The sequence below is a fragment of the Enterobacter cloacae complex sp. GF14B genome (genome assembly GCF_004136805.1).
GTDB lineage: Bacteria > Pseudomonadota > Gammaproteobacteria > Enterobacterales > Enterobacteriaceae > Enterobacter > Enterobacter hormaechei_C.
Genome location: NZ_QFRV01000039.1, coordinates 1 through 44598, shown reverse-complemented (window position 1 = coordinate 44598; position 44598 = coordinate 1). Strand labels below are relative to the sequence as shown.

Annotated in this window: 41 protein-coding genes and 1 riboswitch; of the genes, 25 read left to right on the top strand and 16 right to left on the bottom strand. The window is 55.1% G+C overall.

The genetic code is table 11. The features are described 5' to 3' along the window. From DD606_RS14165 to mglC, 7 genes are all read left to right on the top strand, one after another. Positions 1-749 (top strand): YbfB/YjiJ family MFS transporter (locus tag DD606_RS14165; protein WP_129258781.1); only part of this gene is annotated, 749 nt, incomplete at its 5' end. 102 nt (positions 750-851) lie between these two features. Beyond that, positions 852-1520: a GTP cyclohydrolase I FolE gene (gene folE / locus DD606_RS14160; protein ID WP_003859328.1), complete on the top strand. Its 669-nt coding sequence runs from the start codon at positions 852-854 to the stop codon at positions 1518-1520. Positions 1521-1538: 18 nt separating this feature from the next. Beyond that, the gene (gene yeiB / locus DD606_RS14155; RefSeq protein WP_032659578.1) at positions 1539-2696 is read left to right on the top strand and encodes a DUF418 domain-containing protein YeiB; all 1158 of its coding nucleotides are present in this window, start codon (positions 1539-1541) and stop codon (positions 2694-2696) included. Between the two features lie 155 nt (positions 2697-2851). Further along, positions 2852-3874 carry an HTH-type transcriptional regulator GalS gene (galS, locus tag DD606_RS14150; protein ID WP_003859324.1) on the top strand — a complete coding sequence of 341 codons (1023 nt, stop codon included), beginning with the start codon at positions 2852-2854 and terminating at the stop codon, positions 3872-3874. Between the two features lie 295 nt (positions 3875-4169). Further along, on the top strand, positions 4170-5168 hold the full coding sequence (mglB, locus tag DD606_RS14145; RefSeq protein WP_003859322.1) for a galactose/glucose ABC transporter substrate-binding protein MglB: 999 nt from the start codon (positions 4170-4172) through the stop codon (positions 5166-5168). Positions 5169-5247: 79 nt separating this feature from the next. Then, positions 5248-6768, top strand: coding sequence for a galactose/methyl galactoside ABC transporter ATP-binding protein MglA (gene mglA / locus DD606_RS14140; protein WP_129258779.1), 1521 nt, complete (start codon positions 5248-5250; stop codon positions 6766-6768). Between the two features lie 15 nt (positions 6769-6783). After that, positions 6784-7794, top strand: a complete 1011-nt coding sequence (gene mglC, locus DD606_RS14135; RefSeq protein ID WP_003859318.1) for a galactose/methyl galactoside ABC transporter permease MglC — start codon at positions 6784-6786, stop codon at positions 7792-7794. Positions 7795-7921: 127 nt separating this feature from the next. Here mglC and sanA read toward each other — a convergent pair whose 3' ends face one another. The 4 genes from sanA to DD606_RS14115 form a co-directional block, all read right to left on the bottom strand. Then, the gene (sanA, locus tag DD606_RS14130) at positions 7922-8632 is read right to left on the bottom strand and encodes an outer membrane permeability protein SanA (RefSeq protein WP_039274159.1); all 711 of its coding nucleotides are present in this window, start codon (positions 8630-8632) and stop codon (positions 7922-7924) included. 127 nt (positions 8633-8759) lie between these two features. Next, the gene (gene cdd / locus DD606_RS14125; RefSeq protein ID WP_003859312.1) at positions 8760-9644 is read right to left on the bottom strand and encodes a cytidine deaminase; all 885 of its coding nucleotides are present in this window, start codon (positions 9642-9644) and stop codon (positions 8760-8762) included. Between the two features lie 128 nt (positions 9645-9772). Next, positions 9773-10468 (bottom strand): CidB/LrgB family autolysis modulator, encoded by a 696-nt coding sequence (locus DD606_RS14120; protein WP_003859310.1) that lies wholly within the window; start codon positions 10466-10468, stop codon positions 9773-9775. Continuing rightward, complete coding sequence (locus tag DD606_RS14115; RefSeq protein WP_003859308.1) at positions 10465-10860, bottom strand: CidA/LrgA family protein; 396 nt, start codon at positions 10858-10860, stop codon at positions 10465-10467. Before DD606_RS14115 ends, DD606_RS14120 begins: the two co-directional genes overlap by 4 nt. Positions 10861-11028: 168 nt before the next feature. Between DD606_RS14115 and dusC the strand changes: the two genes are divergently transcribed. The 3 genes from dusC (at position 11029) to DD606_RS14095 (ending at position 14530) form a co-directional block, all read left to right on the top strand. Further along, positions 11029-11964 (top strand): tRNA dihydrouridine(16) synthase DusC, encoded by a 936-nt coding sequence (dusC, locus tag DD606_RS14110; RefSeq protein ID WP_003859306.1) that lies wholly within the window; start codon positions 11029-11031, stop codon positions 11962-11964. Positions 11965-12296: 332 nt separating this feature from the next. Then, on the top strand, positions 12297-13715 hold the full coding sequence (mdtQ, locus tag DD606_RS14100; RefSeq protein ID WP_032659567.1) for a multidrug resistance outer membrane protein MdtQ: 1419 nt from the start codon (positions 12297-12299) through the stop codon (positions 13713-13715). A gap of 50 nt (positions 13716-13765) precedes the next feature. Further along, positions 13766-14530 carry an SDR family oxidoreductase gene (locus tag DD606_RS14095; RefSeq protein ID WP_023324964.1) on the top strand — a complete coding sequence of 255 codons (765 nt, stop codon included), beginning with the start codon at positions 13766-13768 and terminating at the stop codon, positions 14528-14530. A gap of 56 nt (positions 14531-14586) precedes the next feature. On the opposite strand, the gene DD606_RS14090 is transcribed toward DD606_RS14095, so the two are convergent. Further along, positions 14587-15159, bottom strand: a complete 573-nt coding sequence (locus DD606_RS14090) for a DedA family protein (RefSeq protein WP_045340718.1) — start codon at positions 15157-15159, stop codon at positions 14587-14589. A 157-nt stretch (positions 15160-15316) separates the two neighbouring features. Here DD606_RS14090 and DD606_RS14085 point away from each other — a divergent pair, with 157 nt between their 5' ends. Beyond that, positions 15317-15904: a Yip1 family protein gene (locus DD606_RS14085; protein WP_003859296.1), complete on the top strand. Its 588-nt coding sequence runs from the start codon at positions 15317-15319 to the stop codon at positions 15902-15904. A gap of 167 nt (positions 15905-16071) precedes the next feature. Then, entirely contained in the window at positions 16072-16995 is a 924-nt protein-coding gene (gene pbpG, locus DD606_RS14080) for a D-alanyl-D-alanine endopeptidase (protein ID WP_003859292.1), read from the top strand. Between the two features lie 96 nt (positions 16996-17091). Here the strand turns inward: pbpG and DD606_RS14075 are convergent, their stop codons facing one another. Together DD606_RS14075 and dld are read right to left on the bottom strand one after the other, a co-directional pair. Continuing rightward, positions 17092-17646 carry a GNAT family N-acetyltransferase gene (locus tag DD606_RS14075; protein ID WP_003859289.1) on the bottom strand — a complete coding sequence of 185 codons (555 nt, stop codon included), beginning with the start codon at positions 17644-17646 and terminating at the stop codon, positions 17092-17094. A gap of 102 nt (positions 17647-17748) precedes the next feature. After that, positions 17749-19506, bottom strand: coding sequence for a D-lactate dehydrogenase (dld, locus tag DD606_RS14070; RefSeq protein WP_003859288.1), 1758 nt, complete (start codon positions 19504-19506; stop codon positions 17749-17751). 189 nt (positions 19507-19695) lie between these two features. On the opposite strand from dld, the gene bglX reads away from it, so the two are divergent. The 5 genes from bglX (at position 19696) to DD606_RS14045 (ending at position 25881) form a co-directional block, all read left to right on the top strand. Beyond that, on the top strand, positions 19696-21993 hold the full coding sequence (bglX, locus tag DD606_RS14065) for a beta-glucosidase BglX (RefSeq protein WP_022651510.1): 2298 nt from the start codon (positions 19696-19698) through the stop codon (positions 21991-21993). A gap of 136 nt (positions 21994-22129) precedes the next feature. Then, positions 22130-23047, top strand: a complete 918-nt coding sequence (locus DD606_RS14060; protein ID WP_003859284.1) for an ABC transporter substrate-binding protein — start codon at positions 22130-22132, stop codon at positions 23045-23047. Positions 23048-23059: 12 nt separating this feature from the next. After that, positions 23060-24217 (top strand): ABC transporter permease, encoded by a 1158-nt coding sequence (locus DD606_RS14055; protein ID WP_032659553.1) that lies wholly within the window; start codon positions 23060-23062, stop codon positions 24215-24217. Continuing rightward, positions 24210-25160 carry an ABC transporter ATP-binding protein gene (locus DD606_RS14050; RefSeq protein WP_129258777.1) on the top strand — a complete coding sequence of 317 codons (951 nt, stop codon included), beginning with the start codon at positions 24210-24212 and terminating at the stop codon, positions 25158-25160. Before DD606_RS14055 ends, DD606_RS14050 begins: the two co-directional genes overlap by 8 nt. After that, the gene (locus DD606_RS14045; protein WP_017383373.1) at positions 25144-25881 is read left to right on the top strand and encodes an ABC transporter permease; all 738 of its coding nucleotides are present in this window, start codon (positions 25144-25146) and stop codon (positions 25879-25881) included. The genes DD606_RS14050 and DD606_RS14045 overlap by 17 nt, the downstream gene beginning before the upstream one ends. Here DD606_RS14045 and DD606_RS14040 read toward each other — a convergent pair. Next, entirely contained in the window at positions 25856-25969 is a 114-nt protein-coding gene (locus tag DD606_RS14040) for a protein YohO (protein ID WP_022648678.1), read from the bottom strand. The genes DD606_RS14045 and DD606_RS14040 overlap by 26 nt on opposite strands. 69 nt (positions 25970-26038) lie before the next feature. Then, on the bottom strand, positions 26039-26779 hold the full coding sequence (mlrA, locus tag DD606_RS14035; protein WP_003859273.1) for an HTH-type transcriptional regulator MlrA: 741 nt from the start codon (positions 26777-26779) through the stop codon (positions 26039-26041). Positions 26780-26997: 218 nt separating this feature from the next. Between mlrA and DD606_RS14030 the strand changes: the two genes are divergently transcribed. From DD606_RS14030 to DD606_RS14020, 3 genes are read left to right on the top strand one after another with little or no spacing between them, the layout of a single operon-like run. Further along, entirely contained in the window at positions 26998-28683 is a 1686-nt protein-coding gene (locus DD606_RS14030) for a sensor histidine kinase (protein ID WP_023314534.1), read from the top strand. After that, positions 28677-29396, top strand: coding sequence for a two-component system response regulator BtsR (btsR, locus tag DD606_RS14025; RefSeq protein WP_022648676.1), 720 nt, complete (start codon positions 28677-28679; stop codon positions 29394-29396). Before DD606_RS14030 ends, btsR begins: the two co-directional genes overlap by 7 nt. Before the next feature lie 46 nt (positions 29397-29442). Continuing rightward, on the top strand, positions 29443-29913 hold the full coding sequence (locus tag DD606_RS14020; protein ID WP_003859267.1) for a DUF1456 family protein: 471 nt from the start codon (positions 29443-29445) through the stop codon (positions 29911-29913). 109 nt (positions 29914-30022) lie between these two features. Here the strand turns inward: DD606_RS14020 and metG are convergent, their stop codons facing one another. Beyond that, entirely contained in the window at positions 30023-32056 is a 2034-nt protein-coding gene (gene metG, locus DD606_RS14015; protein WP_023324959.1) for a methionine--tRNA ligase, read from the bottom strand. A gap of 137 nt (positions 32057-32193) precedes the next feature. Between metG and apbC the strand changes: the two genes are divergently transcribed. Next, positions 32194-33303, top strand: coding sequence for an iron-sulfur cluster carrier protein ApbC (gene apbC, locus DD606_RS14010; RefSeq protein WP_003859263.1), 1110 nt, complete (start codon positions 32194-32196; stop codon positions 33301-33303). An 89-nt stretch (positions 33304-33392) separates the two neighbouring features. On the opposite strand, the gene DD606_RS14005 is transcribed toward apbC, so the two are convergent. Beyond that, complete coding sequence (locus DD606_RS14005; RefSeq protein WP_032609688.1) at positions 33393-33872, bottom strand: GNAT family N-acetyltransferase; 480 nt, start codon at positions 33870-33872, stop codon at positions 33393-33395. Then, positions 33823-34155 (bottom strand): RcnB family protein, encoded by a 333-nt coding sequence (locus DD606_RS14000; RefSeq protein ID WP_003859260.1) that lies wholly within the window; start codon positions 34153-34155, stop codon positions 33823-33825. The genes DD606_RS14005 and DD606_RS14000 overlap by 50 nt, the downstream gene beginning before the upstream one ends. Before the next feature lie 480 nt (positions 34156-34635). Between DD606_RS14000 and DD606_RS13995 the strand changes: the two genes are divergently transcribed. Genes DD606_RS13995 through DD606_RS13985 form a run of 3 tightly spaced genes read left to right on the top strand, consistent with a single transcriptional unit; the run spans position 34636 to position 38422 of the window. Beyond that, on the top strand, positions 34636-35775 hold the full coding sequence (locus tag DD606_RS13995; protein ID WP_039268970.1) for a polysaccharide export protein: 1140 nt from the start codon (positions 34636-34638) through the stop codon (positions 35773-35775). Next, a complete protein-coding gene (locus tag DD606_RS13990) occupies positions 35775-36224 on the top strand; it encodes a phosphotyrosine protein phosphatase (RefSeq protein ID WP_023314531.1) in 450 nt (149 codons plus the stop codon). Before DD606_RS13995 ends, DD606_RS13990 begins: the two co-directional genes overlap by 1 nt. After that, positions 36224-38422 carry a polysaccharide biosynthesis tyrosine autokinase gene (locus DD606_RS13985; protein ID WP_058648596.1) on the top strand — a complete coding sequence of 733 codons (2199 nt, stop codon included), beginning with the start codon at positions 36224-36226 and terminating at the stop codon, positions 38420-38422. Before DD606_RS13990 ends, DD606_RS13985 begins: the two co-directional genes overlap by 1 nt. Before the next feature lie 44 nt (positions 38423-38466). Here the strand turns inward: DD606_RS13985 and DD606_RS13980 are convergent, their stop codons facing one another. The 4 genes from DD606_RS13980 to DD606_RS26460 form a co-directional block, all read right to left on the bottom strand. After that, complete coding sequence (locus tag DD606_RS13980; protein ID WP_003859252.1) at positions 38467-39933, bottom strand: aspartate aminotransferase family protein; 1467 nt, start codon at positions 39931-39933, stop codon at positions 38467-38469. Positions 39934-39951: 18 nt separating this feature from the next. Continuing rightward, entirely contained in the window at positions 39952-41328 is a 1377-nt protein-coding gene (locus tag DD606_RS13975; RefSeq protein WP_015572345.1) for a diaminobutyrate--2-oxoglutarate transaminase, read from the bottom strand. 311 nt (positions 41329-41639) lie between these two features. Continuing rightward, positions 41640-42083: a hypothetical protein gene (locus DD606_RS13970; RefSeq protein ID WP_058656758.1), complete on the bottom strand. Its 444-nt coding sequence runs from the start codon at positions 42081-42083 to the stop codon at positions 41640-41642. 184 nt (positions 42084-42267) lie between these two features. Further along, complete coding sequence (locus DD606_RS26460) at positions 42268-43332, bottom strand: YadA C-terminal domain-containing protein (RefSeq protein ID WP_176602803.1); 1065 nt, start codon at positions 43330-43332, stop codon at positions 42268-42270. A 606-nt stretch (positions 43333-43938) separates the two neighbouring features. After that, positions 43939-44035, top strand: a riboswitch (TPP riboswitch). A gap of 35 nt (positions 44036-44070) precedes the next feature. On the opposite strand from DD606_RS26460, the gene thiM reads away from it, so the two are divergent. Further along, on the top strand, positions 44071-44598 hold a 528-nt coding region (gene thiM, locus DD606_RS13960; RefSeq protein ID WP_129258775.1), incomplete at its 3' end, for a hydroxyethylthiazole kinase.

The window sequence follows — 44598 nt, the reverse complement described above, 5'->3', positions numbered from 1 at the left end:
CCGGACCCGGGGCCGGCATCGCCCTGAGCGGCCTGCTGGCGGTCTATATTCAGGCGAAATCCTTGTCCGCCGGGGCGGCATGGCAAATCTACGGCGTACTGGCGCTGGTGCTGATCGTACTGGTGGCGCGCTACCTGCCGCGCGCAGGTCAGCTTCATCGCCCTGGTACCGCGCCTGAGCCGTTGCTGCTGACTGCGGATCTCAGGCGTCTGGTCTGGAGCTACAGCCTGGCAGGGTTCGGCTATATCCTCCCGGCGACCTTTTTATCGCAAATGGCGGCGGTGCGTTTTCCCGGCAGCCTGTTTGCCCAGTTTGTCTGGCCAATATTTGGCGCCGCCTCGGTGGTGGGGATTGCGCTGAGCATTGCCCTGCGGCATATATCAAGCGCTAACCGCAGGCTGGCGATTGTTCTTTGGTTACAGGGGATTGGCGTGCTGGCGGCCTGGTTGCTGCCGGGCATAGGCGGCTTGCTGACGGGTGGGCTGCTGGTGGGCGGCGGGTTCCTCTGCGCCGTGCAGCTCTCTCTTCTGTACGGTCGCGAGCTGGCGCCAGACCACACGCGTTACATGGCGGGACTGCTCACCACCGGGTATGCCATTGGTCAGCTGGTGGGTCCGGTCACGTCGGCTCTGTCGACCTGGCTCACGCACCGTCTGGAACCTGCGCTGGGGCTGGCGGGGATCGCGCTGTTCGTTGGCGGAGCGTTAGTCTGGAACCGTCAGGCTGAAAGGCAACAGCAATTGCAATAATTATCGTCGTGAATACTGGATTATGTGCGTCGCCTCACGCACAATGAGCGCACACTTTTGCCACAACGAGGGCAAAAGACGCCACACCTGCAGGAGAAAAGAATGTCATCACTCAGTAAAGAAGCAGCCCTTGTCCATGAAGCGCTGGTTGCGCGCGGTCTTGAAACGCCACTGCGCCCGCCCGTGCAGGAGCTGGACAATGTTACCCGCAAGCGTCTGATCGCCGGCCATATGACGGAGATCATGCAACTGCTGAATCTCGATCTGAGCGACGACAGCCTGATGGAGACGCCGCACCGCATCGCGAAGATGTACGTCGACGAAATTTTCTCCGGCCTGGATTACGCGAACTTCCCGAAAATCACCGTCATTGAAAATAAGATGAAGGTCGATGAGATGGTGACGGTACGCGATATCACGCTGACCAGCACCTGCGAGCATCACTTTGTGACCATCGATGGTAAAGCAACGGTGGCCTATATTCCAAAAGATACGGTCATTGGCCTGTCCAAGATCAACCGCATCGTGCAGTTCTTTGCCCAGCGTCCGCAGGTGCAGGAACGTCTGACGCAGCAGATCCTGACCGCACTGCAAACCCTGTTGGGGACTAACAATGTGGCGGTGTCTATCGACGCGGTGCACTACTGCGTGAAAGCGCGCGGCGTGCGTGATGCTACCAGCGCAACCACCACCACTTCGCTGGGCGGCCTGTTCAAATCGAGCCAGAACACCCGCCAGGAGTTCCTGCGCGCCGTGCGTCACCACAACTAATCAGACAGGGCAGGGACCATGGAGCGAAACGTCACGCTCGATTTTGTTCGCGGCGTCGCCATTCTCGGTATCCTGCTGCTGAATATCAGCGCCTTCGGTCTGCCGAAGGCCGCCTATCTGAATCCTGCGTGGTATGGCGACATCACGCGTAGCGACGCCTGGACGTGGGCAATCCTCGATCTCTTTGCACAGGTGAAATTCCTGACCCTCTTTGCGCTTCTGTTTGGCGCGGGACTTCAGCTTCTGCTCAAACGCGGTACGCGCTGGATCCAGTCGCGTTTAACGCTGCTGGTTATCCTCGGTTTTATTCACGGGCTGCTTTTCTGGGACGGCGATATTCTGCTCGCGTATGGTCTGGTGGGCCTGATTTGCTGGCGGCTGATCCGCGACGCACCCGGTGTGAAAAGCCTGTTTAACACCGGCGTGATGCTCTATGTCATGGGACTGGCCGTGTTATTGCTGCTTGGCATGATTGCCGATGATTCCACCAGTCGTTCATGGATCCCGGATGCGGCCAACCTGCAATATGAGCAGTTCTGGAAGCTGAAAGGCGGCATGGAAGCGATCGGCAACCGGGCCGATATGCTCGGCGATAACCTGCTGGCGCTGGGCGCGCAATACGGCTGGCAGCTGGCGGGGATGATGCTGATGGGTGCAGCCCTGATGCGCACCGGCTGGCTGAAAGGGGAATTTAGCCTGCGACACTATCGTCGTACGGGTGCAGGGCTGGTGCTGCTCGGCGTGATCATCAACCTCCCGGCGGTGATGATGCAGTGGCATCTACAATGGGATTACCGTTGGTGTGCGTTCCTGTTGCAGGTGCCGCGCGAACTGAGCGCGCCGTTCCAGACCATTGGCTATGCGGCGCTGATCTATGGCTTCTGGCCCCAGCTTTCTCGCCTGTGGATCGTCAGTGCGGTGGCCTGCGTCGGGCGGATGGCGTTAAGCAATTACATCCTGCAAACGCTGATATGCACCACGCTTTTCTACCGATTCGGCCTGTTTATGAAATTCGATCGCCTGACGCTGCTGGCGTTTGTTATTCCGGTCTGGATTGTTAACGTGGTGTTTTCAGTTGTCTGGCTGCGTTTTTTCCGTCAGGGCCCGCTGGAATGGGCATGGCGACAGTTAACCGCTCGTGCTTCGGGCGTGTCATTGCGTAATACATCCAGATAACGATCTGGATCACAATCATTAACAAAACGAATGTAAGCGTTTTCATCTGTGTGAGCTTCTTCACGTAGTCTCCTCTCTCTCGCTGCCAGAATAGCCACCTTGCTAAACACAGGGGGTGTCTGTGAGTTGCTGCAATCCTTTAAAGGGTGGTGAATATGATCACCATTCGTGACGTCGCCCGCCAGGCGGGTGTTTCTGTTGCTACTGTCTCCCGTGTGCTGAACAACAGTGCGCTGGTCAGCCCTGAAACGCGTGAAACCGTAATGAAAGCCGTGACCCAGCTGGGGTACCGGCCAAACGCCAATGCCCAGGCGCTGGCGACGCAGGTCAGCGATACCATTGGCGTAGTGGTGATGGACGTGTCGGACGCCTTCTTCGGCGCGCTGGTCAAAGCGGTGGATGTGGTTGCCCAGCAGCACCAGAAATATGTGCTGATTGGCAACAGCTATCACGAGGCTGAAAAAGAGCGTTATGCCATTGAGGTACTGATCCGCCAGCGCTGTAACGCCCTGATTGTGCACTCAAAAGCCCTGAGCGATGAAGAGCTGGCCGGGTTTATGGAGCAGATCCCCGGCATGGTGCTGATCAACCGTATCGTCCCCGGCTACGCGCATCGCTGCGTCGGTCTGGATAACATCAGCGGCGCGATGATGGCGACGCGGATGCTCATCAGCAACGGCCATCAGCGCATAGGTTATCTGGCTTCCAGCCACGGTATTGAAGACGACATGATGCGCCGCGAGGGCTGGCAAAACGCCCTGAAAGAGCAGGGCATTGCGCCGCTGGAGAGCTGGGTAGGTACCGGTTCGCCGGACATGCAGGGCGGTGAAGCGGCAATGGTTGAACTGCTGGGGCGTAATCTTCAGCTGACGGCCGTGTTTGCCTATAACGACAGCATGGCGGCAGGTGCGCTTACCGCGCTGAAAGATAATGGCATTGCGGTACCGCAGCATTTATCGCTGATCGGTTTTGATGATATCCCCATTGCCCGTTACACCGATCCGCAGCTGACAACGGTACGTTATCCCATTGCGTCGATGGCGAAACTGGCGACAGAGCTGGCGTTACAGGGGGCGGCTGGGCTGTTAGATCCTGACGCAACGCATTGTTTTATGCCGACTTTAGTACGCCGCCATTCGGTCGCTATCCGGCAAACTGTGGCTCCGATCACTAACTGATAACATCACGTGATGTAACCGTTTTCAATCTGTGAGTAAATTCACAGTATCTTAACAAGCCGCTGTCTATGATGTCAGCGTTTTAGGGGCTGAAACACAATGTAACGGTGATTATTCACTTTTACCGTTATCACAATGCCTCAAACAACGAATAAAACGCATTTCTGGAGCGTTACCGAACACGGAAGCTGGACATTTTATAAGTGAACTTCGGCGATCAGTAACGTTTTATTAACATCTGCCCGCCGACCGTTTTTCACAAGAACTACCCTGCATAAAAAAAACCGGAGATACCATGAATAAGAAGGTGTTGACTCTGTCTGCTGTCATGGCAAGCATGCTTTTTGGCGCAGCAGCACACGCAGCGGATACCCGTATTGGCGTGACTATCTATAAATACGACGATAACTTCATGTCCGTTGTGCGTAAAGCAATTGAAAAAGATGCTAAATCAGCGCCAGACGTGCAACTGCTGATGAATGACTCCCAGAATGACCAGTCCAAACAGAACGATCAGATTGACGTTCTTCTGGCAAAAGGCGTGAAAGCGCTGGCTATTAACCTGGTTGACCCGGCTGCGGCAGGCACGGTGATCGAGAAAGCGCGCGGCCAGAACGTGCCAATTGTCTTCTTCAACAAAGAACCTTCCCGTAAAGCGCTGGACAGCTACGACAAAGCGTATTACGTGGGTACCGACTCCAAAGAGTCCGGGATTATCCAGGGCGATCTGATTGCGAAACACTGGGCGGCGAACCCAAACTGGGATCTGAACAAAGATGGTCAGATTCAGTTCGTTCTGCTGAAAGGCGAACCGGGCCATCCAGATGCTGAAGCACGTACCACCTACGTTATTAAAGAGCTGAACGACAAGGGCCTTAAAACCCAGCAGCTGGCGTTAGACACCGCAATGTGGGATACCGCTCAGGCGAAAGATAAGATGGACGCGTGGCTGTCCGGCCCTAACGCCAACAAAATTGAAGTGGTCATTGCCAACAACGATGCGATGGCAATGGGTGCGGTAGAAGCGCTGAAAGCACACAACAAATCCGCGATTCCTGTATTCGGTGTGGATGCCCTGCCAGAAGCGCTGGCGCTGGTGAAATCTGGCGCTATGGCCGGTACCGTACTGAACGATGCCAACAACCAGGCGAAAGCCACCTTCGATCTGGCGAAAAACCTGGCCGATGGTAAAGGTGCCGCTGACGGGACTAACTGGAAAGTTGACAACAAAATCGTTCGCGTTCCTTACGTGGGCGTAGACCAGTCCAACCTGGCTGAGTTTATCGGTAAATAAGTTATCTGCATTGTCTTCACTGGGCGCAATTCGTTGCGCCCTTTTATAACGCGATATGCGAGGCCAACAAGGTATAATTATGGTCAGCACAACTACTCAGTCGTCCGGTGAATACTTGTTGGAAATGACCGGTGTCAATAAGTTATTCCCCGGTGTTAAGGCGCTCGATAATGTTAATTTAAAAGTTCGTCCTCACTCTATTCATGCATTAATGGGTGAAAACGGTGCGGGTAAATCAACATTATTAAAATGCCTTTTTGGGATCTATCAAAAAGATTCTGGCAGCATTCTTTTTCAGGGAAAAGAGATCGACTTCCATTCAGCGAAAGAAGCGCTGGAGAACGGTATCTCGATGGTACACCAGGAATTAAACCTGGTCCTGCAACGTTCAGTTATGGATAATATGTGGTTGGGTCGTTATCCAACCAAAGGTGTCTTTGTCGATCAGGATAAAATGTATCGCGACACCAAAGCCATTTTTGATGAGCTGGATATTGATATCGACCCGCGCGCCCGCGTCGGGACATTATCCGTTTCCCAGATGCAGATGATCGAAATTGCCAAAGCGTTCTCCTATGATGCGAAAATTGTGATCATGGATGAACCGACATCGTCATTAACGGAAAAAGAGGTTAACCACCTTTTTACCATTATTCGTAAGCTGAAAGATCGCGGCTGTGGCATTGTCTATATCTCACATAAAATGGAAGAGATCTTCCAGCTGTGCGATGAAATCACCATCCTGCGCGACGGTCAGTGGATTGCCACCCAGCCGCTGGAAGGGCTGGACATGGACAAGATCATCGCCATGATGGTTGGCCGTTCTCTGAACCAGCGCTTCCCGGATAAAGAAAACAAGCCAGGCGAAGTGATTCTGGAGGTGCGTAACCTGACCTCGCTGCGTCAGCCGTCTATCCGCGATGTCTCTTTCGATCTGCACAAGGGGGAGATCCTTGGCATCGCAGGGCTGGTGGGCGCTAAGCGCACCGATATCGTGGAAACCCTGTTTGGTATCCGTGAGAAAGCCGAAGGCACCATTACGCTGCACGGTAAGAAGATCAACAACCACAACGCCAACGAAGCCATTAATAATGGCTTTGCGCTGGTGACGGAAGAGCGTCGTTCCACCGGTATTTACGCTTATCTGGATATTAACTTTAACTCGTTAATTTCTAATATTCGCAATTACAAAAACAAGGTCGGGCTGCTGGATAATTCCCGCATGAAGAGCGATACCCAGTGGGTGATTGACTCCATGCGCGTGAAAACGCCGGGCCACCGCACGCAAATTGGCTCACTTTCGGGAGGAAACCAGCAGAAAGTCATTATTGGTCGCTGGCTATTAACCCAGCCTGAAATTCTGATGCTGGATGAACCTACGCGCGGTATCGACGTGGGTGCAAAATTCGAGATTTACCAGCTTATCGCAGAGCTGGCGAAAAAAGATAAAGGGATCATTATTATTTCTTCCGAAATGCCGGAATTGTTAGGGATCACAGACCGTATTCTGGTTATGAGCAATGGTCTCGTTGCCGGTATTGTTGAAACCAAAACGACAACGCAAAACGAAATTTTGCGTCTTGCGTCTTTGCACCTTTAAGATCAGGGGCTCCTCATGAGTGCGTTAAATAAAAAAAGTTTTCTCACTTATCTGAAAGAAGGCGGTATTTACGTTGTTCTTTTAGTCTTGCTGGCGATTATTATTTTCCAGGACCCTACGTTCTTAAGTCTGCTGAACTTGAGTAACATTCTGACCCAGTCTTCCGTACGTATTATTATCGCGCTTGGCGTGGCGGGACTTATCGTTACCCAGGGGACTGACCTTTCGGCAGGGCGCCAGGTGGGTCTGGCGGCGGTCATTGCGGCGACCCTGTTGCAGTCGATGGAAAACGCCAACAAGGTATTCCCGGAGATGGCGACCATGCCGATTTTTGTGGTGATCCTGATCGTGTGTGCCATCGGCGCGGTAATTGGCCTGATTAACGGCATCATCATTGCTTACCTGAACGTGACGCCATTCATCACTACGCTTGGCACGATGATCATCGTTTATGGTATCAACTCCCTGTACTACGATTTCGTCGGCGCGTCTCCAATCTCTGGCTTCGACAGCGGCTTCTCGACCTTCACGCAGGGGTTTGTTGCGCTCGGCAGCTTCCGTCTCTCCTATATCACCTTCTATGCGCTGATTGCGGTGGCATTTGTCTGGATCCTGTGGAACAAAACCCGCTTCGGTAAAAACATCTTTGCTATCGGCGGTAACCCGGAAGCGGCGAAGGTCTCCGGGGTCAACGTGGCTCTGAACCTGCTGATGATTTATGCCCTGTCCGGGGTCTTCTACGCCTTCGGCGGGATGCTGGAAGCAGGCCGTATCGGCTCTGCAACCAACAACCTCGGCTTTATGTACGAACTGGATGCGATTGCGGCCTGCGTGGTTGGCGGCGTCTCCTTCAGCGGCGGCGTGGGTACCGTGCTGGGCGTGGTGACCGGTGTGATCATCTTCACCGTTATCAACTACGGCCTGACCTACATCGGTGTGAACCCGTACTGGCAGTACATTATCAAGGGTGCGATCATCATCTTCGCGGTTGCCCTGGATTCACTGAAGTACGCGCGTAAGAAGTAAGTTCTTCAGAATGAAAAGGCCCGCTCACGTAGCGGGCCTTTTTTTGCCCGGTGGCGCGACGCTTACCGGGCCTACAAAATCGCGATCGTAAGTCGGTTAAGGCGAAGCCGCCACCCGACATCAGTTATTACTTCTTCTGCATTTCCAGCAGCTGCTCCGGCGTTACCGCCGGATAACCCTGCGCATCCTCCGGCACTTCGTGCATCGTTGGGATCGGCACCAGCGGGCCTAAAAAGCGCGGTTCACGTTTGAACAGGTACAGGTCAGCCAGCGCGCCGAAACGGGCGCCAAACTCACGCACGCGCACGCTCAGCATATCTTTTGGCGATGGCACCGCATAACACTGCGCCTGAATGCCCATATGCAGGGCGATAAACAGCGCCCGCTCGCAGTGGAAACGCTGGGTAATGATGATGAAATCATTGGTGTCGAACACCTTGCGGGTACGCACGATGGAATCAAGCGTGCGGAATCCGGCGTAGTCGAGCACGATATCGGCCGGGTCGACGCCTGCGGCAATCAGATCTTTGCGCATCGTCACCGGCTCGTTATAGCTTTGCAGCGCGTTATCGCCGCTCAACAGCAGATAGTTCACCTTGCCGCTGTTATAGGCGTTCAGCGCGCCCTGAATACGATACCGGTAATACTGATTTATGACGCCGGTGCGGTAATACTTGGCGGTGCCAAGCACCACGCCAACCTGACGGTAGGGGAGGTCCTGTAGGTCATCAAAAATGTAGGGGGCTGTTTTCCAGCTCATCCAGCGGTCGAGACCCAGCACGATCAACAGCAGTATGCCGACCAGGACAGACAGGCTGTAAAACACGCGCTTTAACATGCAGATGGCTCGTACCGATGATGAAATTTCCCTCAGGCTACTGTACCCGCCTGGTTAGCGCAAGAAACAGCGATTCAACTGAGGGGTTTTTCGTCAGACTGGCGGGCAACTCTGCCCGCCGAACAGATTATGCCAGCAGCACGCGGTCAATGGTTGAACAGCCCAGCGCTTTCAGCGTGGCTGCGGTCGCGTCCCACTGGATCAGCGGCGCATCGGCCTTTTCAGCCAGGATTGCGCGCTGAATATCCGGGTAGTCATACCCGTTCAGGCTAAGCAGGTTCAGGGCGCCCTGAAGCGGAGGCAGCGTCGGGTTAAACGCGGCGTTCTCTGCGTAACTGCCGGTGAAGATGCGGCCGTCGCGGCACTGAAGGGCGACGCCGCTTGGAGATTTGCTGTATGGCGTGTGGCTTTTATTGGCGGCGGCAATGGCCGCTTCGCTCAGCTCATCCCCTGAGAGCGCATAACCGTGGTCCTGCTCGTCCATCAGCAGGGTTTTGATCTCAAGATCTTTCGGGCCGAAAGCATCCGGCAGGTAATCACGCAGCGTATGCGGTGCGCGTCCCGGCAGGTTGATACGCAGTTCAAGACCGCTGTTCAGCTCATTCATAAACTGGCGGCAGTGGCCGCAAGGGGTATAGTTGACGGTGATGGCGCGCAGGGCTTTTTCGCCGCGTAGCCAGGCGTGACTGATGGCGCTCTGCTCCGCATGGACGGTTTGCTGCATGGTCGCACCGAGAAACTCCATGTTTCCGCCGAAGTACCAGGTCCCGCTCACACCGCGCGCAATTGCGCCTACGTTAAAATGGGAAAGGTCAGCGCGGGCGCAGGCAGCCGCCAGGGGCAGCAGGGCGAAAGCCAGCGCGTCTTCGTCCAGCCCCGTTGCCTGTTTAAGCGTCGTGACCTGATCTGCCGTCAGCAGGGCGGGGAAATGCGCATCCGCCAGAACCGGAGCCAGGGCTGATTGCAAATTCTCTGCAAGCTGAGAGAAAGCAGCTTGAAAACGTGGATGCATGACGTTGCCTCATCAAGGTTAATGGATCGGTAGTGTACGGAGCCGTACGGCCTTTATATGTGATCCAAATCTCATTATGTGTGCAACTTATGAAATGAAAATGAAATTTGCGCGACGCATCGCAAATTTTAGCCCATTACTGCCAGAATAATCGGGAAGATAAACGGCGCGACCAGGGAAGTGATAATCCCGCAGATCACCAGCGCCAGCGAGCTGAATGCCCCTTCCTGATAATCGAGTTCCGCGCAGCGTGCGGTGCCCAGCGCGTGCGAGGCGGTACCCATCGCCAGACCGCGTGCCGCTTTGGTACGAATTTTCATGATATTCAGCAGCGTATGACCAAACACCGCGCCCAGGATACCGACGAAAATCACGCACACGGCGCTGATGGCCGGAATGCCCCCGATGCTGCCGCCCACGGCCATGGCAATCGGCGTGGTGACGGATTTAGGCAGGATAGAGGCGGCGATCTGCGGCGATGCGCCCATCATTAAGGCCACCGAGGTGCCGGTGATCATCGCAACAAGGCTCCCCACGAAGCAGATGGTTATGATGGATTTCCAGCGCGCGCGGATCTGATGCAGTTGCTCATATAAAGGAAACGCCAGCGCCACCACGGCAGGCTGCAACAAATCGTTAAGGATCTTGCTCCCGGCGAAGTAACGCTCATAAGAAATGCCGGTGAGCAGCAGAAAAGGAATAATCACCACCATGGCGACCAGCAGCGGGTTGAGCAACGGCATTTTGAAACGCACCGCAAGCTTACGCGCAGCAAAGAACACCACCAGGGTTAACGGCAGGGACCACCAGATATTCGCCATCATTTTTTTGTTTTCTCCCCGACGACCTTACGTTCGCCATGCACAATGTGTGAACTCCAGCTGACGACCAGGAAAACCACCAGCGTACTGATGGCGCAGGAGACCACAATCGGGCCGAACTGCGCTTTAAGCACATCGTAATACTGCATAACCCCAACGCCGATAGGCACAAAAAGCAGGGCCATGTAGCGAATGAGAACGAAGCACCCTGGGTTGACCCATTTTGCGGGCAGCACCTGTAATGCCAGCAGTACAAACAGGATCAGCATGCCGATAATGCTGCCGGGTATCGTAATCGGCAGCAGCGAAGCGATAAAAATGCCGGCGTACAGGCAGGCATAAATGAGGACGAAGGCGCGAAGGTATTGCCAGATAGTATTCAGTGATTTGCTCATGGTGAAAGTCCTTGCTGAGACGTATTCATCATACAATTAAACCTGAAAATGTGCCACGGATCACATCATGAATTTTGGGCATATCAGACATTCCGGAATGGAACGCCGGGCTTTCAACATACATAGAGAGCAGCTACTATAGCGCGTCTTTTTTCACAGGTACTCAGAATGCGTGTTTTACTGGCCCCGATGGAAGGCGTGCTCGACTCTCTCGTGCGCGAGCTGCTTACCGAGGTGAACGATTACGATCTCTGCGTGACGGAGTTTCTGCGCGTGGTCGATATGTTGCTGCCAGAAAAATCATTTTATCGTCTCTGTCCGGAACTGCATCGTCAGAGCCGCACGCCGTCCGGTACGCTGGTGCGCGTCCAGCTGCTCGGCCAGTATCCTGAGTGGCTGGCTGAAAACGCCGCCCGCGCGGTAGCGCTTGGTTCGTACGGCGTCGATCTTAACTGCGGCTGTCCGTCAAAGCTGGTCAACGGCAGCGGCGGGGGGGCGACGCTACTTAAAGATCCGGAGCTGATTTATCGCGGCGCAAAGGCCATGCGTGAGGCAGTGCCATCGCATCTGCCGGTGACGGTCAAAGTCCGTCTGGGATGGGACAGCGGCGATAAGCAGTTTGAAATTGCTGACGCGGTGCAGCAGGCGGGCGCCACCGAGCTGGTGGTGCACGGGCGAACCAAAGAGGATGGTTATAAAGCCGAGCGCATTAACTGGCAGGCGATTGGCGAGATCCGCAAACGGCTTACGATTCCGGTGATTGCCAACGGCGAAATCTGGGATTACGAGAGCGCGCAGGCCTGCCTCAAAGAGACCGGCTGTAATGCCGTGATGATTGGCCGCGGTGCGCTGAACGTGCCGAACCTCAGCCGGGTGGTGAAATATAATGAACCGCGGATGCCGTGGGCGGATGTGGTGAAACTACTGCAAAAATACACGCGGCTGGAAAAACAGGGCGATACCGGCTTGTATCACGTCGCGCGCATTAAACAGTGGCTGAGTTATTTGCGTAAGGAGTACGACGACGCGCTGGGATTATTTCAGGAGATCCGTACCCTACAGACGTCTGCGGATATTGCCCGGGTGATCCAGTCGAAGTCCTGAGCGAAGTGTGAAGAGTTTGCCCGGCGCGGAGCCGGGCAACGGAATCAGAAAATCATCTTGAATACGCCGGTTACCACCAGCAGCCCTATCAGAAATATAATCAAAATAACCCACAATAATATTTTCATTCGCCTCTCCTGCGTATGTCTGTCGAAGTAAGTGTAGCAGTCAATTCATAATTAGCATGAATACATGAAATTAACTCATTGTCTTGGGGAATAAATTTCCGGATATGAAAATGTATAACAATATGCGGATTGCCACGCGTTACTAAAAAACGGAACGTCAGTAAGCGTAAGTTGCGCCTTTATTTTTTTTGAGTTCATGGCGTAATGAAACGTTCTCTTACTTTATCTCTGAGTGCTCCTCTTGTTTTTATGCTGGCCGCCTGCGCGCCGGAACATGCCACGGTGTCTCCAGTAAAAACGCAAGCCGCCGCCGCAACTGTAAATACCCAACTGCGTCATGCCGACTGGCCAAAAAGCGAATGGTGGAAAGACTTTAACGACTCCCAGCTCAACGCGCTGATCGACAAAGCGCTGGCGGATGCGCCGGATATGCAAATTGCCCGTCAGCGTATCACCCTGGCGGAAGCACAGGCGAAAGCCGCTGTCGCTGCTGAGGGTCCACAACTGGATTTTTCCGCAGATGTGGAACGGCAAAAGATGTCGGCAGAGGGGTTGATGGGGCCATTTGCACTGACCGACCCGGCAGCGGGGACCACCGGCCCCTGGTATACCAACGGCACCTTTGGTCTGACGGCGGGTTGGGATCTGGATTTATGGGGTAAAAACCGCGCCCAAATTGAGGCCCGCATCGGTAAGGTGAATGCGCAAAAAGCGGAGCTGGAGCAGACCCGCCAGCTGCTCGCCAGCAGCGTCGCGCGGCTGTACTGGGACTGGCAGACCGAGGCCGCGGTGGGTGACGTGCTCGCGCAGATCAAACGGGAGCAGGAAAATATCATCGGTGCCGATAGGGAGCTTTATCAGCACGGCATTACCTCCTCGGTGGAAGGGGTTGAAACGGATATCAGTGCCAGCAAAACCGATGAACAGCTCGCTGACGTGCACGGCAAAATGAAGGCCATTGAGGCGCGTCTGAATGCGTTGACCAATACCCCTTCAGTCACGCTCGCACGGCATGCCTTACCTGACGCAGAGGCATCGCTGCCATCAACGCTCGGTTATGAACTGCTGGCTCGGCGCCCGGATTTGCAGGAGGCGCACTGGTATATCGAAGCATCCATGAGCGAAGTCGATGCCGCCAGAGCCGCGTTCTACCCTGACATCAATTTGATGGCGTTCTTGCAGCAGGATGCATTGCACCTGAGCGACCTGTTCCGCTCATCTGCGCAGCAAATGGGCGTAACCGCGGGGCTGACGCTGCCAATTTTTGACAGCGGTCGGTTGAATGCGAACCTGGATATCGCCCAGGCGCAAAACAACCTCTCCGTGGCGAACTACAACAAGGCCGTGGTAGATGCCGTAAACCAGGTCGCCCGGACGGCCAGCGAAGTGGAAACGCTGACCGCCAAAAATCAGCACCAGCAGCAGATCGAAAAAGATGCGGCGCGCGTCGTCGCGCTGGCGCAGGCGCGCTTCAGGGCGGGGATCATTGCCGGCTCCCGGGTGAGTGAAGCAAAAATTCCGGCGCTCAAAGAGCGTATTGCCGGGTTGATGCTGAAAGGTCAGTACGTGGATGCCACGCTCCAGCTCACCTCCGCGCTGGGTGGCGGATATCATCACGGCTAACATTGCGCATTATCTATACTTACCTCTTTGCAGATTTTCAGGAGGTGAGTATGACGCGAGTCGCAATTGTTACCGCATCGGATTCAGGAATTGGCAAAACGACGGCCCTGATGCTGGCCGAGCGCGGGTTTGATATCGGGGTGACCTGGCACTCAGATGAGGAAGGGGCGCTGGCAACCTGCCGTGAAATTGAAGCGCGCGGGCAGCGTGCCGAGGCCATTCAACTCAACTTAAGCCATTTACCGGAAGGCGCAAAGGCCATTGAAACCCTGATTACGCGTTTCGGGCGGCTGGATGTGCTGGTTAACAATGCCGGGGCGATGAATAAAGCGCCATTTCTGGACCTGTCGTTTGACGACTGGCGGCACATATTCACCGTTGACGTGGACGGCGCGTTTCTCTGCTCGCAAATCGCGGCGCGTCAGATGGTGAAGCAGGGGGAAGGGGGGCGGATCGTGAACATCACCTCGGTGCATGAACATACGCCATTGCCGGACGCCAGCGCCTATACGGCGGCCAAACATGCGCTGGGCGGGTTAACCAAGTCGATGGCGCTGGAGCTGGTTAAACATAAGATTCTGGTGAACGCCGTTGCGCCCGGTGCGATCGCCACGCCGATGAATGATATGGACGACAGCGAAGTGAAAGAAGGCTCAATGCCGGAAATCCCGCTGGCACGGCCAGGGCATACCAAAGAAATTGCCAGCCTGGTGGCGTGGCTGTGTGACAGTGACGCCAGCTACACCACCGGGCAGTCGTTTATCGTTGACGGCGGTTTTATGCTGGCGAATCCGCAGTTTAAGCCGGAAGGGTAGATACCCTTCTCCCTCTCCCTGTGGGAGAGGGGCGGGGTGAGGGCAGCAGGCCGAACTCACTCTTCATCCCGCCGCTTTTCACGATGCTTCAGCCACAGCCGTACCCCAATCACCACCGCAACCACCAGGATCAACCACGCCCAGTGCTTCAGGTGCTGGTCAAGATTATGCAGCCATGGGCCAATCACTTCGCCACCCGCGTAGCCAAGCGTGGTGAAAATCAACGCCCAGGCAATCGCCCCGAGAATGTTCAGCGGCAGGAAAATTTTCGGTGGTAAACGACTCGCGCCAATCAGTATCGGCCCAATGATGCGAAAACCGTACATAAAGCGGGTGCCAATCACAAACAGCCAGGGACGTCGCTGGATAAGCCGCTGAGCACGGCGAATTTTCTTTTGATGCCTGGCAAAACGTTGCAAAAGCGTCGGGCCAAAGCGCAGCCCCAGAAAATAGAGCAGCTGATCGCCAATCATACCGCCCAACGCGACGGCGGCGACCACCAGCGAGAATTTCAGCAATCCCTGGTGTGCGGCCACCCCGCCCAGCAGCGTGATGGTTTCGCCTTCCGCCACGCTGCCGATCACCAGCGCGGCGTATCCATATTGTTCAATAAGACCGTTGATATCCATTACGTAAACGTCGTCTCCCTTACTGTGCCTGCGTTAATCATATACCCCATCCATTAACCGCGCGGCAATCAACGGAAATTTCCCACTGTACATAAAATAATCTAAAGCCTGCATTATACTTAAGCTATCGCTGACGGGCCGACAACAAGGGGGCGTTATGAACCATGTCTGGGGACTTTTCTCCCATCCCGATCGTGAAATGCAGGTCATCCGTAACGAGAACGAAACGGTCGCGCATCACTATACCCACCATGTCCTGCTGATGGCAGCGGTGCCGGTGGTCTGCGCATTTATTGGTACTACGCAGATAGGCTGGAACTTTGGTGACGGCACCGTGGTTCAGCTTTCGTGGTTTACCGGACTGTACCTGGCCATTCTGTTTTATGGCCTGATGCTGGCCGGGGTGGCGGTGATGGGGCGGGTCATCCACTGGATGGCGCGCAACTATCCGCAGCGCCCGTCGCTGGCACACTGTATGGTCTTCGCCGGATACGTCGCGACCCCGCTGTTTTTAAGCGGTATTGTCGCGCTCTATCCACTGGTCTGGCTGTGCGCGCTGATCGGTACGGTTGCCCTCTTTTATACCGGTTATCTGCTGTATGTAGGGGTGCCAACCTTCCTCAATATCAATAAAGAAGAGGGCCTGAGCTTCTCCAGCTCTACGCTTGCCATCGGCGTACTGGTCCTGGAGGCGCTACTGGCCCTGACAGTTATTCTTTGGGGTTATGGATACCGTCTCTTCTAAGTTCCCTGCATTGCTGGCGTAAATGCCAGCAATGCAGCATCTGGTTATGATTCTCCGCTGGCGACAACGCACGGTGACCGCTATGATGCCGAAGCCAGCCTGTGTTTATCCGTCGACACAGGCGGTGTACGTCATAACGTGCGTGAATCATTATCAGAAGTCTCATCATGCTGAAATTTCGAGTGTCACTCCTTAGTCTTGCGCTGCTGTTGGGCGTCTCCGCTACCGCGCCAGCCATCGCCAAAACGACCGCAGTCGCCACCGCTGCTGCGCAACCCCAGATTGCGTCCGGCAGCGCGATGATCGTTGACCTGAATACCAACAAGGTGATCTACGCCAGTCATCCGGATCTGGTGCGCCCGATCGCTTCCATAACCAAAGTCATGACCGCGATGGTGGTGCTTGATGCACGACTGCCGCTGGACGAAAAGCTAAAAGTGGATATCAGCCACACGCCAGAGATGAAAGGGATCTACTCTCGCGTGCGTCTGAAAAGTGAAATCAGCCGTAAAAATATGCTGCTGTTGGCGCTGATGTCCTCAGAGAACCGCGCGGCGGCGAGCCTTGCCCACCATTATCCTGGCGGTTACGACGCGTTTATCCGCGCGATGAATGCCAAAGCCAAAGCGCTGGGGATGAAAAATACCCATTTCGTGGAGCCAACCGGTCTGTCGATCCATAACGTCTCGACGGCGCGTGATTTAACAAAGCTGCTGATCGCCAGTAAGCAATACCCGCTGATTGGTCAGCTCAGCACCACGCGTGAGGAGATGGCGACATTCTCGAACCCGGCGTATACGCTGCCGTTCCGCAACACTAACCATCTGGTGTATCGCGATAACTGGAATATTCAGTTAACCAAGACCGGATTCACCAATGCGGCAGGACACTGCCTGGTGATGCGCACCGTATTTAACGGTAAGCCAGTGGCGCTGGTGGTGATGGACGCCTTCGGCAAATATACCCACTTCGCGGATGCCAGCCGCCTGCGTACCTGGATTGAAACCGGGAAAGTGCAGCCGGTGCCGGCTTCAGCGCTGGCGTATAAAAAGCAGAAAGCGGAACAGATGGCGACGGCGCAGAACGATTAGGAAAAAGCAAAACGGTAACGCATGTTACCGTTTTTTATGTTTTCTCCCTCTCCCTGTGGGAGAGGGCCGGGGTGAGGGCACCAGACCGCACTGCGTTTATTCCGGCAGCGTCCAGTCCCCGTCGTTGAGCGGGCGCTGCATCATCACCGTGTCCCGCCAGTCGCCTTTTTTATATCCCACACTTCTGAGCTGACCCACAATTTCGAAACCGTGCTTTTTATGCAGCCGCAACGACCCGGGGTTATTTTGCCCGTCGCCGACCACGGCAATCATCTGCCGCCACGGTCCTTGTTCACAACGGGCGATCAGTGCCTGGAGTAAGGCCGAGCCAAACCCGCGGCCGGTGGTGCTGGCATCCACATAAATGGATTCTTCAAGGGTATAGCGATAAGCCTGGCGTGGACGATAAAACGTGGCGTAGCAGTAGCCGACAACAATGCCGCGATACAGCGCAACCAGCCACGGTAAACCGCTGTCGGTCACGCTCTTCATCCGCTGACGCATCTCATCGACGGTGGGGGGAACTTCCTCGAAGGACGCACGGCCATGAAGCACATGCCAGGCGTATATCGCCGAGATGGCATGCGCATCGTCAGGAAGGGCGTCGCGCACCTCGATTTCAGTTTCGGGGAAAGTTTCTACAGCCGACATGTTCTGCCCGCTCCTTGTTTGGAAAGCCAGAGAAACGTTTCTCTGGCAACAGGCAGATACTCTAGTACGTTTGAGGAGAGCTTAACAATCTCTTAAATTTGGCTATATGAGTTCATCAGAGGCTTGCGTATTGTGCTGCTCTGATTCGGCACTCTCTTTCCAGTATTTCTTCCGCGTTGTCTTACCAATGCCGGGGTTCATACTGTTTGTAGGGTCATTTTTGCGATAAAACTGTTTAAGCGTCTCCGGCGCTTTATACAGGTGTCCCACGTTGTGCTCGGCAGGATATTGCGCGCCACGCTCGTGCAGCAGCGCCAGCATCTGTTCTTTCAGCGCGTGTGCATCAACCCCTTTTTTCACGATGTAATCCTGGTGGAAGACATAGCACATAAAGTGGCCGTAATAGAGCTTATGCACCAGCTTGCTGTCGATCTCCGGCGGCAGATGTTCAAACCACTCGGTATCGTTGCGACGCAGGGCGATATCCAGCGCCAGAATATCCTCCACTTCTTCGGAATGCACCGCCTGATAACGGATAGCGGCACCCGCCGCGGCGAAACGATGCAGGAAGGCTTTGCTGCCTTCTTCCGGCGTGCAGGCAAAGAAATCCCCGTCGGCGGTTTTGAAGAATTCGGTGAGCCAGCTCTGCGCTTCGTCAATTCCGTCCCCGGCCATTTTCAGCAGCAGATGGTGCTCATACTTGTCGCGCCAGGTCTTCATCCGCTCCGGTAAATGCGCCGGGAAGACGTTGCCCAGCTTCTGCATAAAGCGGTCGGTGAAGTGCGGCTTGAAGAGCGACACTTTCTCCAGCATCGCATCGGTGCGGCCCTTCATGGTGAAGAAGAACGGCATTTTGTCGGTGCCGAGCTTGTCGATCATCAGGAAGGTATCTTTGCCGTAGCGCTCGGCGATGTCGTAAATGTCCCGGTGCATATACTCGCCCGCCACCGGCAGGTGAGTGAACTCGGCCAGAATATGACGGCGGATCTCCGTCAGCACCTCCGGCTGATTGGTGCCGATGTAAAACACCTGCTGCTTTTTCTCTGCCGGGAAGGTATCGAGGCGCACCGCAAAAACGGCCAGCTTGCCCGCGCAGCCGGAGGATTCAAACAGGCGATCCGGATCGGCGTTATAGCGCGCCGGTGTATCGGCATTGATATCGCGCACGCGGGTGATGTAATCGTGGTCATGCGCGTGACGGCCATCGTGCTGAACGTCTTCGTCCTTCACGCGGTCATCGTCAAGTTTGCTGAGGATCTGCTCTGGCGTTACGCCCAGATCGATCCCCAAATGGTTAACCAGCGTCAGCTTGCCGTTTTCATCGATACGGGCAAACAGCGACATCTCCGTGTAGGCTGGGCCGCGCTGCACCAGCGAGCCGCCGGAGTTATTGCAGATCCCGCCGATCACCGAGGCACCAATGCACGACGAGCCGATCACCGAGTGCGGTTCGCGACCCAGCGGCTTAAGCGCCTTTTCCAGCGAGTAGAGCGTGGTGCCGGGGAAGGCGAGTACCTGTTCGCCCTTGTCCAGCAGGTGCAGTTTGTCGAGGCGCAGGGTGCTGATAATCACGATGTCACGATCGTAATCGTTGCCGTTCGGCGTGGAGCCTTCAGTCAGGCCGGTGTTAGCAGCCTGCATTAAAATAATCTTGTCTGCCGCAACGCAGGCGCTGAGCACGCGCCACAGTTCGAGCAACGTACCGGGGAAGACCACCGCCAGTGCCTCGCCCTGACCGGAGCGGAAGCCCTTGCGGTAGCGGGCGGTTTTAGCCGGGTCGGTAAGCAGGTGAGAGTGACCAACCAGGCGCGACAGTTCGTTAATAAATGTAGTGTTATCGTCAGTTCGAACAGAAGACATCTTCCACTCCTTGTGGTGGGGCAAATTTCTCGCTGTAAAGCATAGCGCGATTAGCCGTTGAGCGGTCGGGTATTCATGAGAAAAATCAGAGAATAACCCTGCAAGGTTTTCAGGCTTTGTGGCACACTGCGCTTTTCGCACGGTCTGGCCGGGTGCTTCCCGCGGTTATTGATGAGAGAGAATAACAACATGAAATGGCTATGTTCTGTAGGTGTCGCCGTCAGCCTGGCGCTGCAACCTGCGCTGGCAGAGGATTTGTTTGGTAATCACCCGCTCACGCCCGAAGCCCGCGACGCCTTTGTCACGGATTTACTCAAAAAGATGACGGTCGATGAGAAAATCGGCCAGCTGCGCCTGATCAGCGTCGGCCCGGATAACCCGAAAGAAGCCATTCGCGAGATGATCAAAGACGGGCAGGTAGGAGCCATTTTTAACACCGTTACCCGCCAGGATATCCGCAAGATGCAGGATCAGGTGATGGAGCTGAGCCGCCTGAAAATCCCACTGTTCTTCGCTTATGACGTGGTGCACGGCCAGCGTACCGTCTTCCCGATTAGCCTCGGCTTAGCCTCCTCCTTTAACCTCGATGCGGTGAAAACCGTCGGGCGCGTATCGGCATATGAAGCCGCAGACGACGGCCTGAACATGACCTGGGCGCCGATGGTTGACGTCTCCCGCGATCCGCGCTGGGGCCGCGCTTCGGAGGGCTTTGGAGAAGACACGTATTTAACCGCCACGATGGGCAAAACCATGGTGGAAGCGATGCAGGGCAAAAGTCCGGCAGATCGTTACTCGGTGATGACCAGCGTCAAGCACTTCGCCGCCTACGGCGCGGTGGAGGGCGGTAAAGAGTACAACACCGTCGACATGAGCCCGCAGCGCCTGTTTAACGACTACATGCCGCCATACAAGGCAGGGCTGGACGCGGGCAGCGGGGCGGTGATGGTAGCGCTGAACTCTCTCAACGGCACGCCTGCCACCTCCGATTCGTGGCTGCTGAAAGACGTGCTGCGCGACCAGTGGGGCTTCAAGGGCATCACCGTTTCTGACCACGGCGCGATTAAAGAGCTGATCAAACACGGCACGGCGTCTGACCCGGAAGATGCGGTACGCGTGGCGCTCAAGTCCGGCATCAACATGAGCATGAGCGACGAGTACTACAGCAAATACCTGCCGGGGCTGGTGAAGAGCGGCAAGGTGACGATGGCAGAGCTGGACGACGCTGCTCGCCACGTGCTGAACGTGAAATATGACATGGGACTGTTTAACGATCCTTACAGCCATCTGGGGCCGAAGGATTCAGACCCGGCGGACACCAACGCCGAAAGCCGTCTGCACCGTAAAGAAGCCCGGGAAGTAGCTCGCGAAAGCCTGGTGCTGTTGAAAAACCGTCTCGACACGCTGCCGCTGAAAAAATCCGGCACCATTGCCGTGGTCGGTCCGCTGGCCGACAGCAAGCGCGACGTCATGGGCAGCTGGTCCGCCGCAGGCGTGGCGGATCAGTCCGTTACCGTGCTGACCGGCATTAAGAGCGCCGTGGGTGATAACGCAAAAGTGGTTTACGCCAAAGGTGCGAACGTCACCGACGATAAAGACATCGTGACCTTCCTCAACCAGTATGAGGAAGCGGTGAAGGTGGATGCGCGCACGCCGAAAGAGATGCTCGACGAAGCGGTTAACGCCGCGAAGCAGTCCGACGTGGTGGTCGCGGTGGTGGGTGAAGCGCAGGGGATGGCGCACGAAGCCTCCAGCCGGACCGACATCACTATCCCGCAAAGCCAGCGCAATCTGATCGCGGCCCTGAAAGCCACCGGCAAGCCGCTGGTGCTGGTGCTGATGAACGGGCGCCCGCTGGCGCTGGTGAAAGAAGATCAGCAGGCTGACGCCATTCTGGAAACCTGGTTCGCCGGTACCGAAGGCGGTAACGCCATTGCCGACGTGCTGTTTGGCGATTACAACCCGTCCGGCAAGCTGCCGATGTCCTTCCCGCGCTCCGTCGGGCAGATCCCGGTTTACTACAGCCACCTGAACACCGGTCGTCCGTATAACGCCGACAAGCCGAACAAGTACACGTCCCGTTACTTCGACGAAGCTAACGGCCCGCTCTATCCGTTTGGCTATGGCCTGAGTTACACCACCTTCAAGGTGTCTGACGTCAAAATGTCGGCGCCGACCCTGAAGCGTGACGGCAAAGTGACCGCCAGCGTAGAGGTGACCAACAGCGGCAAACGCGAAGGCGCGACGGTGATCCAGATGTACGTTCAGGACGTCACGGCCTCCATGAGCCGTCCGGTGAAACAGCTGCGCGGCTTCGAAAAGGTCAACCTGAAACCGGGCGAAACCAGAACGGTCAGCTTCCCGATTGACGTAAATGCGCTGAAGTTCTGGAATCAGCAGATGAAATACGATGCTGAGCCTGGCAAATTCAACGTCTTCATCGGCGTGGATTCCGCCCGCGTGAACAAAGCCGAGTTCGAACTGCAATAATCTTACCTTTCTCCCTTTCCCCCGCCTGGCGGGGGATGCCTCTCATCTTGTACGAAAAACGGTTAAATTCACTGTTTTAAGCTACGCTTTTCTCTCAAGCCTATGAAAAAGGCCACAAAATAATGAGGAAAGCAGAATGACGATGATTAAGGGGATAACAGGGTCGGCGGTGCTTCTGGCGGCGCTGAGCCTGCCGTTACAGGCCGCAGAGCCGGTTAAGGTGGGTTCCAAAATTGATACTGAGGGCGCGTTGCTCGGTAATATCATTTTGCAGGTACTCGAAAGTCACGGCGTGAAAACGGTCAATAAAGTACAGCTTGGCACCACGCCTGTCGTGCGCGGTGCCATCACTTCCGGCGAGCTGGATATCTACCCGGAATACACCGGCAACGGGGCATTCTTCTTCAAGGATGAAAACGATCCGGCCTGGAAAAATGCCAAAGCCGGGTACGAAAAAGTCAAAAAGCTGGACGCAGAAAAAAATAAGCTGGTCTGGCTAACGCCGGCACCGGCCAACAACACCTGGACCATCGCGGTGCGCAAAGATATCGCCGAGAAAGGCAAGCTCACCTCGCTTGACGATCTCAGCCGCTACCTGAAAGAGAAGGGCGAGTTTAAGCTCGCGGCCTCGGCAGAGTTTATCGAGCGCGCTGATGCCCTGCCAGCGTTTGAAAAAGCCTATGATTTCAAGCTCGATCAGGCACAGCTGCTCTCTCTGGCAGGCGGCGACACGGCAGTGACCATTAAGGCGGCGGCGCAGCAAACCTCCGGCGTCAACGCGGCGATGGCCTACGGCACAGACGGCCCGGTCGCGGCGCTTGGCCTGCAAACCCTGACCGACCCGAAAGGCGTTCAGCCTATTTACGCCCCAACCCCGGTCGTGCGCGAGGCGGTGCTGAAAGCCTACCCGGATATTGCGGAATGGCTCAAACCGGTATTTGAAAAACTGGATGCGAAAACGCTGCAACAGCTGAATGCCAGCATTGCCGTTGAGGGGCTGGATGCCAAAAAAGTGGCTGCCGACTTCCTGAAACAACAAGGGCTTGTGAAGTAACGGGATAAGGCTGTGCCAATAAAATGCCATAACCGCGTCCTGCTGCTGTTGGCCTGTGTGGCCATCGTGGCGGTCGCGTTACCTTTTGTGAATGTCGCGCCAAACCGTCTGGTGTCGGGCGAACCGCGCGCGCTCTGGCAGATCTGGGCATTTACGCCGCTGCTGCTGGGCGCGGCGCTGGCGAGTACTGTTGCTTTAGCCTTCTGGCCGGGGCGAACCGCCCTGTGGCTGACGTTTTTGCTCAGCGAAGCGCTGTTTATCGTACTGTTCTGGAGCGCAGGACAGGCGGCAACGCAGATGGCCGCGGTTGAAAGCCCGCTGGCGCGCACGTCGGTTGGTAGCGGGCTGTGGCTGTGGCTGGCACTTTGTCTGCTGGTCTGTAGCGATGCCATTCGCCGTCTGACGCCGCAACCCGTCTGGCGCTGGCTGCTGAACGCGCAATTCTGGGTTATCCCTCTGCTGATCCTCTTCAGCGGCGATCTGAATCAGCTCTCGCTGTTAAAAGAGTACGTCAACCGCCAGGAGGTATTTGACAACGCGCTGGCGCAACATCTGACGATCCTGTTCGGGACGCTGATCCCGGCGCTGCTGCTGGGCGTGCCGCTGGGCATGTGGTGCTACCGACATACCAGCCGCCAGGGCGCCGTCTTTACCGTGCTCAACGTTATTCAGACCATCCCCTCCGTCGCCCTGTTTGGCCTGCTGATTGCCCCCCTCGCCGGTCTGGTGAAATCCTTCCCTGCGTTGGCCGCGGCAGGCATTGCCGGAACCGGGCTGACGCCAGCGCTGATTGCCCTTGTGCTGTATGCGCTGTTGCCGCTGGTGCGCGGCGTGGTGGCGGGGTTAAGCCAGGTTCCGCCCGACGTGCTGGAAAGCGCCCATGCGATGGGGATGAGCGCGCGCCAGTGTTTCTGGAAAATACAGCTGCCGCTTGCGCTTCCGCTGCTGGTTCGCAGCCTGCGGGTGGTAACAGTGCAAACCGTGGGGATGGCGGTGATTGCCGCGCTGATCGGGGCGGGCGGCTTTGGAGCACTGGTCTTCCAGGGGCTGCTCAGTAGCGCGCTGGATCTGGTGTTGCTGGGCGTCGTGCCCACAATTGCGCTGGCGGTCGTACTGGATGCCCTGTTTGCCCTGTGGCTCGCGCTGCTCAGGAGAAGAGCCAATGATTGAATTTCATGATGTGAGTAAAACCTTTGCGGGCCGTCCGGCGGCAAGCCACCTTAATCTGCATTTTGCCGAGGGGGCGTTCTCGGTATTGATCGGGACATCGGGGTCGGGAAAATCCACGATGCTGAAGATGATCAATCGGCTCGTGGAGCACGACAGCGGGACGATTCGCTTTGCCGGAGAGGAGATCCGCAGCCTGCCGGTGCTGGAGCTGCGGCGGCGTATGGGCTACGCCATTCAGTCCATCGGCCTGTTTCCCCACTGGACGGTGGCGCAGAACATTGCCACCGTGCCACAGCTGGAAAAATGGTCCCGGGGGAAGATCAATGAGCGTGTCGACGAACTGATGGCGCTGCTGGGCCTGGACGCGTCGCTTCGTAACCGCTATCCGCACCAGCTTTCCGGCGGACAGCAGCAGCGGGTCGGGGTGGCGCGCGCGCTGGCCGCTAACCCGCAGGTACTGCTGATGGATGAGCCCTTCGGCGCACTGGATCCGGTCACCCGCGGCGCACTTCAGGCCGAGATGAGCCGCATCCACCGTATTCTCGGGCGCACCATCGTGCTGGTGACGCATGATATCGACGAAGCACTGCGGCTGGCCGATCGTCTGGTACTGATGGATCACGGCGAAGTCGTCCAGCAGGGTACGCCGCTTGAGCTGTTAACCTCGCCGGCGAATGATTTTGTGCGTGAATTTTTTGGCCGCAGCGAGCTGGGCGTCAGGCTGCTCTCGCTGCGCACCGTCAGGGACTATCTGCGTCCGCAGGATGCGCAAATCGGTGGTGAACCGCTGCATGACGGGATGAGCCTGCGCGATGCCCTGTCGGCGTTTGTCGCCCGGCAGTGTGAGGTGTTACCCGTTGCGGACGGGCAGGGGACGCCATGCGGGACGATCCATTTTCGCGATCTGCTGGCGGGGGAGGTGACGCGTGAAGTGGGTCCGTGATCCGTTACTCTGGCTGACAGGGCTGTTTATCGCCTTACTCTACCTGATGCCGCACAGCGCGGCGCTGTTTAATGCGCTTATTCCCGGGCTGCCGCGCCCGGTATACCAGCAGGAGAGCTTTGTTAATCTCACCCTGGCGCACTTCTGGCTGGTGGCAGTGTCAAGCGTGATTGCCATCGTCCTGGGCACAGGCGCCGGTATTGCGGTGACGCGGCCTGCGGGCAGGGAGTTCCGTCCGCTGGTGGAGACCATCGCCGCAACGGGGCAGACCTTCCCACCGGTGGCCGTGCTGGCGATTGCCGTGCCGGCGATCGGTTTTGGGCAGGAGCCTGCCATCATTGCGCTGATTTTGTACGGCGTGTTGCCCATTCTGCAAGGGACGCTGGCAGGGATTGCGGCGGTGCCTGCATCGGTGCTGAGCGTAGCGGAAGGAATGGGGATGAGCGCCTGGCAGCGGCTGGTGAAGGTCGAACTGCCGCTGGCCGCACCGGTGATTATCGCTGGCGTGCGAACGTCCGTGATAATCAACATTGGTACGGCAACCATCGCCTCGACGGTCGGAGCCAATACGCTGGGAACGCCGATCATTATCGGGTTAAGCGGGTTTAATACGGCTTACATCATTCAGGGGGCGGTTTTGGTTGCGCTGGCGGCAATTGTGGTGGATCGCCTGTTTGAACGCCTGGCCGGATACCTCAGCCAACACCGCCGCGAACAATAAATGAATAACCTGCAAGCATAACGCCACCGATACCGCTGACAGCCATCAGTGCAAAAAGGGTAATTACGGCCAGTTTCGTTGCCTTCATCATGTGCTCCTGTTGTTAACGGAACAATTATACGGTGAAGCGCAGCTGTTAATGAACCATTAAATGCCGTTACGACGCATTTGGACCCAGTGAGTAAACGGGATAACCATGTTCGCGCCACTCCGTAAGGAGCTGCTGCTGGGAAGCGGAGGGGACTTCGCCGCACCAGACCAGCAGCGTCTGTCCCTCAAACAGTTCCGGCCTGAGCTGGGCCAGGGAGTGGGCAAGCACGTCAACGCGCCAGCCCTGCTGGGTGGCAATCCAGGCTTCGAGCCACAGCCGGGTGGTATCGTGTACGTTCCAGCCGATCACCAGTGCATCTTTGCTGTTTTTATTCCGCGCTGAGGCAAGACAGACGGAAATATAGTTAATCAGCACGCCATCAAGCATGCTGAGCAGCGCCTGTAAGGTGGTTTGCTGACACTGAAGCCGACGCCGTAGGGGAATAAAAAGATGAGTGATCAGGGTTTGCGCCGGGTAGTCTCGACCCTGTTCTTTGATCCAGCCGCGCAGACGCTGCAAATTGCCACTCTGCAACAGCCTCAGCAGGGTTTCCTGCTGCTCGCGCCAGAGATGCTGCGTATCAGGATCGTCCTGGCTTAGAAGCGATTTTACCTTGCCGACCTGTACGCCGTTGTCGATCCAGCTTTTTATCTCGCGGATCCGGTCAATATCCGCATCGTTAAACAGGCGGTGCCCGCCGTCCGTTCTTTGCGGCTTAAGCAATCCATACCGTCGCTGCCACGCCCGTAGCGTAACGGGATTGATATCACACAGGAGTGCCACTTCACCTATTGTGTAAAGCGCCATTTTCGCCCCCAGGCTTGCGCGTCCCCAGCTTAACTGTAGACCCACTTTGCGGAACCAGGAAGATTTGATTCTTTTTTGTACAAATTATACGAAAGAAAGGTTATCTCCGGCAAAAGGTGTGATGACGGACACGATTTATCGCTTTTTTGGCACGTTTCAAAGAAAGTTAACCGCTATCAGTGTATGTTACGCGTTTTTAGAATGTGCGGTTTGTGAGTATGTACGAGTTTAATCTGGTGCTGCTGTTGCTTCAGCAGATGTGCGTGTTTCTTGTCATCGCCTGGTTGATGAGCAAAACGCGTCTGTTCATTCCGCTGATGCAGGTCACCGTCCGTCTGCCGCACAAATTCCTCTGCTACGTCGTATTTTCCATATTCTGCATTATGGGGACCTGGTTTGGTCTCCATATTGAGGATTCCATCGCCAATACGCGCGCCATCGGCGCGGTAATGGGCGGGCTGCTCGGAGGCCCGGTCGTGGGCGGTCTGGTGGGGTTAACCGGCGGCCTGCACCGCTATTCGATGGGCGGTATGACGGCGCTAAGCTGCATGATCTCCACCATCGTCGAAGGGCTGCTCGGTGGTCTCGTCCACAGCTATATGATTAAGCGCGGACGCCCGGATAAAGTGTTCAGTCCCTTTACCGCAGGGGCGATTACCTTCGTGGCGGAAATGGCGCAGATGGCGATCATCCTGCTGATCGCGCGCCCGTTTGACGATGCGTTACATCTGGTCAGCAGCATTGCCGCACCGATGATGGTCACCAATACCGTAGGTGCGGCGCTGTTTATGCGCATTCTGCTCGACAAACGCGCCATGTTCGAAAAATACACCTCGGCATTTTCTGCCACCGCCTTAAAAGTTGCGGCGTCGACGGAAGGGATCCTGAGGCAGGGATTCAACGAGGAGAACAGCATGAAGGTGGCGCAGGTGCTGTATAAAGAGCTGGATATCGGGGCCGTGGCGATTACCGATCGCGAAAAGCTGCTGGCGTTTACCGGCACCGGCGACGACCACCATCTGCCGGGCAAACCGATCTCATCGGCCTATACCCTGCGCGCTATTGAAACGGGTGAAGTGGTGTATGCCGACGGAAATGAAGTGCCGTACCGCTGTTCCCTGCATCCGCAGTGCAAACTCGGCTCTACGTTGGTCATTCCCCTGCGGGGCGAAAATCAGCGCGTTATGGGCACCATTAAGCTTTACGAAGCCAAAAACCGCCTGTTCAGCTCCATCAACCGCACGCTGGGGGAGGGGATCGCCCAGCTGCTTTCGGCGCAAATCCTGGCGGGGCAGTATGAACGGCAAAAAGCGCTGCTGACGCAGTCAGAAATTAAGCTCCTGCACGCTCAGGTGAATCCGCATTTCCTGTTTAACGCGCTTAATACGCTGAAGGCGGTGATCCGCCGCGACAGCGATCAGGCCGCGCAGCTGGTGCAATTTCTGTCGACCTTTTTCCGCAAAAATTTGAAGCGTCCCTCGGAGATCGTCACCCTCGCGGACGAGATTGAGCACGTAAACGCCTATCTGCAAATTGAAAAAGCGCGCTTCCAGTCACGTTTACAGGTGTCGTTATCCGTCCCGGATGAACTGGCGTATCAGCATCTTCCGGCCTTTACCCTGCAACCGATTGTAGAGAACGCCATTAAGCATGGAACCTCGCAGCTGCTGGGTACCGGAGAAATCATGATTTCCGCTTCCCGTTTTAACCACCATCTGGTGCTGGATATTGAAGACAACGCGGGGCTGTATGAAGCTTCCGCGTCAGGCGGTCTGGGCATGAGCCTGGTGGATAAACGCCTGCGCGCGCATTTTGGTGACGACTGCGGTATCACCGTTGCCTGTGAGCCAGACCGCTATACCCGAATTACCTTACGATTGCCGCTGGAGGAGAACGCATGTTAAGAGTGCTGATTGTTGATGATGAGCCGTTAGCACGGGAAAACCTGCGTGTCCTGTTGCAGGAGCAGAGTGATATCGAGGTTGTGGGGGAATGTGCCAATGCCATTGAAGGCATCGGTGCGGTGCATAAACTGCGCCCTGACGTGTTGTTCCTCGATATTCAGATGCCGCGCATCAGCGGGCTGGAGATGGTCGGCATGCTCGACCCGGAGCACCGTCCCTATATCGTCTTTCTGACGGCCTTTGATGAGTACGCGGTAAAGGCGTTTGAAGAGCACGCGTTTGATTATCTGCTGAAACCGATTGAAGAGAAACGGCTTGAAAAGACCCTGACCCGTCTGCGCCAGGAGCGTACCGCGCAGGACGTGACGCTGCTGCCGGAGCATCAGCAGCCCCTGAAGTTTATCCCCTGTACCGGGCACAGCCGGATTTACCTTCTGCAAATGGACGACGTTGCTTTTGTCAGCAGCCGTCTGAGCGGGGTATACGTCACCAGCGCCGAAGGCAACGAAGGCTTTACCGAGCTGACCCTGCGCACGCTGGAGAGCCGCACGCCGCTGATCCGCTGCCATCGTCAGTATCTGGTGAACATGGCGCACCTGAAGGAGATCCGCCTGGAAGATAACGGCCAGGCCGAGCTGGTGTTACGTGCCGGGCAAACCGTTCCCGTCAGTCGTCGCTACCTGAAAAGTTTGAAAGAGGCGATAGGGCTGTAAAACTGATACACTGCGCGCCATTGCATCATCGACATTCGAAGGCTCTATGCTAAGTAACGATATTCTTCGTAGCCTGCGCTACACCCTGAAAGCGAACAATAATGACATGGTGCGCATTCTTGCGCTCTCCGACATGGAATCCACGTCCGCCGGGTTCGACACCTGGATGACTAAAGAAGATGAAGAGGGTTTTGTTCGCTGCCCGGACATCATTCTGTCGGGCTTTCTGAACGGCCTGATCTACGACAAGCGCGGCAAAGATGAATCTGCTCCTGAGCTGGCGCTGGAGCGTCGGGTGAATAACAACACGGTGCTGAAAAAACTGCGTATTGCTTTCTGCCTGAAAACTGACGACATTCTGGCGATCATGACCGAGCAGAAATTTCGCGTGTCGATGCCGGAAATCACCGCCATGATGCGCGCGCCGGATCATAAGAATTACCGCGAGTGTGGGGATCAATTTCTGCGTTATTTCCTGCGTGGGTTGACGCAGCGGGTGCATAACCAGAAGGGGTGATTTTTAGCCGGATGGCGGCTTCGCCTGACCCGGCCTACAAAACCCGTCGGCCCGTGCAAGCGTAGCGCCGCCAGGCAAAAAAAAGCCGGATTCTCATCCGGCTTTTTTATTACTTCACCTGCTGACCCGGCTTCGCGCCTTCGTCAGGGCTTAACAGGAAGATGTCTTTTCCGCCCGGGCCTGCGGCCATCACCATCCCTTCGGAGATGCCGAAGCGCATTTTACGCGGCGCCAGGTTTGCCACCATCACGGTCTGACGACCGATCAGCACCTGCGGATCAGGGTACGCGGAACGAATGCCGGAGAAGACGTTACGTTTCTCGCCGCCCAGATCCAGCGTCAGACGCAGCAGTTTGTCAGAGCCTTCCACGAACTCCGCGTTTTCGATCAGCGCCACGCGCAGGTCGACTTTAGCGAAATCATCAAAGGTGATGGTCTCCTGAATCGGATCGTCCGCCAGCGGGCCGGTCACCGGTGCGGCAGCCGCTTTCACCTCTTCTTTGGATGCTTCCACCAGGGCTTCAACCTGCTTCATCTCGATGCGGTTGTACAGCGCTTTAAAGGTGTTCACCTTGTGGCCGAGCAGCGGCTGCTGGATGGCATCCCAGGTCAGTTCGGTGTTCAGGAATGCTTCCGCGCGGGCTGCCAGCTGCGGCAGAACCGGCTTCAGCCAGGTCATCAGCACGCGGAACATGTTCAGACCCATGGTGCAGATCGCCTGCAAGTCGGCGTCGCGACCTTCCTGTTTCGCCACCACCCACGGCGCCTGCTCGTCCACATAGCGGTTGGCCACGTCTGCCAGCGCCATGATTTCGCGAATGGCTTTACCGAATTCACGGCTTTCCCAGGCTTCGCCAACCGCAGCGGCGGCGTCGGTGAAGGTTTTATACAGCTCAGGATCGGCCAGTTCGGCAGAAAGCACGCCGTCAAAGCGTTTGGCGATAAAACCTGCGTTACGGGACGCCAGATTCACCACCTTGTTGACGATGTCCGCGTTCACGCGCTGCACGAAATCTTCCAGGTTCAGGTCGATATCGTCGATGCGGGAAGAGAGCTTCGCGGTGTAGTAGTAGCGCAGGCTGTCCGCGTCGAAGTGGTTCAGCCAGGTGCTGGCCTTAATAAACGTCCCGCGAGATTTAGACATCTTCGCGCCGTTCACCGTTACGTAGCCATGTACGAACAGGTTGGTCGGCTTGCGGAAGTTGCTGCCTTCCAGCATTGCTGGCCAGAACAGGCTGTGGAAGTAAACGATGTCTTTACCGATGAAGTGATACAGCTCGGCATCGGAATCTTTCTTCCAGTATTCGTCGAAGCTTACGGTGTCGCCGCGCTTGTCACACAGATTCTTGAAGGAGCCCATGTAGCCAATCGGCGCATCCAGCCAGACGTAGAAATATTTGCCCGGTGCGTTCGGGATTTCGAAGCCAAAGTATGGCGCATCGCGGGAGATATCCCATTGTTGCAGACCGGATTCGAACCACTCCTGCATTTTGTTCGCGACCTGCTCCTGCAATGCACCGCTGCGGGTCCACGCCTTCAGCATTTCGCTGAACGACGGCAGGTCGAAGAAGAAGTGCTCGGAGTCACGCATCACCGGCGTCGCGCCGGAAACCACGGATTTCGGTTCGATAAGCTCGGTGGGGCTGTAGGTCGCGCCGCACACTTCGCAGTTATCGCCGTACTGGTCCGGGGATTTACATTTCGGACAGGTGCCTTTAACGAAACGGTCCGGCAGGAACATGCCTTTTTCCGGATCGTACAGCTGAGAAATGGTGCGGTTTTTAATGAAACCGTTCTCTTTCAGACGGGTGTAGATCAGCTCCGACAGCTCGCGGTTTTCGTCGCTGTGTGTGGAGTGATAGTTGTCATAGCTGATGTCAAAGCCAGCAAAATCGGTCTGATGCTCCTGACTCATTTCGGCGATCATCTGTTCCGGGGAAATGCCCAGCTGCTGCGCTTTCAGCATGATCGGCGTGCCGTGGGCATCGTCCGCACAGATAAAGTTCACCTCGTGGCCGCGCATTCGCTGGTAACGGACCCAGACATCAGCCTGGATATGCTCCAGCATGTGGCCGAGGTGGATTGAGCCGTTGGCGTACGGCAGGGCGCACGTTACCAGAATTTTTTTCGCGACTTGAGTCATAGTAGGCATTACTTCTTTTAACTGTGAAAAGGGTTTTCGATATTACCAAAAGGGGCATTATTAAGTAAGCACAAACCGCGGCCTTTCAGGTAAACTTGTTTGTCTAAGGTCTTATTCACAAGAACAAAGGAGTCGGGATGAGTTCTCAATCCCAGGCCAAATCACCGGAAGCCTTACGAGCAATGGTCGCCGGGACGCTGGCTAATTTTCAGCATCCAACCCTGAAGCACAATCTCACGACGCTGAAAGCGCTTCATCACGTCGCATGGCTGGACGATACGCTGCACATCGAGCTACAGATGCCGTTCGTCTGGACCAGCGCCTTTGATGCCCTGAAAGAGCAAACCAGCTCTGAGCTGCTGCGCATTACCGGCGCAAAAGCAATTGACTGGAAGCTAAGCCACAGCATCGCCACGCTCAAGCGCGTGAAAAATCAGCCGGGCGTTAACGGCGTGAAGAACATCATCGCCGTCAGCTCTGGCAAGGGCGGGGTGGGTAAATCATCTACCGCCGTGAATCTGGCGCTTGCACTGGCGGCAGAAGGGGCGAAGGTCGGCATTCTGGATGCGGATATCTATGGCCCGTCCATTCCAAACATGCTGGGGGCGGAAAACCAGCGTCCAACTTCGCCGGACGGCACCCACATGGCGCCAATCGTGGCGCACGGTCTGGCGACCAACTCCATTGGATATCTGGTTACTGACGATAACGCGATGGTCTGGCGTGGCCCGATGGCCAGCAAAGCGCTGCTGCAAATGTTGCAGGAGACAATGTGGCCTGACCTCGATTATCTGGTGCTGGACATGCCGCCGGGCACCGGTGATATCCAGCTGACGCTGGCGCAGAACATTCCGGTTACCGGCGCCGTCGTAGTCACCACGCCGCAGGATATCGCGCTGATCGACGCCAAAAAAGGCATCGTCATGTTCGAGAAGGTAGAGGTGCCGGTACTGGGTATCGTCGAGAACATGAGCATGCATATTTGCAGCAACTGCGGGCACCATGAGCCCATCTTTGGTACCGGCGGTGCGGAGAAGCTGGCTGCGCAGTATCACACCCAGCTGCTGGGGCAGATGCCGCTGCATATTTCCTTGCGTGAAGACCTGGACAGCGGGAAACCAACGGTGGTCAGCCGCCCGGACAGCGAATTTGCCCAGATGTATCGCCAGCTTGCAGGGCGCGTTGCGGCGCAGCTCTACTGGCAGGGGGAAGTGATCCCGGGTGAAATCGCCTTCCGCGCGGTGTAACGCCTCTGCGCGTTAGTGCCGGGTGACGGCTTTGCCTTACCCGGCCTACCTCGATTTTGTAGGTCAGGTAAGCATAGCGCCACCTGACTTTACCCAAGCCGATAGTGCATCAAATAATACTCCCCGTCCGGAGAATCTCCCGTCGCTTCAATGTGCCAGCCGTGGCGATGGTAAAACGCAATAGCCCGTTCATTCTTCACCAGACACTTCAGCGCGCCTGTACTGGTAAACGTCTTCTGTACTTGTTCCAGTAACAAATGACCCACACCCAGACGCTGATACTGCGGATCGACAAACAGGTTGTGCAGAAAATTATCGTTCGTCCAGACTGAGGCAAAGCCAAGTCGGTGCCCATCCTGCTCCGCCACCCAAATCTCTTCGTCCAGGGTTGCCGCGTCAAAATCTTCAAGCTGCCACGCAGAACTGTCCAGCCACGGCCAGGCTTCACGCCGGGCGTGGAGGAACAGCGTGCGCAGGAAAGGGCGATCGCTCTCCTGCCACGGACGGATTAGGATCGTATCAGCGGTGATAGAAAATATCTCCGTTATAGGCTTTGTAGATTTTGCCATCGGCATCGCCAATCAGAACATAATTCTCGCCCATGTAGGTCCAGTGTGTGCCGGCATCGGGCGCAGGAAGGTTACGTAGCTGGTACTGTTTGATGGTGTACTCGGGCGTCTGATACTGCGCGGGCGCGGTGTCGCCAATTTTGAACTTCGTAAAATCGGCAATAAACTCTTGTTCTTCGTAGGCCTTGATGCCGGAAGGCGCTGTCGACGCTTGCGGTGCAGCGTGCGCGGCCCCCGCCAGTGACACTAATACACCCAGAAGCAACAATTTACGCTTAGCCATTTTTTCTCCAGTCATATCGTTACTGATACTTTTTGTGTGCAGATCCGCAAACGGATGGCAGACAGTTCATTTTAAGTATCCTCACAGGGTGAGTTTGCAAAAAATGTAACAAAAGCGCACGGTTTTGTGTAGTCGCAACCGTCATTAATTATTTCTTCGATGAATAAATATTGGCTTACGCAGATAACATAATTATGGGTTTATTAATTAATTCTGAAAAAACTTTTTCAAAGCAAATTTACAAAGATCCAGGCATGCATTAAACGAATAGAACATTTAAGATTGCCCGAAACCCTCTTTCCTAATCCGTAAGTCAGACGATGCATGGCTGTAAAAGCCAGGCCGCAGGAATGCTGTGGTTTTTTAAATATTACTGCCATCACTGTTAATTAATTTAGCGGTAAGGGGTTGTTTTAGAATGGAAAGCATCATTTCGGCACGTATTCGATAATCAATACTATAAAAAGATATTTTTACTCAATGAAAAACACAACAGTCTTTTCGATATTGTTTTTAATTATTACGCCATTATCTGGCTGCGTATTTTCACCGGGTCAGCATCTGGATCTTGCTGGAAAAGAGGTGATGGCCACAGAAAATGCAAACGATCGTCTGGAGAAGCGGATTGATGTTTATCCTCTTACGCCTTCGTTAATTGAAAAATTGCGACCATCGGCCCTGAAATCTCAGGCAAATCCTAAGCTGGATGAACAGGTCAAAAACTGGGAATACCGTATCGGCGTTGGGGATATTTTGACCGTCACCGTCTGGGATCACCCTGAACTGACAACCCCGGCAGGGCAGTATCGCAGCGCCAGTGACACCGGTAACTGGGTTAATGCCGACGGTACGCTTTTCTATCCTTATGTCGGTAAATTGCAGGTGGCAGGCAAAACGGTCGCACGGGTACGCGAGGAGATCACGGCCCGGCTGAACAATGTCATTGAAAGTCCGCAGGTGGACGTCAGCGTCGCCTCTTTCCGCTCGCAAAAAGCCTATGTGACGGGCGAGGTGGTGAAGTCGGGGCAGCAGGCTATCACCAATATTCCGTTAACGGTAATGGATGCCGTGAACGCCGCAGGGGGGCTCTCTGCCGACGCGGACTGGCGCAATGTCGTGCTGACGCATAATGGGAAGGATATGCGCCTCTCGCTATATGCGCTGATGCAGCATGGCGATCTCACCCAAAATAAGCTGCTCTATCCCGGCGATATTCTGTTTGTCCCCCGTAACGATGCGCTGAAAGTGTTCGTCATGGGCGAGGTCGTTAAACAGAGCACGCTGAAAATGGATCGCAGCGGCATGACCCTGGCCGAAGCGCTGGGCAATGCGGGTGGGCTGAACCAGAATATGGCCGATGCCACCGGAATTTTTGTCATTCGTTCGCTGCCGAAAAGCGAGCGTTCAGAGAAAATTGCCAACATCTACCAGCTCAATGCTCAGGACGCATCAGCCATGGTGTTAGGCACCGAGTTTCAGCTTGAGCCTTATGACATTGTCTATGTCACCACTGCACCACTGTCCCGCTGGAATCGCGTGATATCACAGCTTGTTCCGACCATCAGCGGGGTGCATGACCTTACCGAAACGGTTCGTTACATCAGATCGTGGCCGCAATAATGTTCAAATCAATACTCGTGGTTTGCACCGGAAATATCTGCCGTTCTCCGATTGGGGAGCGGCTTTTACGCCAGCACCTGCCCGACAGACATATCGCCTCGGCGGGGATATACGGGCTTGAGGGGTGCCCGGCGGATGACAGCGCCCAGGACGTCGCCTGGCGGCATGGGATCTCCCTCGACGGTCATGTGGCGCGCCGGCTGACACGCAATCTGATGCAGGGAGCCGATCTTATCCTGGTGATGGAGCCGGAACATCTTCGCTTCATTGCGGCCATGGCGCCGGAGAGCAGGGGAAAGTCGCTGCTTTTTGGGCAATGGCTGGAGCCGCAGGATATCCCCGATCCCTACCGTAAAAGCCGGGAAGCGTTTGAATATGTGTTCGGGCTATTGGGTAAAGCCAGCCAGGAATGGGCACGTCGTTTAGGTCAGAAAGGAATGAAGCATTAATGTCGTCTTACACAACAGACAATTATGGTGCAGCGGCACCCCAACAACATGAAGTCGATCTCGTTCGTTTGCTCGTCGAGATGATCGACCACCGCACGATGATTCTGTGCGTGACATTCCTGTTCACCCTATGCGCCGGTCTCTATGCCTGGGTTACGCCCCCTGTTTATCAGGCGGATGCCATGGTGCAAATAGAAAGCAAACAGGATAACAGTCTGCTTAAAGGGCTGAGTCAGCTGGGCACCGATGTTTCGCCGGATGTTGCCCCTGAAATTTTACTGCTGAAATCACGCATGATACTCGGCGAGACCGTCGACAAATTAGGTCTGACGCAGCAGGCAAAGCAGCGCGTTTTGCCTGTGGTGGGGCGTCTCTGGCAGCGTCTGCAAGGGCGTGGGCAGGGTAAGATCACGTTAGGCGAACTCCAGATCCCGCAGGTGGAAGGCAAAGCGCAAGAGCTCACGCTGACCGTACAGGAAGCGGGAAAATATCACCTGACGGGCGAAAACATTGAGGCAGACGGTCGGGTTGGGAAAACGCTGGTCACGCAAGGGATCGTTCTGCTGGTGACGTCGATTGAGGCGACGCCAGGCACGCAATTTTCGCTTAAATCGTTGACGCGGCTGGAGACGATCAACGCCCTGAAGAAGAGCCTCACGGTTGCGGAGTCGGAGAAACAGAGTGGTATCGTGACCTTAACCCTGACGGGTGAAAATCCTGACAACATCGCCCGGGTGCTGAATGCGATTGCTGACAATTATCTTCAGCAAAATATCGCGCGCCAGGAGGCTCAGGATTCTCGTAGTCTGGATTTTTTACAGGAGCAGTTGCCGAAAATCAGAGCGGATCTGGATCAGGCTGAAGCACGGCTGAATGCTTATCGGGCGCAGCGTGACTCGGTGGATCTGTCTTTAGAGGCAAAATCCGTACTGGATCAGGTAGTTAACGTTGAGAACCAGCTAAATGAGCTGACGTTCCGGGAGGCAGAGATCTCCCAGCTCTTTAAAAAGAGTCACCCTACCTATCGTGCATTGCATGAAAAGAGACAGACCCTTGAGCGGGAACGGGATCGCCTGAATAATCGTGTGTCAGCTATGCCCTCCACGCAGCAGGAGATTTTACGCCTGAGCCGCGATGTTGAGTCGGGCCGCACCATTTATTTACAGCTATTGACGCGTCAGCAGGAGCTGAATATTTCCCGCTCCAGCGCTGTCGGGAACGTGAGGATCATTGATGAGGCGGTTACGCACCCGGATCCGATAAAGCCGCGAAAAGCGTTAATCATCATTCTTGGCGCGCTGTTCGGCCTAATGCTCGCAATGGGGACCGTGCTGGTACGCCAGGCGTTCAAACGTGGGATCACGCTTTCCGAGCAACTGGAAGCGCAGGGGCTGCCGGTTCTGGCTACGTTGCCACGTTCCCAGTGGCTGTGGAGTAAAACGCATTTGCGCAGAAAAAATCCGTTCTCTCGTCGCTGGAAACACAAAACCTCGGATGTGCCTTTCCTGCCCGTCGATCGCCCTGCTGATATGTTTGTTGAAGCGGTACGCGGGCTGCGAACCAGTCTGTATTTCGCCATGATGGAGGCTGAGAACCGCATTGTGATGATTTCTGGCCCCACTCAGGACTGCGGAAAAACGCTGGTGGCGACGAATCTGGCGGCCGTCGCCGGGCAGAGCGGTCAGCGGGTGCTGTTTATTGATGCGGATATGCGCCAGGGCTATGTTCATAATATTTTTGGCCTGGAGAACCGCTACGGATTGTCCTGCCTGCTTGAAGGGAAATGCGACTTTACGGAGGTCATTCAGCATGCTGAAAAAGCGGGAATTGACGTCATCACCTGCGGCCCGGAACCCCTGCGTCCGTTAGAATTGCTGTTAAGCGAACGCTTCCTTGACATCATGTCCTGGGTTAACGAGCAATATGACATTGTCATCATCGATACACCGCCAGTCCTGGCCGTCACCGATGCCTCGCTGGTCGCCAGAGCAGCCGGAACAACGCTAATGGTTGCCCGTTTCGATAAAACCAGCGTGAAAGAGATGGAGAATACCGTTAAACGTCTCCAGCATGTTGGTGTGAAGGTCAGCGGCACAATCCTCAACGATATTGTTAAATCCGCAGCGCTGTTTTACAGCTCGGGGTACAGCCAGTGTGACTACGGTTATGCTTCGAGGAAAAAAGGAGACAGGCGTTAGCGCGGGAAAAACAATCCCTCTCCCGGGTGGGAGAGGGATAAGCATTACTTCGCCATCACTTCCTGCGCGGTACGCTCAACCAGAGACAGCAGGACTTTAACATCCTCCAGCGTCACGGTTGGGTTCAGCAGAGTCAGCTTCAGGCAGGTGATACCGTTATGCTCGGTCACACCGACGTTTGCACGGCCAGACTCCAGCAGCGCATCGCCAATTTTCTGGTTCAGCAGGGCAATACCGGCGTCATCCATTTGCGCCTGCGGACGGAAGCGGAACAGCACGCTTGCCAGCTGGGGTTGCATCACCAGTTCCAGAGCAGACTGCTCTTTCACGTAAGCCGCAACCTGCTGTGCCAGCGTCACGCCGTGATCGATGATTGCCGCGTATTGCTCCTGACCCAGCGCTTCCAGGCTCATCCACAGTTTCAGCGCGTCGAAACGGCGCGTGGTTTGCAGAGATTTGGAGACCAGGTTAGGTACACCTGCTTCTTCATCGAACTCAGAGTTCAGATAGGCCGCCTGATAGCGCATCAGCTCATAGTGACGCGCTTCCTTCAGCAGGAACGCACCGCAGCTGATGGTCTGGAAGAACTGCTTGTGGAAGTCCAGGGTGACGGAATCCACCAGCTCGATACCGTCCAGGTAGTGACGATACTGCTCAGACATCAGCAGCGCGCCGCCCCAGGCCGCATCAACGTGCACCCAGATATTCTGTTTCGCAGCCAGCTCAGCAATAGCACGCAGCGGATCGATAGCACCCGCATCGGTCGTACCGGCCGTGGCCACAATCGCCAGGATCTGCTCGCCGTTCGCGTTGCACTGTTCGATTTTCGCCGCCAGATCGGTGAGATCCATGCGGGAGAATTCGTCCGTTTTCACCTGCACCACGGACTGGTAGCCCAGACCCATCAGCGCCATGTTTTTCTGCACGGAGAAGTGTGCGTTTTCCGAGCACAGAACGCGGATCTTACGCAGATCGCCTGTCAGACCGTCCTGCTGAACAGAATGGCCCTGACGCGCAAAGAACGCGTCACGCGCCAGCATCAGCCCCATGAGGTTACTCTGGGTACCGCCGCTGGTGAAGACGCCTGCGTCGCCAGCCTGATAACCCACGCGGGTACGCAGCCACTCGATCAGTTTGATCTCGATGATGGTTGCGGACGGGCTTTGATCCCAGGAATCCATACTCTGGTTGGTGGCGTTAATCAGTACTTCCGCCGCCTGGCTAACCACCAGGCTTGGGCAGTGCAGGTGCGCCACACACTGCGGGTGATGAACGGACAAGCTGTCTTTCAGGAAGAACTCCACGGCGCGTTCAATCGCCGCTTCGTTGCCCAGCCCTTTCGGGTTGAAATCCAGCTTAATACGGTCGCGCAGCTCCGCGACCGTTTTGCCCTGGTACATCTCAGGCTGTTTCAGCCACTGCATCACAGCCTGAGTGCTTTGTTCAATCGCCTGCTGGTAAGCTTCAATGCTCTGCGCAGAGGAGAACAAAATTGGGTTTGAATCAGACATCGTAATCAATAACTCCGGTTACGCCGGGCTAACGCCCGCAGCAAGCAGTGCCTGCTCGAATTTATCCAGGAAGACTTTCAGCTCGTCATCGCTGATCAGCAGAGAAGGCAGCAGACGCAGAACGATACCGTTACGGCCGCCACGCTCCAGAATCAAGCCTGCTTCGAAGCACTTCTTCTGAATCAGTGCAGACAGCTCGCCGTCGCCCGGGAAGCAACCCATGTGGTCAGCGGCTTCGTGCGGCTTAACGATCTCAATACCGATCATCATGCCCAGACCGCGAACGTGACCGATAACCGGATAGCGTTTCGCCATCTCTTTCAGCTGGCCTTTCAGCCATTCGCCCTGTGCGGCCACTTTACCCGCGATATTCTGGTCTTTCAGGATCTTCAGCGTCGTCAGACCGGTTGCCATCGCCAGCTGGTTGCCGCGGAAGGTACCGGTATGGTGGCCTGGCGCCCATGCATCGAACTGCTTTTTGATACCGAGCACGGCCAGCGGCAGACCGCCACCGACTGCTTTAGACATCACGATGATGTCTGGCTCGATACCTGCGTGTTCGAAGGCAAAGAATTTACCGGTACGGGCAAAGCCAGCCTGGACTTCGTCGAGGATCAGCAGGATACCGTGTTCCTGAGTGACTTTACGGATGCGCTGCAACCACTCAACAGGTGCCGGGTTCACGCCACCTTCACCCTGAACGGCTTCGAGGATCACCGCGGCAGGTTTACGCACGCCGCTTTCAACGTCGTTAATCAGATTTTCGAAGTAGTAGGTCAGCGCCTTCACGCCCGCTTCACCACCGATACCCAGTGGGCAACGGTACTCGTGTGGGTAAGGCATGAACTGGACTTCTGGCATCATACCGTCAACCGCTTCTTTAGGAGACAGGTTGCCGGTGACGGACAGTGCGCCGTGGGTCATACCGTGGTAACCACCAGAGAAACTGATGATACCGCTACGACCGGTCACTTTTTTCGCCAGCTTCAGCGCCGCTTCAACGGCGTCAGCCCCGGACGGGCCAGTGAATTGCAGGCAGTACTCTTTGCCCTGACCAGGCAACAGAGAGAGAAGGTATTCTGAAAACGCGTCTTTCAGCGGCGTGGTCAGATCCAGGGTATGTAACGGCAAGCCGCTGGTAATGACATTTTGGATGCTTTTCAGCACATCAGGATGATTGTGGCCAAGCGCCAGGGTGCCTGCGCCAGCTAAACAGTCAAGGTATTCTTTATTATCTGCATCGGTGATCCACACGCCTTCTGCTTTTGTGATCGCTAAAGGCAGTTTGCGCGGATAACTCCTGACGTTAGATTCAAATTCGGCCTGACGGGCCAGATAGGTTTCGTTGCTTTTGTGGGCATCTACGGTGTCAATACGGACTTTATCCGTCATCATATCACTCCTACAACCGCCGCTTCGTTATGAGCCACGATTGAATAAAAAGTTAAAAAACAGATGGGGCCTGAAAAAAACGCCGCCAATATAGAGCCTTTTGTCACCGGGCTCAATGGTTAATTTGTTTACTGTTTTGTGACACAGGGCACAGGGCAGGGAAGAACGCCGTTTGTATGGGGAAGATTGCACTTTATGCTAAATAAAAACAGCAGCTTACGTATGATTTGTCAGCATTGTAAAATCAGACAAAAGAGTGTGACAAATCGTGCGATTGGCAGGCGAAAAGGAGGCAGAGAGCCTCCTTACGCTGTTTATTTCTGACTAACGCGTAAAACGCCGTGTTCGCGTCCCTTCGTTTTATTCCATGACGCGTCCGTAATACCGTTTTCATCCAGGCTTATCGATATCACAAAACCGTTACCATGGATCTCATAGAAATTCGCATTCAGACGTTTAACGCTGGCTTTTTTGCCGTTCACGGTAGCGCTAAAAAAGCCGTTAGAAAGCGTGGCGTTAACCGTATCCGACGAGAACGAGGCTTCACGCAGGGGATCGTGAACGGATGCCGTTGGTTCGTGTTGTGCCGTGTTTTCCGCTTTGGTTTTGCTGACATCGCAAGAGCCATCGCCAGCGCTAATTTGCGTGCATCCCGAACGTTCTAATTGAGCGCGATAATGGTCGTTTATGGCGTGCGCAGGCGAGACACAACCTGCAAGCACGGTACCACTTATGACTAACATCATTAATTTTTTCATTTTATTGCCTTAAAAACGACACAAATACCAGGAGACATACATCACGCCGATCCAGATCCCGACCGAAATCAGCATTAGATACAGGGCTACCGAAATAAAAATATATTTAGACATCTTTTTGTATCAACGAAATGCTCATCCGCAAAATGAGGCTTTATACTTGTCCCGACGATTGTTTTACGCTTTAAAAGCCCATACCAATCCCAACCGAAGCGCCCATATTATTCGCAGTGTCATCTGAGAAGCTCACTTTCGCGATGACATGGGAATTAAAGTTAACGGACGCACCGACAGCAAGCGCGCTCTCACCGTTGTAAGTCGCACCACCAGCAGAGAACATGACGCGCTGATTGGTTTGCACTTGTGGCAAACCCGCCATCGCCATCGCCCCTGAAATACCGGCATTAGCCTGCTTCTTATTATTGTCCACTTCATCACGCAGAGATTTAAATTGCTGGCTGGTGTTAGTATTCATTGCCTGTAATGACTGCCTGGTGGCTTGCAGATCCTGCGTGGCGGCAGTAACAGCCATGCTATTTTTAGCGACCTTCGCCTGGGTAGCTGTATCCAGCTGTCGTTGTGTCACGGTGGTTGTCACACCATCTTTACCGTTATGACCGTCTGCACCGTCGCGACCGTTTCTTCCCGCAATGCCTTGTGCGCCAGTATCACCCTTATCACCTTTCATACCTGTCGCGCCAGCATCGCCTTTTTCACCCTTCGCGCCAGTTACACCGGTATTCCCTTTATCACCCTTTGCGCCAGTCGCACCGGTATCCCCTTTATCACCTTTCGCTCCATCTGCACCGTTGATGGGTTTAGGTGCATTTTCGAGAGCAGTAAGGCGGCTATCCTGAATATTATCGACGTGTTGAAGGTTGATAATGGCTGTGCCGTTAGTCGCCACACCCTGTAAGGCCGTCTCACTTTTCAGACTGGCGGTATCGGCAAGTGCGCCAGCAAGCAACGCTTTATGATGTGCGTCGTTAGCCATTTTATCCACGACTAACACGCCCAGTTTTGTGGACTGAAGGTCGTCGTTAACCTGCGTTAAGCGGTTATCCGTTGCGCTATCACGGTTAATACTATCAGCGTTGTTTTGTGTAATTTGATCCTGATGGTCATTTACAATATTAGTGATTTGCTGATCGTCCCAAACCGTATTCGCGGCTTCAGCCTGGCTCATTGTACCCGCTAAGACAATGCCCATTACAAAAATAGCAGTAAAATTTTTATTCATAGATTTCATTTAAAAAGCTCACATCATTAATTATCGAAAGTACTGAAGCTGAACAGCTTTATTTTTTGGATTTAAAAAACGGTTGAAGGTTGTCTAAATCTTATTTAGTAACGCGAGTGAACTATCAATTAAACGCAGACCAATGATGTTGATCTAAGTCATAAATACTATGAATAGTTCCGAGGGCGTAAAAGTCATTTTGCGGTTGTTATTAATGTAAACATTAAAGTGAAAATGACGAGGGAAATGAGAGGGTCAGATTAAGTAATTGACAGAAATAAATTTCTGCAAAATAAATGTTTACATTGATGCCTGAGTTTATTTCATACGAAAGCAGGTGGGCTGTCTTATAAAATCACTCCCGGTGAGTCATTATGGATAAAAATAAAATTTCTCAGCACAGAAAGTGAATATTATATTTAATGAGTTCTTAACAAATATGGCGGGATAATTAACTGAACAATAATGTATACATATTGAGCGTAGTTAATATCTTGTCGTTTATTGTTCGTTACAGGGGGTTAACGGACAGCCCAAAACTCCTTGCACCCGGGTTACCCCCCGGTTACACTACATGACTACGAAATGCCATTTTGTAAGTAACTGTTTTATAAGTAATTTGACTCGGGGTGCCCTTCTTTGTGAAGGCTGAGAAATACCCGTATTACCTGATCTGGATAATGCCAGCGTAGGGAAGTCAGATGCCTACCCGGTCATCGCTTCTTCACGCACGGCAGGAGCGAAACCATGCAGCCTGACCTGCTCGACTCACACGTTTTACATCAATTCCGAACCCGTTCCCCGCTCACGCATTGTATGACCAACGATGTCGTGCAGACCTTCACCGCCAACGTGCTGCTCGCGCTGGGCGCTTCCCCGGCAATGGTGATCGAAGCCGAGGAAGCGGAACAGTTTGCCGCGCTTGCCGATGCTCTGCTCATCAACGTGGGTACACTCACCGCACCGCGCGCCCAGTCGATGCGTCGGGCTATTGAGAGCGCTGTAGCCGCGGGCACACCCTGGGTTCTGGATCCGGTTGCGGTTGGCGCGCTGGCGTTCCGCACCCGTTTTTGCCAGCAAATATTATCCCTTAAACCTGCGGCCATTCGTGGAAACGCCTCCGAAATCCTCGCCCTTGCCGGAATGAGTGCGGGCGGGCGCGGGGTTGATTCCACCGATACGGCAGCGAGCGCGTTGACCGCTGCGCAGACGCTCGCCCGTCAGACCCATGCCGTTGTGGTCGTCACAGGAGAAGTGGATCACATCACTGATGGT

What these genes read in the sequence shown, in the direction of transcription:
- folE (WP_003859328.1), top strand. Translation starts at nt 852, where the DNA reads ATGTCATCACTCAGTAAAGAAGCAGCCCTTGTCCATGAAGCGCTGGTT.
- yeiB (WP_032659578.1), top strand. Translation starts at nt 1,539, where the DNA reads ATGGAGCGAAACGTCACGCTCGATTTTGTTCGCGGCGTCGCCATTCTC.
- galS (WP_003859324.1), top strand. Translation starts at nt 2,852, where the DNA reads ATGATCACCATTCGTGACGTCGCCCGCCAGGCGGGTGTTTCTGTTGCT.
- mglB (WP_003859322.1), top strand. Translation starts at nt 4,170, where the DNA reads ATGAATAAGAAGGTGTTGACTCTGTCTGCTGTCATGGCAAGCATGCTT.
- mglA (WP_129258779.1), top strand. Translation starts at nt 5,248, where the DNA reads ATGGTCAGCACAACTACTCAGTCGTCCGGTGAATACTTGTTGGAAATG.
- mglC (WP_003859318.1), top strand. Translation starts at nt 6,784, where the DNA reads ATGAGTGCGTTAAATAAAAAAAGTTTTCTCACTTATCTGAAAGAAGGC.
- sanA (WP_039274159.1), bottom strand. Translation starts at nt 8,632, where the DNA reads ATGTTAAAGCGCGTGTTTTACAGCCTGTCTGTCCTGGTCGGCATACTG.
- cdd (WP_003859312.1), bottom strand. Translation starts at nt 9,644, where the DNA reads ATGCATCCACGTTTTCAAGCTGCTTTCTCTCAGCTTGCAGAGAATTTG.
- DD606_RS14120 (WP_003859310.1), bottom strand. Translation starts at nt 10,468, where the DNA reads ATGATGGCGAATATCTGGTGGTCCCTGCCGTTAACCCTGGTGGTGTTC.
- DD606_RS14115 (WP_003859308.1), bottom strand. Translation starts at nt 10,860, where the DNA reads ATGAGCAAATCACTGAATACTATCTGGCAATACCTTCGCGCCTTCGTC.
- dusC (WP_003859306.1), top strand. Translation starts at nt 11,029, where the DNA reads ATGCGTGTTTTACTGGCCCCGATGGAAGGCGTGCTCGACTCTCTCGTG.
- mdtQ (WP_032659567.1), top strand. Translation starts at nt 12,297, where the DNA reads ATGAAACGTTCTCTTACTTTATCTCTGAGTGCTCCTCTTGTTTTTATG.
- DD606_RS14095 (WP_023324964.1), top strand. Translation starts at nt 13,766, where the DNA reads ATGACGCGAGTCGCAATTGTTACCGCATCGGATTCAGGAATTGGCAAA.
- DD606_RS14090 (WP_045340718.1), bottom strand. Translation starts at nt 15,159, where the DNA reads ATGGATATCAACGGTCTTATTGAACAATATGGATACGCCGCGCTGGTG.
- DD606_RS14085 (WP_003859296.1), top strand. Translation starts at nt 15,317, where the DNA reads ATGAACCATGTCTGGGGACTTTTCTCCCATCCCGATCGTGAAATGCAG.
- pbpG (WP_003859292.1), top strand. Translation starts at nt 16,072, where the DNA reads ATGCTGAAATTTCGAGTGTCACTCCTTAGTCTTGCGCTGCTGTTGGGC.
- DD606_RS14075 (WP_003859289.1), bottom strand. Translation starts at nt 17,646, where the DNA reads ATGTCGGCTGTAGAAACTTTCCCCGAAACTGAAATCGAGGTGCGCGAC.
- dld (WP_003859288.1), bottom strand. Translation starts at nt 19,506, where the DNA reads ATGTCTTCTGTTCGAACTGACGATAACACTACATTTATTAACGAACTG.
- bglX (WP_022651510.1), top strand. Translation starts at nt 19,696, where the DNA reads ATGAAATGGCTATGTTCTGTAGGTGTCGCCGTCAGCCTGGCGCTGCAA.
- DD606_RS14060 (WP_003859284.1), top strand. Translation starts at nt 22,130, where the DNA reads ATGACGATGATTAAGGGGATAACAGGGTCGGCGGTGCTTCTGGCGGCG.
- DD606_RS14050 (WP_129258777.1), top strand. Translation starts at nt 24,210, where the DNA reads ATGATTGAATTTCATGATGTGAGTAAAACCTTTGCGGGCCGTCCGGCG.
- DD606_RS14040 (WP_022648678.1), bottom strand. Translation starts at nt 25,969, where the DNA reads ATGAAGGCAACGAAACTGGCCGTAATTACCCTTTTTGCACTGATGGCT.
- mlrA (WP_003859273.1), bottom strand. Translation starts at nt 26,779, where the DNA reads ATGGCGCTTTACACAATAGGTGAAGTGGCACTCCTGTGTGATATCAAT.
- DD606_RS14030 (WP_023314534.1), top strand. Translation starts at nt 26,998, where the DNA reads ATGTACGAGTTTAATCTGGTGCTGCTGTTGCTTCAGCAGATGTGCGTG.
- btsR (WP_022648676.1), top strand. Translation starts at nt 28,677, where the DNA reads ATGTTAAGAGTGCTGATTGTTGATGATGAGCCGTTAGCACGGGAAAAC.
- DD606_RS14020 (WP_003859267.1), top strand. Translation starts at nt 29,443, where the DNA reads ATGCTAAGTAACGATATTCTTCGTAGCCTGCGCTACACCCTGAAAGCG.
- metG (WP_023324959.1), bottom strand. Translation starts at nt 32,056, where the DNA reads ATGACTCAAGTCGCGAAAAAAATTCTGGTAACGTGCGCCCTGCCGTAC.
- apbC (WP_003859263.1), top strand. Translation starts at nt 32,194, where the DNA reads ATGAGTTCTCAATCCCAGGCCAAATCACCGGAAGCCTTACGAGCAATG.
- DD606_RS14005 (WP_032609688.1), bottom strand. Translation starts at nt 33,872, where the DNA reads ATGGCAAAATCTACAAAGCCTATAACGGAGATATTTTCTATCACCGCT.
- DD606_RS14000 (WP_003859260.1), bottom strand. Translation starts at nt 34,155, where the DNA reads ATGGCTAAGCGTAAATTGTTGCTTCTGGGTGTATTAGTGTCACTGGCG.
- DD606_RS13995 (WP_039268970.1), top strand. Translation starts at nt 34,636, where the DNA reads ATGAAAAACACAACAGTCTTTTCGATATTGTTTTTAATTATTACGCCA.
- DD606_RS13990 (WP_023314531.1), top strand. Translation starts at nt 35,775, where the DNA reads ATGTTCAAATCAATACTCGTGGTTTGCACCGGAAATATCTGCCGTTCT.
- DD606_RS13985 (WP_058648596.1), top strand. Translation starts at nt 36,224, where the DNA reads ATGTCGTCTTACACAACAGACAATTATGGTGCAGCGGCACCCCAACAA.
- DD606_RS13980 (WP_003859252.1), bottom strand. Translation starts at nt 39,933, where the DNA reads ATGTCTGATTCAAACCCAATTTTGTTCTCCTCTGCGCAGAGCATTGAA.
- DD606_RS13975 (WP_015572345.1), bottom strand. Translation starts at nt 41,328, where the DNA reads ATGATGACGGATAAAGTCCGTATTGACACCGTAGATGCCCACAAAAGC.
- DD606_RS13970 (WP_058656758.1), bottom strand. Translation starts at nt 42,083, where the DNA reads ATGAAAAAATTAATGATGTTAGTCATAAGTGGTACCGTGCTTGCAGGT.
- DD606_RS26460 (WP_176602803.1), bottom strand. Translation starts at nt 43,332, where the DNA reads ATGAAATCTATGAATAAAAATTTTACTGCTATTTTTGTAATGGGCATT.